57 protein-coding genes (1 of these 57 running past the window's edge) are annotated in these 55,320 nt (G+C 66.9%); 27 read left to right on the forward strand and 30 right to left on the reverse strand.

The genetic code is table 11. From position 1 onward, the window contains the following. The 9 genes from RM190_RS11760 to RM190_RS11800 all read left to right on the forward strand — a co-directional run. Positions 1–1,039: the 3' portion of an ABC transporter substrate-binding protein gene (locus tag RM190_RS11760; protein WP_311759638.1), read on the forward strand. The gene continues 83 nt to the left of window position 1, outside the view; only the last 1,039 of its 1,122 coding nucleotides appear in the window; the start codon falls outside the window, past its left edge; it ends in the stop codon at positions 1,037–1,039. Beyond that, on the forward strand, positions 1,032–2,090 hold the full coding sequence (locus tag RM190_RS11765; protein WP_311759639.1) for a FecCD family ABC transporter permease: 1,059 nt from the start codon (positions 1,032–1,034) through the stop codon (positions 2,088–2,090). The genes RM190_RS11760 and RM190_RS11765 overlap by 8 nt, the downstream gene beginning before the upstream one ends. Then, positions 2,084–2,857, forward strand: a complete 774-nt coding sequence (locus RM190_RS11770) for an ABC transporter ATP-binding protein (protein WP_311759640.1) — start codon at positions 2,084–2,086, stop codon at positions 2,855–2,857. The genes RM190_RS11765 and RM190_RS11770 overlap by 7 nt, the downstream gene beginning before the upstream one ends. A 239-nt stretch (positions 2,858–3,096) precedes the next feature. Then, positions 3,097–4,140 (forward strand): LacI family DNA-binding transcriptional regulator, encoded by a 1,044-nt coding sequence (locus RM190_RS11775; protein ID WP_311759641.1) that lies wholly within the window; start codon positions 3,097–3,099, stop codon positions 4,138–4,140. An 8-nt stretch (positions 4,141–4,148) separates the two neighbouring features. Continuing rightward, positions 4,149–5,072, forward strand: a complete 924-nt coding sequence (locus RM190_RS11780; protein WP_311759642.1) for a substrate-binding domain-containing protein — start codon at positions 4,149–4,151, stop codon at positions 5,070–5,072. Continuing rightward, the gene (locus tag RM190_RS11785; protein ID WP_311759643.1) at positions 5,069–5,848 is read left to right on the forward strand and encodes an ATP-binding cassette domain-containing protein; all 780 of its coding nucleotides are present in this window, start codon (positions 5,069–5,071) and stop codon (positions 5,846–5,848) included. Before RM190_RS11780 ends, RM190_RS11785 begins: the two co-directional genes overlap by 4 nt. Next, on the forward strand, positions 5,848–6,846 hold the full coding sequence (locus RM190_RS11790) for an ABC transporter permease (protein ID WP_311759644.1): 999 nt from the start codon (positions 5,848–5,850) through the stop codon (positions 6,844–6,846). The genes RM190_RS11785 and RM190_RS11790 overlap by 1 nt, the downstream gene beginning before the upstream one ends. A 3-nt stretch (positions 6,847–6,849) precedes the next feature. After that, positions 6,850–7,929, forward strand: a complete 1,080-nt coding sequence (locus RM190_RS11795; protein ID WP_311759645.1) for a phosphotriesterase family protein — start codon at positions 6,850–6,852, stop codon at positions 7,927–7,929. An 11-nt stretch (positions 7,930–7,940) separates the two neighbouring features. Next, complete coding sequence (locus RM190_RS11800) at positions 7,941–8,705, forward strand: glutamine amidotransferase (protein ID WP_311759646.1); 765 nt, start codon at positions 7,941–7,943, stop codon at positions 8,703–8,705. 13 nt (positions 8,706–8,718) lie between these two features. Here the strand turns inward: RM190_RS11800 and RM190_RS11805 are convergent, their stop codons facing one another. Continuing rightward, positions 8,719–9,669: a PfkB family carbohydrate kinase gene (locus tag RM190_RS11805; RefSeq protein ID WP_311759647.1), complete on the reverse strand. Its 951-nt coding sequence runs from the start codon at positions 9,667–9,669 to the stop codon at positions 8,719–8,721. Positions 9,670–9,678: 9 nt separating this feature from the next. On the opposite strand from RM190_RS11805, the gene RM190_RS11810 reads away from it, so the two are divergent. Together RM190_RS11810 and RM190_RS11815 are read left to right on the forward strand one after the other, a co-directional pair. Beyond that, entirely contained in the window at positions 9,679–10,524 is an 846-nt protein-coding gene (locus RM190_RS11810) for a BtpA/SgcQ family protein (RefSeq protein ID WP_311759648.1), read from the forward strand. A 1-nt stretch (position 10,525) separates the two neighbouring features. Further along, positions 10,526–11,692, forward strand: a complete 1,167-nt coding sequence (locus tag RM190_RS11815; RefSeq protein ID WP_311759649.1) for a M20 metallopeptidase family protein — start codon at positions 10,526–10,528, stop codon at positions 11,690–11,692. 16 nt (positions 11,693–11,708) lie between these two features. Here the strand turns inward: RM190_RS11815 and RM190_RS11820 are convergent, their stop codons facing one another. Together RM190_RS11820 and RM190_RS11825 are read right to left on the reverse strand one after the other, a co-directional pair. After that, positions 11,709–12,515 carry a LysR substrate-binding domain-containing protein gene (locus RM190_RS11820; RefSeq protein ID WP_311759650.1) on the reverse strand — a complete coding sequence of 269 codons (807 nt, stop codon included), beginning with the start codon at positions 12,513–12,515 and terminating at the stop codon, positions 11,709–11,711. Further along, positions 12,516–12,635 carry a LysR family transcriptional regulator gene (locus RM190_RS11825; RefSeq protein ID WP_311759651.1) on the reverse strand — a complete coding sequence of 40 codons (120 nt, stop codon included), beginning with the start codon at positions 12,633–12,635 and terminating at the stop codon, positions 12,516–12,518. It lies immediately after the preceding gene. Positions 12,636–12,734: 99 nt separating this feature from the next. Here RM190_RS11825 and RM190_RS11830 point away from each other — a divergent pair, with 99 nt between their 5' ends. Next, positions 12,735–13,475 (forward strand): sulfite exporter TauE/SafE family protein, encoded by a 741-nt coding sequence (locus tag RM190_RS11830; RefSeq protein ID WP_311759652.1) that lies wholly within the window; start codon positions 12,735–12,737, stop codon positions 13,473–13,475. Between the two features lie 80 nt (positions 13,476–13,555). Beyond that, positions 13,556–14,239 carry an O-methyltransferase gene (locus RM190_RS11835; RefSeq protein WP_311759653.1) on the forward strand — a complete coding sequence of 228 codons (684 nt, stop codon included), beginning with the start codon at positions 13,556–13,558 and terminating at the stop codon, positions 14,237–14,239. Positions 14,240–14,259: 20 nt separating this feature from the next. On the opposite strand, the gene RM190_RS11840 is transcribed toward RM190_RS11835, so the two are convergent. The 4 genes from RM190_RS11840 to ggt all read right to left on the reverse strand — a co-directional run bounded on the left by RM190_RS11840 (position 14,260) and on the right by ggt (position 17,773). After that, positions 14,260–14,940, reverse strand: a complete 681-nt coding sequence (locus RM190_RS11840; RefSeq protein ID WP_311759654.1) for an RNA polymerase sigma factor — start codon at positions 14,938–14,940, stop codon at positions 14,260–14,262. Further along, positions 14,937–15,473 carry a cupredoxin domain-containing protein gene (locus RM190_RS11845; RefSeq protein ID WP_311759655.1) on the reverse strand — a complete coding sequence of 179 codons (537 nt, stop codon included), beginning with the start codon at positions 15,471–15,473 and terminating at the stop codon, positions 14,937–14,939. Before RM190_RS11845 ends, RM190_RS11840 begins: the two co-directional genes overlap by 4 nt. After that, positions 15,470–15,880 (reverse strand): hypothetical protein, encoded by a 411-nt coding sequence (locus tag RM190_RS11850; RefSeq protein ID WP_311759656.1) that lies wholly within the window; start codon positions 15,878–15,880, stop codon positions 15,470–15,472. The genes RM190_RS11845 and RM190_RS11850 overlap by 4 nt, the downstream gene beginning before the upstream one ends. An 81-nt stretch (positions 15,881–15,961) precedes the next feature. Next, positions 15,962–17,773: a gamma-glutamyltransferase gene (gene ggt / locus RM190_RS11855; RefSeq protein WP_311759657.1), complete on the reverse strand. Its 1,812-nt coding sequence runs from the start codon at positions 17,771–17,773 to the stop codon at positions 15,962–15,964. Between the two features lie 165 nt (positions 17,774–17,938). Between ggt and RM190_RS11860 the strand changes: the two genes are divergently transcribed. Then, a complete protein-coding gene (locus RM190_RS11860) occupies positions 17,939–18,484 on the forward strand; it encodes a DMT family transporter (RefSeq protein ID WP_311759658.1) in 546 nt (181 codons plus the stop codon). Then, the gene (locus tag RM190_RS11865; RefSeq protein ID WP_311759659.1) at positions 18,481–18,900 is read left to right on the forward strand and encodes a DMT family transporter; all 420 of its coding nucleotides are present in this window, start codon (positions 18,481–18,483) and stop codon (positions 18,898–18,900) included. The genes RM190_RS11860 and RM190_RS11865 overlap by 4 nt, the downstream gene beginning before the upstream one ends. 6 nt (positions 18,901–18,906) lie before the next feature. On the opposite strand, the gene RM190_RS11870 is transcribed toward RM190_RS11865, so the two are convergent. Next, entirely contained in the window at positions 18,907–19,113 is a 207-nt protein-coding gene (locus RM190_RS11870; protein ID WP_311759660.1) for a hypothetical protein, read from the reverse strand. 176 nt (positions 19,114–19,289) lie between these two features. On the opposite strand from RM190_RS11870, the gene RM190_RS11875 reads away from it, so the two are divergent. From RM190_RS11875 to RM190_RS11895, 5 genes are all read left to right on the forward strand, one after another. After that, the gene (locus tag RM190_RS11875) at positions 19,290–20,042 is read left to right on the forward strand and encodes a FadR/GntR family transcriptional regulator (protein ID WP_311759661.1); all 753 of its coding nucleotides are present in this window, start codon (positions 19,290–19,292) and stop codon (positions 20,040–20,042) included. Between the two features lie 82 nt (positions 20,043–20,124). Continuing rightward, complete coding sequence (locus RM190_RS11880) at positions 20,125–21,111, forward strand: substrate-binding domain-containing protein (protein ID WP_311759662.1); 987 nt, start codon at positions 20,125–20,127, stop codon at positions 21,109–21,111. Positions 21,112–21,171: 60 nt separating this feature from the next. Further along, positions 21,172–23,088, forward strand: a complete 1,917-nt coding sequence (locus RM190_RS11885; protein ID WP_311759663.1) for a sugar ABC transporter ATP-binding protein — start codon at positions 21,172–21,174, stop codon at positions 23,086–23,088. Further along, positions 23,085–24,053, forward strand: coding sequence for an ABC transporter permease (locus RM190_RS11890; RefSeq protein WP_311759664.1), 969 nt, complete (start codon positions 23,085–23,087; stop codon positions 24,051–24,053). The genes RM190_RS11885 and RM190_RS11890 overlap by 4 nt, the downstream gene beginning before the upstream one ends. A 22-nt stretch (positions 24,054–24,075) precedes the next feature. Beyond that, positions 24,076–26,034, forward strand: coding sequence for a hypothetical protein (locus tag RM190_RS11895; protein WP_311759665.1), 1,959 nt, complete (start codon positions 24,076–24,078; stop codon positions 26,032–26,034). Between the two features lie 74 nt (positions 26,035–26,108). On the opposite strand, the gene RM190_RS11900 is transcribed toward RM190_RS11895, so the two are convergent. The 21 genes from RM190_RS11900 to RM190_RS12000 all read right to left on the reverse strand — a co-directional run bounded on the left by RM190_RS11900 (position 26,109) and on the right by RM190_RS12000 (position 46,733). Continuing rightward, positions 26,109–26,426: a rhodanese-like domain-containing protein gene (locus RM190_RS11900; protein WP_311759666.1), complete on the reverse strand. Its 318-nt coding sequence runs from the start codon at positions 26,424–26,426 to the stop codon at positions 26,109–26,111. A 12-nt stretch (positions 26,427–26,438) separates the two neighbouring features. Beyond that, positions 26,439–26,960, reverse strand: coding sequence for a cupin domain-containing protein (locus RM190_RS11905; protein WP_311759667.1), 522 nt, complete (start codon positions 26,958–26,960; stop codon positions 26,439–26,441). Positions 26,961–27,053: 93 nt separating this feature from the next. Continuing rightward, positions 27,054–27,791, reverse strand: coding sequence for an ABC transporter ATP-binding protein (locus RM190_RS11910; protein ID WP_311759668.1), 738 nt, complete (start codon positions 27,789–27,791; stop codon positions 27,054–27,056). After that, positions 27,764–28,648 (reverse strand): ABC transporter permease subunit, encoded by an 885-nt coding sequence (locus RM190_RS11915; protein WP_311759669.1) that lies wholly within the window; start codon positions 28,646–28,648, stop codon positions 27,764–27,766. The genes RM190_RS11910 and RM190_RS11915 overlap by 28 nt, the downstream gene beginning before the upstream one ends. 1 nt (position 28,649) lies before the next feature. Continuing rightward, positions 28,650–29,627: an ABC transporter substrate-binding protein gene (locus tag RM190_RS11920; protein ID WP_311759670.1), complete on the reverse strand. Its 978-nt coding sequence runs from the start codon at positions 29,625–29,627 to the stop codon at positions 28,650–28,652. Positions 29,628–29,644: 17 nt separating this feature from the next. Continuing rightward, a complete protein-coding gene (locus tag RM190_RS11925) occupies positions 29,645–30,973 on the reverse strand; it encodes an LLM class flavin-dependent oxidoreductase (protein WP_311759671.1) in 1,329 nt (442 codons plus the stop codon). Positions 30,974–31,132: 159 nt separating this feature from the next. Continuing rightward, complete coding sequence (locus RM190_RS11930) at positions 31,133–32,662, reverse strand: copper resistance CopC/CopD family protein (RefSeq protein ID WP_311759672.1); 1,530 nt, start codon at positions 32,660–32,662, stop codon at positions 31,133–31,135. After that, positions 32,659–33,099: a DUF1775 domain-containing protein gene (locus RM190_RS11935; protein WP_311759673.1), complete on the reverse strand. Its 441-nt coding sequence runs from the start codon at positions 33,097–33,099 to the stop codon at positions 32,659–32,661. The genes RM190_RS11930 and RM190_RS11935 overlap by 4 nt, the downstream gene beginning before the upstream one ends. A 4-nt stretch (positions 33,100–33,103) precedes the next feature. Continuing rightward, positions 33,104–33,889 (reverse strand): ABC transporter ATP-binding protein, encoded by a 786-nt coding sequence (locus RM190_RS11940; RefSeq protein WP_311759674.1) that lies wholly within the window; start codon positions 33,887–33,889, stop codon positions 33,104–33,106. Continuing rightward, positions 33,883–34,875, reverse strand: coding sequence for an ABC transporter permease (locus RM190_RS11945; RefSeq protein WP_311759675.1), 993 nt, complete (start codon positions 34,873–34,875; stop codon positions 33,883–33,885). The genes RM190_RS11940 and RM190_RS11945 overlap by 7 nt, the downstream gene beginning before the upstream one ends. A gap of 13 nt (positions 34,876–34,888) precedes the next feature. Next, on the reverse strand, positions 34,889–35,914 hold the full coding sequence (locus RM190_RS11950; RefSeq protein WP_311759676.1) for an ABC transporter substrate-binding protein: 1,026 nt from the start codon (positions 35,912–35,914) through the stop codon (positions 34,889–34,891). Between the two features lie 24 nt (positions 35,915–35,938). Continuing rightward, positions 35,939–37,045: an LLM class flavin-dependent oxidoreductase gene (locus RM190_RS11955; RefSeq protein ID WP_311759677.1), complete on the reverse strand. Its 1,107-nt coding sequence runs from the start codon at positions 37,043–37,045 to the stop codon at positions 35,939–35,941. Positions 37,046–37,059: 14 nt separating this feature from the next. Next, a complete protein-coding gene (locus RM190_RS11960; RefSeq protein ID WP_311759678.1) occupies positions 37,060–38,214 on the reverse strand; it encodes an acyl-CoA dehydrogenase family protein in 1,155 nt (384 codons plus the stop codon). Positions 38,215–38,365: 151 nt separating this feature from the next. Continuing rightward, positions 38,366–38,791, reverse strand: coding sequence for a PPC domain-containing DNA-binding protein (locus RM190_RS11965; protein WP_311759679.1), 426 nt, complete (start codon positions 38,789–38,791; stop codon positions 38,366–38,368). Positions 38,792–38,835: 44 nt separating this feature from the next. Continuing rightward, positions 38,836–40,455: a Na/Pi cotransporter family protein gene (locus RM190_RS11970; RefSeq protein ID WP_311759680.1), complete on the reverse strand. Its 1,620-nt coding sequence runs from the start codon at positions 40,453–40,455 to the stop codon at positions 38,836–38,838. A gap of 157 nt (positions 40,456–40,612) precedes the next feature. Then, positions 40,613–41,542, reverse strand: a complete 930-nt coding sequence (locus tag RM190_RS11975) for a LysR family transcriptional regulator (RefSeq protein ID WP_311759681.1) — start codon at positions 41,540–41,542, stop codon at positions 40,613–40,615. Positions 41,543–41,595: 53 nt separating this feature from the next. Further along, positions 41,596–42,417, reverse strand: coding sequence for a sugar phosphate isomerase/epimerase family protein (locus RM190_RS11980; RefSeq protein ID WP_311759682.1), 822 nt, complete (start codon positions 42,415–42,417; stop codon positions 41,596–41,598). Positions 42,418–42,425: 8 nt separating this feature from the next. Continuing rightward, the gene (locus RM190_RS11985) at positions 42,426–43,037 is read right to left on the reverse strand and encodes an NIPSNAP family protein (protein ID WP_311759683.1); all 612 of its coding nucleotides are present in this window, start codon (positions 43,035–43,037) and stop codon (positions 42,426–42,428) included. After that, positions 43,034–44,767 (reverse strand): FAD-dependent oxidoreductase, encoded by a 1,734-nt coding sequence (locus tag RM190_RS11990; protein ID WP_311759684.1) that lies wholly within the window; start codon positions 44,765–44,767, stop codon positions 43,034–43,036. Before RM190_RS11990 ends, RM190_RS11985 begins: the two co-directional genes overlap by 4 nt. 38 nt (positions 44,768–44,805) lie before the next feature. Next, positions 44,806–45,639 (reverse strand): IclR family transcriptional regulator, encoded by an 834-nt coding sequence (locus tag RM190_RS11995; protein ID WP_311759685.1) that lies wholly within the window; start codon positions 45,637–45,639, stop codon positions 44,806–44,808. Beyond that, positions 45,636–46,733, reverse strand: coding sequence for a Gfo/Idh/MocA family protein (locus RM190_RS12000; protein ID WP_311759686.1), 1,098 nt, complete (start codon positions 46,731–46,733; stop codon positions 45,636–45,638). Before RM190_RS12000 ends, RM190_RS11995 begins: the two co-directional genes overlap by 4 nt. A gap of 164 nt (positions 46,734–46,897) precedes the next feature. On the opposite strand from RM190_RS12000, the gene RM190_RS12005 reads away from it, so the two are divergent. The 6 genes from RM190_RS12005 (at position 46,898) to RM190_RS12030 (ending at position 52,472) form a co-directional block, all read left to right on the forward strand. Further along, positions 46,898–47,716 (forward strand): shikimate dehydrogenase family protein, encoded by an 819-nt coding sequence (locus RM190_RS12005; RefSeq protein ID WP_311759687.1) that lies wholly within the window; start codon positions 46,898–46,900, stop codon positions 47,714–47,716. Between the two features lie 199 nt (positions 47,717–47,915). Then, the gene (locus RM190_RS12010) at positions 47,916–49,043 is read left to right on the forward strand and encodes an ABC transporter substrate-binding protein (protein WP_311759688.1); all 1,128 of its coding nucleotides are present in this window, start codon (positions 47,916–47,918) and stop codon (positions 49,041–49,043) included. A gap of 112 nt (positions 49,044–49,155) precedes the next feature. Beyond that, positions 49,156–50,031, forward strand: a complete 876-nt coding sequence (locus tag RM190_RS12015; RefSeq protein ID WP_311759689.1) for a branched-chain amino acid ABC transporter permease — start codon at positions 49,156–49,158, stop codon at positions 50,029–50,031. Continuing rightward, positions 50,031–51,005, forward strand: a complete 975-nt coding sequence (locus RM190_RS12020; protein ID WP_311759690.1) for a branched-chain amino acid ABC transporter permease — start codon at positions 50,031–50,033, stop codon at positions 51,003–51,005. The genes RM190_RS12015 and RM190_RS12020 overlap by 1 nt, the downstream gene beginning before the upstream one ends. Further along, a complete protein-coding gene (locus RM190_RS12025; protein WP_311759691.1) occupies positions 51,002–51,748 on the forward strand; it encodes an ABC transporter ATP-binding protein in 747 nt (248 codons plus the stop codon). The genes RM190_RS12020 and RM190_RS12025 overlap by 4 nt, the downstream gene beginning before the upstream one ends. 1 nt (position 51,749) lies before the next feature. Further along, positions 51,750–52,472, forward strand: a complete 723-nt coding sequence (locus RM190_RS12030) for an ABC transporter ATP-binding protein (RefSeq protein WP_311759692.1) — start codon at positions 51,750–51,752, stop codon at positions 52,470–52,472. 16 nt (positions 52,473–52,488) lie between these two features. Here the strand turns inward: RM190_RS12030 and RM190_RS12035 are convergent, their stop codons facing one another. After that, a complete protein-coding gene (locus tag RM190_RS12035) occupies positions 52,489–53,382 on the reverse strand; it encodes an NAD-dependent epimerase/dehydratase family protein (protein WP_311759693.1) in 894 nt (297 codons plus the stop codon). 118 nt (positions 53,383–53,500) lie between these two features. Here RM190_RS12035 and RM190_RS12040 point away from each other — a divergent pair, with 118 nt between their 5' ends. After that, positions 53,501–55,183 (forward strand): FAD-dependent oxidoreductase, encoded by a 1,683-nt coding sequence (locus RM190_RS12040; RefSeq protein WP_311759694.1) that lies wholly within the window; start codon positions 53,501–53,503, stop codon positions 55,181–55,183. The last annotated feature ends 137 nt before the right edge of the window (positions 55,184–55,320 follow it).

The raw sequence follows: 55,320 nt of genomic DNA on the forward strand, positions 1-55,320 counted from the left end.
CGACATCGCCGGACGCGAAGTGACGGTCGAGGCACCGGCCAAGCGCATCATCCTGGGCGAGGGGCGGCAGATCTATCTGCTGGGCATCCTTGACCGCGAGGCGCCGTTCCAGCGCGTCGTCGGCTGGCGTCAGGACCTGCTGGAGGCCGATCCCGACAATTACGCCGCCTATGCCGAGAAATTCCCCGAACTGAAGGATCTGCCCACCTTCGGCGGGTTCAAGGACGGCACCTTCGATGTAGAACAGGCGGCCGCGCTGAAGCCCGACGTGATGCTGATGAACCTGGAATCCAAGGCCGCGACCGAGGATGCGGGCTATGACGACAAGCTGGCGCAGCTTGGCATCCCGATCGTCTATGTCGATTTCCGCGAAGACCCGATGGCCCACAGCATCGAATCCATGCACATCATGGGCAAGCTGACCGGCCGCGAGGAGCGGGCCGAGGAATATGTGCAGTTCGTCGACCAGCAGATGAAGCGCGTCACCGAGGTGCTGGCCAAGGCTGAATTCACCCGGCCTAAGGTCTTCGTCGACCGCGCCGGCGGCTATTCCGACGATTGCTGCATGAGCTTCGGCGACGGCAATTTCGGCGAATATGTCGAGATCGCGGGCGGCGAGAACATCGCCAAGGGGATCATCCCCGCCACCTTCGGGACGCTGAACCCCGAACAGATCATCGCCTCGAACCCCGATCAGGTCATCGTGACGGGCGGCAAATGGGACGCCTATGTCCCCAACGGGGCCTGGGTGGGCGTCGGTCCGGGCGCGGATCTGACAGCCGCACGTGCGAAGCTCCAGGGCCTGACCACGCGCACCGCCATGACCGGCACCAATGCGGTCAAGACCGGCCAGTTCCACGCGATCTGGCACCAGTTCTATGACAATCCCTATTACTTCGTGGCGGTCCAGCAACTGGCGAAATGGCAGCAGCCGCAGCTTTTCGCCGATCTGGACCCCGAAGCGACGCTGAAAGAGCTGCATGAGCGCTTCCTGCCCGTGCCCTATCGGCCCGGCTACTGGGTGTCGCTGAATGAGTGACGCGGCCCCGGCAGCGGCGGGGCGCGGCTTTTACCGCGCACTCGTGCTGCGCCGCCAACTTATCCTGGCGGCGCTGGCCGCGGCGCTGGTCTTCAGCATCTGCCTGGACCTTGCGCTTGGCCCGGCGCGCTACAGCCTGGCCCAGGTGATCGAGGCGCTGCTGCGCCCCGGCCTTGTCGATGAACGCATCCGCGTCATCCTGTGGGAAATCCGCATGCCGGTTGCGCTGATGGCGGCGGTCGTGGGCGCAAGCCTGTCGATTGCGGGCGTGCAGATGCAGACGATCCTGAACAACCCGCTGGCCAGCCCATTTACACTCGGGATCTCGGCCGGGGCGGGATTCGGGGCAGCGCTGGCGCTGGCCTTCGGCGTCGCGCTGGTGCCCTTCGCGGTCGATTACATCATCCCGGTCAACGCCTTCCTGATGGCGATGCTGACCTCGCTGGCGGTCTATGGGCTCAGCCTGCGCCAAGGCGTCGGCAGCGAGACCATCATCCTGCTGGGCATCGCGCTGGTCTTCATCTTCAACGCGATGATGTCCCTGATCCAGTTCTTCGCCAGCCAGCAGGCGGTGGCGGCGGTGGTGTTCTGGACCATGGGCAGCCTGACCAAGGCGACTTGGCCGAAGCTTTGGATCGCGCTGGCGGTTCTGGTCGCTTCGGCCCCGCTGCTGGCGCGGCGCGGCTGGCAGCTGACGGCAATGCGGCTGGGCGAGGCCAAGGCGGAAAGCATGGGCGTGCGCCCCCGCCGTCTACGGCTTGAAGTGCTGGTGATCGTCAGCCTGCTGGCCGCGATCTCGGTCTCGTTCGTGGGCAGCATCGGCTTTATCGGTCTGGTCGGGCCGCATATCGCCAGGATGCTTCTGGGCGAGGATCAGCGCTTCCTGCTGCCGGGCGCGGCCTTGTCGGGCGCGCTCCTGCTGTCGGTGGGGTCGATCCTGTCCAAGTCCATCATTCCCGGCACCGTCATTCCGATCGGCATCGTGACCGCGCTGGTGGGGATTCCCTTCTTCCTTTACCTGATCCTGAACCGAAGGAGCGCGGCATGGTAAGCCTTAGCCTGCAGGACGTCTCGGCTGCCTATGGTGGACGGCAGGTGCTGGGCGGGATCAGCACCCCGGCCCTGCAGGGCGGCCAACTGGTCGCGCTGCTGGGGCCGAACGGCTCGGGGAAATCCACGCTGTTCCGCCGCATCTTCGGGCTGCTGCGTGGCGCGGGCCAGATCCGGGTCGAGGGTGCGACCGTGCCCCGGCCCATCGCCTATATGCCGCAGGACAATGGCGCGCGACCGGTGCTGACGGTCTATGAATCGATCCTTCTGGCGCGGATGCAAGGCCGCCGCCTGCGCGTCCTGCCCGAGGATCACGCCGAGGTCGACCGGATGCTGGACCTGCTCAACATCGCCGCCCTGCGCGGACAGAATGTGGGCGACCTGTCCGGCGGCCAGCGCCAGATGGTGGGCGCGGCGCAGGCGCTGGTGCAGAACCCGCAGATCCTGCTGATGGACGAGCCGACCTCGGCGCTGGACCTGTCGCGCCAGATCGACTTGCTGGCGCTGCTGCGCCGGCTGACCCGCGAACAGGGCCTGTTGATCGTCGTCGCCATGCACGATCTGGGCCACGCGCTGCGATTTTCTGATGCGGCGCTGGTGATCGGCGGCGGCGGTCTTGTCGCCTGCGGGCCAACCCCCGAGGTCGTCACCAGCCGCCTCCTGCGCGACGTCTTCGATGTCGAGGCGCGGATCGAACCCTGTTCGAAAGGCGTGCCGCAGTTGATCGTTGAAGGTCGGGCCAGCCACGCAGCAAGCCGCGCGGCGTAAGGCCCTGACCCGGTTCTCGCGGGTCCGGCCGAAAATTCACCCCATCTCGCACACCGATGCGCATGACGCCCTTTTCCGGAAGCCTTGCCGGGATCGACGCGGCAAGTGGGCAACCGGAAGGCGGCTGCGCACATTACGCAGGCAGCGGGCGACCCGCACGCGGCCTGCGTCGATAAACCGCTTTACAAGACATGAGCCGGTGCTAGTAAATCGCTTTACTGATGGGCGGAGCACTCGGTATGGCGAATCTGAAGCAGGTGGCGGAAAGGGCCGGCGTTTCCCCGGCAACCGTGTCGCGTTACCTGAACGGCTCGCTGTCCCTGCCCGAGCCGACACGCGAGGCCATCGAAAATGCCATTCGCGCGCTGAACTATCACCCCAATCCCTTTGCCCGCTCGCTCAGCCGCGGGCGCACCGACCAGATTCAGATGGTCGTGCCCGAGATCAAGGCCCCCTTCTTCGCGGCTCTGGTCGCCGCGGTCGAGAACGCGGCCTTCGAGCGCGGGCAGGAACTGGCGATCTCGGTCACGCTGAACCGGCCGGGGCGCGAGCAGCGCTATCTGGACAGCGTCTCCGACCGCCATGTCGACGGGTTGATCTTCGTCACCAACCACCCCGAAGTCGCGCCGCTGAAATCGCGCATCGATGCCGCGCGCCGCGTCGTTCTGCTGGACGAGGACGTGCCGGGGGCGACCGCGCCGCGGCTGTTTTGTGACAATGACAGCGGCGGCTATCTGGCGGGACAATATCTTGCGCGCCACGGGCACCGCGCGATCGGCGTGATCGGCACCGGGGACGAGATGCATTCCGGGGCCGCGCGTTTTCAGGGCTTCAGCCGCGCCTTGGATGACAGCGCGGACGGCGGATACCGCGTCCACCGCAAGACCGGCAGCTATACGATCGAGGACGGCTCGCGCCTGTGCGCCGAACTGCTGGACGAACATCCCGGCATCACCGCGATCTTCGCCATGTCGGACGAACTGGTCATCGGCACGCTGGACGAACTGGCGCGTCGCGACCTGCGTGTTCCCGACGACATCTCGATCATCGGCTTCGACGACATCCTGCCGCTGGATTACTTCGCGACGCCGATCACCGCCATCCGCCAACCGGTCGAGGCACTGGGGGCCAAGGCGGTCGAAATCCTGCTGAATACGGATTGGGAAGATCCCGCGGCATGCAGCCGGGTCGAGATCTTGCCGGTCACGTTGGTCGAGCGGAGCTCCGTTGCCTCCGTCCCGCCCGCCCCACAAGCAACGGTCCAACATGAGAGCAACAGATGAAAATTGGAATGTCCCGTCATGTGATGATGGCCGTGACCAGCGCTTTCGCGGTCCTCGCGGCAACCGGCGCTTATGCGGAAGGCAAGACCTTCGCCCTGGTGCAGATCAACCAGCAGGCGCTTTTCTTCAACCAGATCAATGAAGGTGCGCAGAAAGCGGCGGACGCCTCGGGCGACAAGCTGGCGATCTTCAACGCCAATAACGACCCGCAGGCGCAGAACTCGGCCATCGAGACCTTCATCCAGCAAAAGGTTGACGGCATCGCGGTCGTCGCCATCGACGTGAACGGCATCATGCCCGCCGTCCAGCAGGCGGCCGATGCCGGCATCCCGGTGGTCGCCATCGACGCGATCCTGCCCGACGGCCCACAGAAGGCCCAGATCGGTGTCGACAACGCCAAGACCAGCGAGGATTTCGCCAAGTTCGTGCTGGCGCAGAACAAGGACGGCGAGATCAAGATGGGCCAGGTCGTGGCACTGAACTCGTTCATCCAGAACATCCGCAAGGACAGCTTCAACACCGCGCTTCAGGCTGGTCCCAACGTCAGCCTGATCGGCGAGGTCGACGGCCAGAACGTGCAGGACGTGGCGCTTGGCGCGGCGGAAAACCTGCTGACTGCAAACCCGGACATGAACGCCGTCTATGCCACCGGTGAACCGGCGATGGTCGCAGCCGTCGCAGCCGCGCAAAGCCAGGGTCGCCAGGACAGCGTCAAAGTCTATGGCTGGGATCTGACCTCGGGCGTGATCGACGGGATCGACGCAGGCTTTGTCGGCGGTGTCGTCCAGCAGGATCCGGCCGGCATGGGTTCGGCCGCGGTCGAGGCGCTGGCCAAGATCTCGGCCGGCGAGGAAGTCGAGAAGGTGATCTCGGTCCCCGCCACCATCGTCACCAAGGAGAACGTGGACCAGTTCCGCGAGACCTTCAAATGACCATCGCCAGCCAAAGCACGGACCGGGGGGGAGAAATCCTCCCCGGCTCCGGGGCGCCTCTCGTATCGCTGCGCGACATCCGGCTGACCTTCGGTTCGCATCAGGCGCTGCGGGGGGTCGATCTTGACATCCGTCCGGGTGAATGCCTTGCGCTGCTGGGCGACAACGCGGCGGGCAAGTCGACGCTCTCCAAGGTGATCTCGGGAACCTATATCCCGGATTCCGGAACCATCACGGTCGAGGGCGAAGAGGTCCGCTTCACCGGTCCGAATGACGCGCGTTCGCGCCATATCGAGATGGTGTTCCAGGATCTGGCGCTTTGCGACCATATCGACGTTGTCGGCAACCTGTTCCTTGGCCGCGAGCTGAGCAAGGGCCCCTTCCTTGATCAGAAGGCGATGCTGGTGCGCGCACAGGAAATGTTGGAAGCACTGGAAATCCGCATTCCCCGCCTGACCGCGCGGGTCGAGAAGCTGTCCGGCGGCCAGCGGCAGGCGATCGCGATTGCCCGCGCGGCCTCGTTCCAGCCCAAGGTGCTGATCATGGACGAGCCCACCTCGGCACTGGCCGTGGCCGAAGTCGAGGCGGTGCTGGCGCTGATCAACCGCGTCAAGGCCAAGGGCGTCGGCGTCGTGCTGATCACCCACCGCCTGCAGGACGTCTTCCGCGTCTGCGACCGCATCGCCGTCATGTATGAAGGCACCAAGGTGGCCGAGCGCATGATCGGCGATACCGACCTGGAAGAGGTCGTGAAACTGATTACGGGAGGGCATTGATGTCCAGTTACACCGAACGCGCCAAGCAAAGCCACACCGTCGAATGGTTGAACGACAATGCGCAGGTGCTGTCCATCACCCTGTTCTTCGTCGCCTGCATGGCCTTTTTCGGCGCGCTGTCCGACAGCTTCCTGACGGCGGGCAACCTTCTGAACGTGCTGCGGCAGGCGGCGCCGGTCCTGATCGTCGCGGTTGCGATGACCTTCGTCATCATGACGGCGGGCATCGACCTGGCCGTCGGTTCGACCGTGGCGCTGATCAACGCGCTGGCTGCGATCATGATGGCGAACGGCTTCGACTGGATCCCAACCCTGATCACGATGCTGGTCGCGGGTGCGATCGTCGGGCTGCTGCAAGGTTGGTTCATCTCGTTCCAGGGGATCGCGGCCTTCATCGTCACGCTGGCCGGAATGTCGATCCTGCGCGGCGTCGCGCTTTACATCACCGCGGGCTATTCGATCCCGATCAAGGACCAGCCCGGATTTTTCTGGCTGGGTCGGGGCACGCTGGCGGGGATCCCGGTCCCTGCGATCATCGCCACGCTGTTCGCGGTGCTGGGCTTCATCGTCATGCGCAATACGCGCTATGGCCGCCGCGTCGTGGCCGTGGGCTCGAACCTTGAGGCGGCGCGCCGCGTCGGGATGCCGGCGCGCTGGATCGTCTGTTCGGTCTACATGATGTCGGGGATCGCCTGCGCGCTGGCCGGGCTGCTGATCGCTGCACGCCTCGGCTCGGGCTCGTCCAACGCCGCCGTCGGCTTCGAGATGCAGGTCATCGCCGCCGTGGTGCTTGGCGGCACCTCGCTGATGGGCGGGCGCGGCTCGATCCTGGGAACGGTGCTTGGCACCCTGACCATCTCGATCATCGGCAACGGGTTGATCCTGCTGCACGTCTCGCCATTCCTGACGCAGATCGTCACCGGGGTCATCATCCTTGTCGCCATCTGGATGAACACGCGGCTGTTCGGCGGCGGCTTCAAGATCGGGAAAAAGGGCTGAACCATGACCGAACTTTCGCAGGCGCATGTCGGCTCAGGGCTGGTGATGACCGTGAACGGTCCCGTTCCCGCATCAAGCCTGGGCATCACGCTGATGCATGAGCATCTGAACAACGATTGCTCGTGCTGGTGGAACCCGCCGACCGATCCGGCGCGGGAATATCTGGTCGACCATCCGATCACGCCCGAGATCTATTCCGAGCTGATCCAGGATCCCTTCGTCAACCGCCCGAACCTGGGCGTCAACGAACCCGACCTGGTGGTGCAGGAACTGGGTTATTTCACCCGGCAAGGCGGCCGCACGGTGGTTGAGCCGACCTGCCGCGGCATCGGTCGCGATCCCCGCGCACTGCGGCGTATCGCGGATGGCGCCGGGGTGAACATCGTGATGGGCTCGGGCTACTATCTGGGAACGTCGCTGCCGGATTATTTTCATGACCTCAGCGTCACGGACATCGCCGACCAGATCGTCGCCGAAGCGACAACCGGCACCGACGGCACCGATGCCCGGATCGGCCTGATCGGAGAGATCGGCGTCGGTTCGGACTTCACCCCGGACGAAGAGAAAAGCCTGCGCGGCGCGGCGCAGGCGCAGGCCCGCACCGGCCTGCCGCTGATGGTCCATCTGCCCGCCTGGTTCCGGCTGGCGCACAAGGTTCTGGACATCTGCGAGGCCGAGGGCGCGGACCTGAACCACACGGTCCTGTGCCACATGAACCCGTCCTGGGCGGACCGGACCTATCAGCACGAACTGGCGGCGCGCGGCGCCTTCATCGAATACGACATGATCGGCAACCTGTTCTATTACGCCGATCAGGATGTCGATTGCCCGCCTGACGCAGATTGCGCCCGCGCGATCCAGGGCCTGATCGAGGCCGGACACGGCCACAAGGTCCTGCTCAGCCACGACGTTTTCCTGAAGTGCATGCTGCGCCACTATGGCGGCAACGGCTATGGCTTCGTGAACGCCCACTTCCTGCCGCGTCTCAAGCGGCTCGGCCTCGACCCCGTGCTGGTCGACAATCTCATGGTTGCGAACCCGCGCCGCGTCTTTGACGCGCGCTTCGCCGCCTCTGACTCTTGAAAGGACAAGAAATGACGAAAAAGGTTTTGCTGGTTGGCGAAAGCTGGGTTTCCTCCTCGACCCATTACAAGGGCTTCGACCAGTTCGGCTCGGTCACCTTCCACACCGGTTGCCAGCCGCTGATCGACGCGATGAAGGGCACCGACTACGACGTCACGCACATGCCCGCGCATGAAGCCCAAGACGGCTTCCCCTTCGACATCGAAGGTATCCGCGCCTATGACATCATCATCCTGTCGGATATCGGCGCCTCGACCTTCCTGCTGCCGCAGCGCGTCTGGATCCACAGCCAGACTGCCCCGAACCGCCTGCGCCTGCTGAAGCAGTGGGTCGAAGACGGCGGCAAGCTGATCATGGCCGGGGGCTATTTCTCGTTCCAGGGCATCGACGGCAAGGCGCGCTGGCGCAATACCCCGGTCGAGGAAGTCCTGCCGGTCAAATGCCACCCCTGGGACGACCGCGTCGAGATCCCCGAGGGTGCGACCGCCGAGATCGTCGCCGCCGACCACCCGATCCTGGCCGGGATGCCCGCCGAATGGCCTCCGCTGCTGGGCGTGAACGAGGTGATGCTCAAGGACGGGGCCGAGCTGATCGCCCGCCTGCCGGAGGACCAGGGCGGCCACCCGCTGCTGGTTGCGGGCAAGTTCGGCAAGGGCCGCTCGGTCGTCTGGACCTCGGACATGTCGCCGCACTGGCTGTCCCCGGCATTCTGCGCCTGGGACGGCTATCGCCAGCTTTGGCTGAACATGTTCGGTTGGCTGGAAGCCAACGACTGATCCTGCGACAGGATCACCGGGGCTGCGCCGATCCCGTCGGCGCGCCCACCCCCTCCGCGGTAAAGGCCGCGGCAAATTCGGCGACGGACGGAAAGGCCCCCTGCGTGCCCAAGCGGGACACACATATCCCGGCCGCCCATGAGGCAAGGCCGACATCCCCGGCCTCGGGCTGGCGGCGGCCGTGCCGGATCATCGCGGCGACCAGCGCAGCCAGGAAGCAATCCCCGGCGCCGGTCGGGTCCAGCGCCGCGACCGGGTGTCCCGGCACTGCAAGCTGCAGGGTGCCGTCGCGCCAGACCTCGGCCCCCTTCGGTCCCAGCGTCCTGACCAGCACCCTGCCCTGCGAAAGCCGCGCGACGCCGCCGAAATGCTCGGCCTCGCCCTCGTTCACGCAAAGCAGGTCGCATTCCGCCAGCATCGCGTCGTTGCACCCCTCGACCGGAGAGGGGTTCAGGATACGCCAGATCCCGCGTCGCCCGGCTTCGGCCAGCGCGGCAAGCGATGTCTCGGGGCGCAGGTTCCCCTGCAGCACCAGTGCATCCCCCGCGCCAAGTGCGCCCAAAGCCGCGACCGCCTCGGCCGGGGTCATCGCGCGCGCGCAATCCTGCGTCGTCACGATCGTGTTCTCGCGGTTGCGGTCGCGCAGGATGACCGAGAAATCCGTGGGGCTGTCGCGGCGCGTCAGTTGCGCGTCGAGCGGCTCGTCCGCGACCCCGGCAGCCAGCACCTGCCCGCGCGGGTCTGGCCCGATGGCCGCCACCAGCCGGACCGTGGCCACGCCGGCCAGCGCGCGGGCCAGCGCGATCGCCTGGTTCGCGCCCTTGCCGCCGACGCTTTGCGAAATCGCCGAACCCGCGATCGAGGCCCCCGGAGCGGGAAATGCCTCGACCGCCAAAGTCTCGTCCAGCGCGATGTTTCCAATCACCACGACTTGCGCCATGACACTCACTTTCGAAACTTCCATGAAGGGCAGATGATGCAACTGATTTCCGACCGTCCCGCCAATGCGATAAGCGACATCTTCGGCCGCGACAAGGCGCTGATCGGGATGATCCATTGCCCGGCCTTCCCGGGTGCCCCGCGCTATCGCGGCCAGCCCATGACCGAGATCTATGACGCCTGCCTGCGCGACGCCGAGGCGCTGGTCGCGAACGGAATGCACGGGCTGATGATCGAGAACCACGGCGACATCCCCTTCCTCAAGCCGGATGACATCACCTGCGAAACCGCCGCCTTCATGGCCGTCGTCACCGACCGCATCCGCCGCGAATTCGACGTGCCGCTGGGGATCAGCGTACTGGCGAACGCACCGATCCCGGCGCTGTCCATCGCCGCCGCCGGTGGCGCAAGCTTCATCCGCGTCAATGAATGGGCCAACGCCTATGTCGCGAACGAAGGCTTCGTCGAGGGCCGCGCCGGCGAGGCACTGCGCTTTCGCGCCCGGCTGCGGCAGGACCAGATCAAGGTCTTTGCCGACAGCCATGTGAAGCACGGCGCCCATGCCATTGTCGCCGACCGCACGATCGAGGAACTGACGCGCGACCTGGCCTTCTTTGACGCGGATGCCGTGATCGCGACCGGCCAGCGCACCGGCGATGCCGCCAATCCCGACGAGATCCGCACCATCCGCGACGCGAGCCATCTGGCACTGCTGGTGGGCTCGGGCGTCAGCGAGGCCAATGTCGAACTGATCCTGTCCTTGACCAATGGCGTCATCGTCGCCTCGTCGCTGAAGCAGGACGGCGTCTGGTGGAACCCCGTCGATCCGGCCCGCGTCAAAAGCTTCGTTGCGGTCGCATCCCGCGCGCTGGAGGGCTGAGATGGCGCAGGTTCAGGACGAACTCGGCTGGTTGGCCGCGAACCACGACCGGTTCTGCGCCATCCGCCGCGAATTTCACCAGCGCCCCGAAATCGCTTTCGAGGAAAGCTGGACCTCGGCCGAGCTGGCACGGCGGTTGGCGGCTCTGGGATGCGAGATCTCGCGCAGCATCGGCGGCACCGGCTTTGTCGCGACGCTGAAGGGCGGGCCGGGTCGCGTCGTCGCCTTGCGCACCGACATGGACGCACTGCCGCAGGACGAACAGACCGGCCTGCCCTATGCCTCGGGGAATGCGGGGCGGATGCATGCCTGCGGCCATGACGGGCACATGACCTTGCTGCTGGCGACGGCGGAACTGCTGGTGCGCGCAGGCCCGCTGCCCGGCACCGTGCATTTCATCTGCCAGCCCGCCGAAGAGGTGGGCCGCGGCGCCGTCGCAATGATCGAGGACGGGCTTTTCGACGAGATTGCCCCCGACCTGACCTTCGGCTTCCACAACTGGCCCGAATTGCCGGTCGGCGCGGTCGCGGGCCGTCCCGGCGCGATCATGGCCGCCTATCGCAAGATCGGCTTCGTGCTGGAGGGACAAGGCGGCCATGCCGCGCTGCCGGCCCTGTCCGATGACATGTATGGAGCGCTGGCCGCGCTGATCACCCGGATGAATGCCCGGATGCGGGCCGAACTGCCCGAAACCGCCTTTGCCTTTACCCAGAACCTGGGCGGAAGTGCTGCGAACATCATCCCGGCGCGTCTGGGGGTCTCGGCCTCGTTCCGCTATGTCGCGCCGGAGGAGGAAGCCGCCGCCACCCACATCGCGGGCGAAGTGGCGCAAGAGATCGCCTCGGCCTTCGGGATCACCGTCCGCCCCGAGATCGTTCCCGTCTTCGGCATCACCCGCAACGACGCGGATGCGGTGGCGCTGGTCGCGGCCACGGTGGCGGGTGCCGATCGGGGGCTGGCATGGCAGGATGCGGAACGCTCGTCGATGGTCGCCGAGGACTTCGGCGCCATGATCGAGGAGCGGCCCGGCTGCTATTTCTGGATCGGTGCCGGGCTGGAGCGCGGCGCGCTGCACAACAGCCGTTTCGACTTCAACGAAACGCTGCTTCTTACCGCCCCGCAACTTCTGGCTGATGTCCTGCGCACGGCGATGCACGAGCCGGCCTGACCAGAGGCCGCGCTGCTCAACCCGGCGGGACGGGGTGGGGGCGGTCCCCGCTGCCCGCCCCGCGATCGGCCCCAAGATGGTCCAGCAGATCCTGTGCCGCCGGGGAAAGCCGCACCCCGGTCTGGGTGCAAAGCGACAGGTGCCGCGTCGCCCAAGGGTCGGATAACGGGATCGCCGCGATCCCCGCCGGGCGCGCGGCCCTTCGCGCGGCCAGCACCGGGACGATGCCGATCCCTACCCCCGCACCGGCCATGCGGCAGATGTCGTCGAAGGCGTGCAGCCGGATGCGAGGCCGCAGCCGCAGGCCGATCCGGGCTGCCTGAGCGTCCAGGTAATCGCTCATCGCGCCGCCCACCAGCGCCAGGAAGGGCTCTCCCGCCAGCTCGGCCAGCATCACGGTGCGCCTGCTGGCAAGGGCATGGCCGCGTGCGGCGACCACGACCAACCGGTCGATGGCAAAGGGCCGCAACTCCAGCCCCGCCGTGTCGACCGCAGCGTTCAGCACCCCGATCTCGGCAAAGCCAAGCGCGATGCTGCGGGCGATATCGACGCTTTGCCGTTCGCGCAGGTCGATATCGACTTGGGGGTGGGCGGCAAGCCAGGGGGCAAGGCGTGCAGGCAGGATCTCGGTCAGGGCGGCGGTATTGGCAAGCAGGCGGACGGTGCTGCGCAGGTTCCGGGCGAATTGCCCGATCTCTCCGCGCATCTGGGTCATCTGGTGCAGGATCAGGCGGGCGTGATGCAGCAGTGTCTCGCCCGCCTCGGTCGGGGTCACGCCGCGGCGGCCGCGATCCAGCAGGCGCACCCCTCCGGTCGCCTCCATCTAGCGCAGACGCTCGCTGGCCGCGGCCAGGGACAGCCCGGCCAGAGCCGCGCCGTGGGTGATGCTGCCCGCCTCGGCCACGGCTAGAAACAGGCGCAGATCGGTCAGGTCAAAGCGCATGCGGGCAAGGATAGCGACGCTGTAGCCTTCGGTCCAGCCGAAGCCTGCCTGCGGGTCTTCCGCATTGTGCCCCGGTGCCCGCGCGCTATCACCCTAGGCATGAATGAGCTTGTCCTTGTCGTCGCGGTCGCCGCGACCTTCTTCGCCGCCGGGATCGTCAAGGGCGTGACCGGCATGGGGCTTCCGACCGTCGGGATGGCGGTGCTGGGGGCAATGATCTCGCCCCTTGCCGCGGCAGGGCTGCTGATCGTGCCGGCGGTCGCCACCAATCTGTGGCAATTGCTGTCCGGTCCCGCTTTGGGGCCGCTGCTGCGCAGGTTGTGGCAAATGATGGCGGCAATATCGGCGGGGACGCTGGCCGGTGCGGCCTGGCTGGCCAGCGGCCACGAGCACGCAACGACGGCGCTTGGCCTCGCGCTGGCGATCTATGCCGCCTATACGCTTTGTGCGCGCCAGTTGCGGGTTCCGGCCGCGGCCGAGCCATGGCTGTCCCCGCTGGTGGGTGCGATCACCGGGATCGTGACCGGGACGACCGGCGTTTCGGTCATGCCCGCCGTTCCCTATCTTCAGGCGCTGGGGCTTGCCCGCGATGATCTGGTGCAGGCGCTGGGGCTGTCCTTTACCGTCTCGACCATCGCGCTGGCGGTGGGCCTTGGCGCGCGGGGCGCGGTGACGTCCGATCAGCTGGCGCTGTCCCTGCTGGCGCTGGTCCCCGCGCTGGCGGGCATGTGGGCCGGGCAGTGGCTGCGCGGGCGCATCCCGGCCGCGACATTCCGCCGGGTGTTCCTGATCTGCCTGCTGCTGCTGGGTACCCAGATGGCGCTGCGCCCCCTGCTGTAACGCCGCCGGCGCTGGCACTTGCCTTCGTTCCGCCCTCGACCCAAGGTTGCGCGCAATCAGGCAGGCAAAAGGCGGCGCAGATGCGAATTCCAGACTATCCCACGGGCGACGCAGCGGGCTGGGCCAAGGTGGACGGCTATTTCAGCGACCTTCTGGCCCCGCCGGAGCCTGCCCTGCAGGCGGCGCTGGCCGCAAATGCCGAGGCGGGGCTGCCCGCGCATGACGTCTCGGCCCTGCAGGGCAAGATGCTGGCGTTGTTCATCACCATGACCGGTGCCCGCCGCGTGCTGGAAATCGGGACGCTGGGCGGCTACAGCACCATCTGGATGGCCCGCGCCTTGCCGCCGGGCGGCACAGTCACCAGCATCGAGGCCAGCTCCGTCCACGCCGACATCGCCCGCACCAATATCCATCGCGCGGGACTGGACCAGCGGGTCGACCTGCGTGTCGGTGCGGCGGCCGATGTGCTGCCGGGGCTGGACGGGCCATTCGACCTGATCTTCATCGATGCCGACAAGCCCAGCAATCCTCTTTACCTGGAATGGAGCCTGAAGCTTAGCCGTCCGGGCACCGTCATCATCGGCGACAACGTGGTGCGCGGCGGCGCGGTTACCGACGGCGGCAGCACAGACCCGAACGTGCAGGGCGTCAGGACCTTTCTGGACATGATCGCGCGCGAGCCGCGCCTGCAGGCGACGGCGATCCAGACCGTCGGCGAAAAGGGCTGGGATGGCTTTACCCTGGCGGTGGTGGGCCAGGGCTGAAGGCCTCGGAAACCCGCCGCCTATCTGCCCCGCAGCGCCGCGATCACGCGGTCGGCCATGCGGATGCAGCGCAGCCCGTCAAAGGGAAAGACGCTGTCCAGCCCGCCCCGCAACCGCTCCTCCAGCGCGCGACGCAGGCGGCGGCGGGCGCGAAACAGGCGGGTGCGGACCGTAATCGGGTTCAGCCCAAGATCGCGGGCGACAGCCAGCACCGGCTGCCCCTCGACTTCGTGCAGCAGAAAGGGCAGGCGCAATTCGGGTGGCAACAGGGCCAGGGCCTGCTCCAACAGGGTGCGGACCTGATGGCGCGCGGTCGCCTCCTCGGCGCTTTCGCTGCCCGGAAAGGCCAGCACCTCGGCCGAAGAGGCGGCATCCTGTTCAACCACAAAGTGATCCTTGGCCGGGTCGCGGCGGCGCGCACGCATCAGCGCGGCGTTGATCGTGATCCGGCTGATCCAGGTCGAAAAGCGGGCCTCGCCCCGGAAGCTGTCAAGTCGGGTGAAGGCGGTCAGATAGGCGTCCTGCACGACCTCCTCGGCCTCGGCATCGCTGGGCATGATGCCGCGCGCGATACGAAACAGGCGCGGATTCATGCGACGTACCAGTTCGCGGATCGCGGCCTCGTCACGGGTGCGGGCGGCGGCCACAAGCTGCCAGTCGGGATCTTCGCGATGCGGCCGCAAGGGGCTGGGGCTGATCATGCGGCCTCCTGCGCCTCGACCCGGCCACGGGCCAGGATGGCGTCGACGGGGGGAAAGGCGGCCAGAACCTCGGCCATCAGATCCTCGCTGGCCGGGGCCGGGCCTTCCCAGCCGGGATCGCCCGGTCGCCCGACGACAATGCGACCGACCATCGCGGCCATCTCGTGCGGCTGGCAGTAATAATCATACACACCCGGCACCGTCAGGGTGAGCGCGAAGCTGTCCCCCGGCAACAGAAAATCACTGTCCCAGGGCACCGCTGCGGCGGGGATCCGGCGTTGGCGGTCGAACAGGTCCGGGTGATAGGCAGTGCAGGTATGGCTGTTCGCGGGGTCTTGGTTCACAAAGCGCAGCGGGGTTCCCGCCGCGACCGAAAGGCCGGGGGGCGAGAACCAAACCCTTTCGCCACGCGGGGTGCCGCGCATGGCGATCTCGACCGGTTCGGCGCTCCGGACCGGCGCGGCGGCAAAGGTGGCAAGGGCGACAAGGCCGCCGCCCCCCAGCACGAGCATCTGGCGACGCGACAGCGTCATTTCGCAAGCCTGCCGGCCGCGTCCTTGTCGTGATACAGCACGACATGGGCATGCGGCTTTTCGACCCCCGGATGGCCGGCATTGTAATAGATGTCGACGCCGGTGACGGTATCGGTCCCGACCGGCAGCTTGTCGAAAGCCTTGCCCGCCGCAAGATCGTCAAGCGGGATCATATAGATCGTGGCGGACAGTCGCCCGTCGTGGTCATAGCCCAGGAACGGACCGGCGGGCAGGGTCGCTGGATCGACGTAAAGCGTGCCCAGGCCGGGAATGAAGTCGGGCAGCGGCACAAGCCCGCTGACTTTGGCGAAGGGGGCGGCAGGGGGCGTGGTGACGGCCCCCTCATGAGCCGGGGCGGGGGTTGCAAGGGCAAGACCCGCAAGCAGGATCGGGACGAAGGCGCGCATGGCGTTTCCTTTCTGGTCAGGGGCCGGAAGCGGACCCATGCCAGGTTGGATGCGGTCATCGCAGGAAATGTTCCCGCCGGATCAGCCGCCGATGGCGATGCCCTCGCGCCGGGGATCGGCCGCACCCTCCAGCCCCTCGGGCGTGATCTGGATGCTTTGGACGCCCGAGTTCAACTCGGTCGGGTTCACCTGGAAGCCAAGGTCGGTCAACGGCCCCGACAGGGCGGTGGCGCTGGTCCCGTCTTCGACATCCAGCGGGCCGAACCGCGACAGGATGTTCGGCAGCGCCGCTGCCTGCTGGACATCCATGTCCCAGTCAAGCCAGGCGATGATCGTCTTTGCGACATAGCCGATGATGCGGCTGCCCCCCGGAGAGCCGGTGACCAGCACCGGCTTGCCCTGCGCCATCACGATGGTCGGGGCCATCGACGACCGGGGCCGCTTGCCCGGCGCAAGCGCGTTCGCGATGGGATATCCCGCCTTGTCATGGGTGGTGAAGCTGAAATCCGTCAGCTCATTGTTCAGCAGGAAGCCGCGCACCAGCAGCCGCGCGCCGAAACCATTCTCGATCGTAGTCGTCATCGACAGCGCATTGCCCTGCGCGTCGACGATCGCGACATGCGTGGTCGAGGGCAGTTCCAGCGCCTCGTCCCGACCCCAAAGCTGCGCATGGCTCCACCCCGGAGACCCGGCGCTGACCTCGGGCAGGGAGTCGTCTCCCGCCAGCAGCTTGCTCCGTTCGGCAAGATAGGCCGGATCGACCAGACCCTTGGTCGGCATGGGGACGAAATCGCTGTCGGCCATGAAGCGTTCGCGGTCGGCAAAGGCCAGCCGCGAGGCATCCGCGATCAGCCGCCAACTTTCCGGGTTCTCGGCCCCCAGCGCCGCCAGGTCATAGCCGCCCAGCATCCCCAGGATCTGACCAACCGTCAGAGCGCCGGAGGACGGCGGCCCCATCCCGCAGATGTCGTGATCGCGATAGCTGGCGCAGACCGCGGGTCGCTCAATCACGCGATACGCGCCAAGATCGGCCAGCGCCAGCGTGCCGGGATTGCCGGGCGCGTTCGACACCGCCGCCACGATGTCCTGCGCCACCGGCCCGGAATAGAAGGCCCTTGCCCCCTGCCCCTGCAAGGCGCGCAGCGTGTCGGCATAGGCGGGATTCTTCAGCAGCGATCCGGCCGCGACGGGCTGGCCGCCGGGAAAGAAATAGGCGGCAGTGGCAGGGTCGCCCTGCAGCGCGGTCCCCTCGGCCGCGACCAGCGCAGCCAGCCGGGGCGAGACGGTAAAACCATCCTCGGCCAGCCGGATCGCATCGCCGAAAAGCCCTGGCCAATTCGCGCGGCCCCATCGGCGATGCGCCTCTTCCAGCAAGGCCGGAGTGCCCGGCGTCCCGACCGAGCGGCCGCCCACCACCGCCTGCATGAACTTCAGCGGCTGGCCCTCGGCGTCCTGGAACAGCGTCGGGCGCGCGGCCATCGGCGCGGTTTCGCGTGCGTCCAGCGTGGTCAGCGCGCCACTTTTGGCATCATACCAGACCAGAAACGCCCCGCCCCCCAGCCCCGAGCTTTGCGGCTCGACCAGGCCCAGCACGGCTTGCACCGCGATCATCGCGTCGGCGGCGCTGCCGCCGGAGTCCAGAACGCGCGCCCCGGCCTCGACCGCCAGCGGGTTCGCGGCGCTGACCATCCAATGCGCGGCCTTGACCGGCTGGCCCTGCGCCTTGGCCTGCAACGCCGCGCGCGCAGCGGCGCCAAGATCGCCGAACGCCTCGGCCGTGACCACGCCCGCCGTCGCTGCCTCGGGCGCGACGGCATCGGTGGCCTGCTGCGCCAAAGCCGATCCGGCAAGACCGCAGATCGTCATCGCAAGAAGTGCCGCTGTCCGTTGCATCGTCCCCTCCGCCATCCATGTGCCTTGGGTCAGTCTGGATCCGGAGGGCAGGTCGCGCAAGCTCTCGGTTTCGTGAGCCGCTGCGCGGGCACCGGGACAGGCACGGGACGTTCGGGGCTATCCAAGCGCAAGGGGGCGGCCTAGAAGGCGGTGGAACATCCCCGCATGACCCCATTTGCCAAGGATATCGACGTGGCCACCCCGCCCCCCGCTTCGCCCGGCGCAACGGCACGCGCCCCACGCCCGATTGAGATCGTGGCTGCGCTTGCCACCGGCGCGCTGCTGACCTTCATGCTGCTCAGCAACAGTATTATGGCCGCGCATACGACGCCGCTGTTCTCATCGCTGACGGCCCATGCGGTGGGCTCGGTCGTGGCGGGGGCCGCGCTGATCGGCGCGCGCCTGTGGCGGCGCGGCCGGGGGACGGCGCCGCCCCGTCCGCGCGGGAACGTGCCGCTTTGGGCCTATCTCGGCGGGATCTCGGGCGCACTGACGGTCATGCTGACTTCCTCGACCGCGAACTCGGCGCTGGCGTTGACCGGCACGCTGGCCATCGGGCTTGCCGGGCAGGTGGTGCTGGCGCTGATCTTCGACTGCCTGGGCGCGATGGGACTGGAGCGGCGGCTGCCCCGGCGTCAGGACCTGCTGGCGCTGGTGGCGATCATCGCGGGCACGATGCTGATCATCCATGCGCGGGGGATGGCCGGATGAGCGCGATGATCCTGTTCGCCTTCATCGCCGGAATGCTGGTCACGCTGTCGCGCCAGTTGAACGGCCGGCTGGCCATCCAGACCTCGGCGCTGCGCTCGTCCTTCTGGAACCACGCGGTCGGTTTTGGCGCGCTGGCGGCGGTGACACTGCTGGCCGGAAGCTTCTGGCCCGAGGGTGCGTCAGGCGCCCCCTGGCTGGCCTGGATCGGGGGCGCGGTAGGCGTCGCCTTCGTCGGAGGCGGCAGTTGGCTGATCCCGCGCCTCGGCGCGGCGATGACCGGCGGGCTGCTGGTCGCCGGTCAGATGCTGTCGGGCGTCGCGATGGACATCGCGCGCGGTCAGGACGCGGTCCTGTGGATGCAGGTCGCGGGCATCGCGCTGATCCTGGGTGGCGTATTCCTGAGTCGGCGGCGCTGACGCGAACTATTCGCCGCCATTGGTGGCGCGGTCGTTCTGCCGCGCCTTGCGATCGCCCGCCTCGCGGTTCTGGCCGCCGGCATTGGGCTGGTTCGACTTCTTCATCCGGCCCGGATTCACGGCCGGGTCGGCATTGCCCATCTTCTCCTGCTGCGCGCGGTTCTTGACGTTGAAGTCTTCGTTTTCGGTCTTGGGATCTAGTTTCTCGGCCATCGGAAGCCTCCTTTCCGGCTTTGCACCGGGTCAACCTGCAAGGGCCACGGATGTTCCGGTGATCCTGACCCAAGATTGATATTGACAGTTTCGGGCGGAATCACGCTACAACTGGTCCGATAACCCGGCCAGTTGTCATTGCGTCAGATCACGGGGGGCTGCCCAGAATGCGCGATGTGCAGAAGCTCCTTTTGGACGATCCGGCGGGCTTCGGCACCGATCTGCGGCGCCTGACCATCAAGGACCGCATCGCCGAAAAAATCGCTGCGCTGATTGCCTCGGGGCTGCTGGCACCGGGGGATGAACTGCCCAGCGAAAGAGATCTGGCCCAGGCCCTGTCGGTCAGCCGCGAAACCGTTCGTGTCGCGATCCAGCTTCTGGCGGCGCGCGGCATCCTGGCGGTCAGTCAGGGCAGCCGCACCCGGGTGCTGAAGGGCGATATCGGCGACATGGCCATCGGGATGATCCGCCAGATCGACGTCAACCGCTATGACATCGACGAGGTTCATGCCGCGCGCCTGCTGATCGAACAGCACGTCGTGGGCGAGGCCGCGACCCGCATCACCGAACAGGTGCTGGCGGTGCTACGCCATTCGCTGCGCTCTCAACGCGACTGCGTCGACGATCCCGTCCGCTTCCTGATCGCCGATCGCGAATTCCACCTGACCATCTATCGCGCCTGCGGCAGCGAGTTGCTGGCCGACGTGGTCGCCGACCTTTACGGCCATATCATCGACCACCGCCGACGCATCGTGTCGCGCGCGGGGGCCATCTCGGAAAGCGTGTCGGATCACGAGGAGATCCTTGCCGCGCTGGAGGCCCGCGATCCCGCCGCCACCCGCGCCGCCTTTGCCCGGCACGAGGAGCGTATCTACAACACCACCCGCGACATGCTTGGCACAGCGCGCAAGGGACGGGAGGGGGCCTGACAGGGCCGCAGACGGAATGGCCGGAGGAGCGGCCGATTTCAGGCTCCGCCCAAAGAATGGAGCCGTTTAGGGGAGGAAAGACATGCTGAAAAGACGGGACTTCATGCTGGCGGCCGCCGCCACAGCCGCGCTGGCAGGGCTTGGGATGCCCGGACCCGCGGCGGCGGCGAACAAGGACATCGTCTATCTGACGCCGGGGCTGGACCTGCCGTTCTGGCGCTATCTGTCCAAGGGTGTCGAAAAGGTCGCCAAGGCCGAGGGTTACGGCTTCCAGGCGCTGGATTCGCATAACGACGCGCAGCAGCAACTGCAGAACGCGCAGGACGCAATCGCCCGCGGCGTCGCGGGGATCGTGCTGTCGCCGACCGACAGCTCGACCGCGCCGAGCGTGCTGACCCTCGCTGAAAAGGCGGGCGTGCCGGTGGTCATCGCCGATATCGGCACGAACAGCGGCGAATATGTCTCGTTCATCATCTCGGACAACTACGAAGGCGCGAACGGCACCGGCAAGGCGCTGGCCGCCGCGATGAAGGAAAAGGGCTGGCAGGACGGCTCGGTCGGGATCGTCTCGATCAGCCAGGCACGGCTGAACGGGCAGGCCCGGACCAAGGGCTTCAAGGACGCCATGGCCGAGGGCGGGGTCGCCGGCGATGCCGGACTGCAGCAGATGCAGTCCTATACCGCGGACGAAACCTTCAAGTTCACGCAGGACATGTTGACCGCGAACCCGAACATGCGCGGACTGTTTGTCCAGACCGACCAGCCCGCCATCGGGGCGCTGCGCGCGATCAAGGCCGCCCGTCGTCAGGGCGAGGTGCTGGTCGCAGCCTTTGACGGCATCCCGGAATTCGTGCCGCTGCTGCAATCGGGCGAAATCGTCGCGTCGGGGATGCAGCAGCCGCACCTGATGGGCGAGGAATCCGCCAAGGCGCTGTTCGCGCATCTCAAGGGCGAAAAACCGGAAAAGGAGATTCTTGTTCCGATCGTGGTGGTGACGGACAAGAATATCGGGGAGATGCTGCCGACCATAACCGATACGGTCTTTGCCGGCGAACTGACCGGAAACTAGGCAGTGATCCAACCCGGCGTCGGTTCGCCGACGCCGGGCGATATGACGGAGCCCCATCGGATGTCGAACCCGCTTTTCCCGGCGGATGCCCCGCCTGCGCTGGTCGCCAGAAGCGTGTCGAAACGCTTTGGCAGCACGCAGGCCCTGTCGGATGCCAGCCTTGAGGTGCGCCCCGGAGAGGTCCACGGCCTGCTGGGCGCGAATGGCGCCGGCAAGTCCAGCCTGTCGCGGATCATCTGCGGCCATGTCGCCCGCGACGGCGGCGAACTTCTGTATCGCGGTGCGCCGCTGTCGCCACGTTCGACGCGCGAGGCGCTGGATTGCGGGATTGCGCTGGTGGCGCAGGAAACCTGCCTGGCCCCGGACCTGACGGTGCTGGAAAACATCTTCCTGCCGGAACTGGGCCGTGCGGGGCGGCTTTCCTTTCCCGATCTGCGCCGCCGCGCGACCGCGATCCTTGCCCGACTGGGACGCGAACAAGCCTTGCCGCTGGATGCCGAGGTGCGCAGCCTGTCCGCGGCACAGCGCCAGCTGGTCGAGATCGCAAAGGCGCTGGCGCTGAACGCCGACCTGATGATCTTCGACGAACCCACCGCCTCGTTGTCCCCGGCCGAGGTCCAGCACCTGTTCGACATCATCGGCCGCCTGCGGGACGCGGGCCATGCGCTGATTTTCGTCTCGCACCGGCTTGAAGAGGTGTTCTCGATCACCGACCGCGTCACCATCCTGCGCGAGGGGCGCACCGTCGCCGCCAGCCTGGAAACCGCGCGGCTGACGCAGGCCGACATCATCCGGCACATGGTCGGGCGCGAACTTGGCGCGATCTATGCGACGCCCGGCCTTGACCGCGCCGTGGCAGCGGGCGCGCCGGTGCTGGAGGTTTCGAACCTGTCCGCCCGTCCGCTGGTCCGCGATGTCAGCTTCACCGTCCGCAAGGGCGAGATCCTGGGCATCGGCGGGCTGATCGGCGCGGGCCGGTCCGAGGCGATGGAGGCAATCTTCGCCATGCGCCCGCGCGATGGCGGCAGCATCCGCCTGAACGGGCGCGAAATTGCGATCCGGCGCCCCATCGACGCCATCCGACAAGGCATCGGCTTCGTGGCCGAGGATCGGCGCGCCCAGAACATCGTCCCCGATCTCAGCGTGCGCGAAAACCTGATGCTGGCGCATCTGGGTCGGCATCGCGGCTTTGGCCTTGGCTATCGTTCGCGACAGGCGCGCGTGGCCCGGCTTCTGTCGGAACTGGGCCTGCCGCCGGACCGCATGGATGCCAGCCTGCTGACATTCTCGGGCGGGATGCAGCAAAAGGTCATCATCGCGCGCTGGTTGCTGATCGACCCCGAGGTGCTGATCCTGGACGAGCCGACCAAGGGCGTCGACATCGGCACCCGCAGCGCCATCTATCGCATCCTGCGCGACATTGCGGATCAGGGCGTGGCCGTCGTCATCATCTCGTCCGATTTCGAGGAATTGCTGGGCGTGACCGAACGCGTCGTGGTGATGAGCGACGGAATGACCATCGCGGACCTGCCGACATCGATCCTGACCGAGGAAAAGCTGACCTTGCTGGCCGCACCCCGCACCTCGACCCGGCAGAACCGCGCGCTGCTTGAGACGCTGGCGCGGGATTACAACGCCTTCGCCTGGTGGGCGCTGCTGGAGGACCAGGCCCTGATCTGCCTGGGTGCGGCCGAGGCGCAGGGCGCGCCCCCGCTGAACCTGCGCGCGGGCGAGGCGCGGCGGAACACCGAAACCGGCATCCCCGCCGCCTTGGCCGCGCGGGACGAAACGATCCGGACCGAGCCGGAAAGTGGGCTTCGCACGCTGATGGTCGCGCTGAGGAACGCGCGCGGCCATGACCTTGGCTGGCTGGGGCTGACCGTCGCGCCCGGCAAGGCGCTGCCCGATGCCGCGCGGATCCGCGCCCTGACTCGCGACTGGCAAACCGACACCCACGCAGAAGGAGACGCCGCATGAGCGACGCAAGCGTGAACCGACCGGCAGGCATCCGGCGACTGGCCCGCAGCCTTGAGGTCAGGATGCTGGGCCTTGCCCTGTTGATCGCGGTGGGGCTGTCGCTGCTGTCGCCCTATTTCCTGACGCAGAACAACATCTTCAACATCCTCGACCAGTCGGTGGTGATCGGCATCGTCGCGGTCGGCATGACCTTCGTGATCCTGACCGGCGGAATCGATCTTTCGGTTGGCTCGGTCGCGGGGCTGACCGGGATCATCCTGGGACTGGCACTGCGCGACCTGCCGATCCCGGTCGCGATCCTTGCCGCCGTCGCCTCGGGCGCGTTCATCGGGCTGGTTTCCGGCGTGCTGGTAGCGTTCTTCGGCCTTGCGCCATTTGTCGTCACGCTGGGGATGATGGCGATCGGGCGCAGCCTTGCCTATATCTTCTCGGGACAGACGGCGATCTCGGGGATTCCGGACGCGCTGTCGGGGATCGTCTATACCACCGTGCTGGGCATCCCGGCCAATGTCATCTTCCTGCTGCTGCTTTACCTCGCCGCATGGAGCTACCTGACCTATACCAAGGGCGGGCGCACCATCTATGCCGTCGGCTCGAACCGCGAGGCGGCGCGGGCGGCGGGGTTGAACGTGCTGGCCTATTCCATTCTGCCCTATGTCATCTCGGGCGCGCTGGCGGCGGTGGCGATCACCTTCTCGATCGCGCAGATCCTGTCCGCCGATCCCCTGGCCGGCAACCAGATGGAGCTGGATGCCATCGCCGCCGTCGTCATTGGTGGGGCCAGCCTTGCGGGTGGCCGCGGCTCGATCATCGGGACGCTGATCGGGGTGCTGATCATGGTGATGATCCGCAACGGGCTGAACCTGCTGGGCGTCTCGCCCTTCTGGCAGGGATCGGCCATCGGCTCGATCATCATCCTTGCGCTGCTGGCCGAGCGGCTTTTCAACTGGCGCTCGACCCATTGAACCGGGTGGAAAAGGAACGACCATGACCCAAGATCCCACACCCGCCCTTCGCCTGTTCGGGACCGAGGAAAGCGTGCCCCCGCCGCGCCTGCTGCGCGCGGGCCCCCTCAGCGCCGAGCTTGAGGCCGGGAACCTGCGCTATATCCGCTATCGCGGGGCCGAGGTGCTGCGCGCCGTGTCCTATATCGTGCGGGACAAGGACTGGGGCACCTACAATCCCGAGATCACCGCGCTGGACATCACCGAAGGCCCGGACAGCTTCACCGTCAGCTATGCCGCCCGTGCCGCAGATGATGCGCAGGCCTTTTCCTATCGCGCACGGATCACCGGGAACGCCGACGGGACACTGGTATTCGAGGCGACAGGGGCCGCCGAAAGCCCCTTCCTGACAAACCGCACCGGCTTCGTGATCCTGCACCCGATCGCGGGCATCTCGGGCAGCCCGGTCACCATCACCCATGCCGATGGTCAGGTCGAGGAAGGGCGCTTTCCCCGCATCATCGACCCGGTCCAGCCAATGATGAACCTGCGCGCGCTGGCCCATGTCTCGCCCCAGAAACACCGCGTCACCTGCCTGATGGAAGGCGACACCTATGAGATGGAGGACCAGCGGAACTGGACCGACGCCTCGTACAAGACCTATGTCCGCCCGCTGGCTTTGCCCTGGCCCTATACGCTGGCCCCAGCCGAGGAGATCGCGCAGCGCATCATCGTGACGATCGAGGGTGCGGATGGCGGCGCGGCGGCCGACCCGGTACTGCGCCTGTCGCTTGGCGCGCAGCAGGGACCGTTGCCCGCGCTTGGCATGGGACTTGACCCCGATGATGCGGCCGCCGCCCTCGGCGTGCCCGCGCCCCTGAAGGCCCTTGGGCTGTCGCATCTGATCTGCCATCACGACCCGCGGCGCGGGCATGACATGGAAAGCCTGCGCCGCCAGCTTCGCGTCGCGGCGATGATGGGTGCCGATCCCTGGCTTGAGGTGGTGGTCGTGAATGTCGACGGGTTCTGGGACGAGATCGCCGAGCTTGGCCGCAGCATCGCGGCGCTTGGCGTCCGCTTTCCGACCGTGCTGCTATCGCCTGCCCCGGACCTGAAATGCACGCTGCCGGGCAGTGTCTGGCCGCCCGCCCCCGATGCCGCGGCACTGGCCGAGGCGGCACGCACGGCCTTTCCGAACAGCCGCATCGGCGGCGGGATGTTCAGCTATTTTACCGAGCTGAACCGGAAGCGTCCGCCGATCGACAGCCTGGACCTTGTCGGCTTCACCACCTCGGCCATGGTCCATGCGGGGGACGACCGCTCGGTCATCGAGACGCTGCAGGCCCTGCCCGCCATCGCGCGCAGCGCCGCCGCCATCGCCACGCCGTTGCCCTTCTCGGTCGGGCCGTCGGCGATCGGGATGCGGGCGAATCCCTATGGTGCGGCGCCCAAGGACAATCCCGGCAATATCCGGCAGGCAATGAACTTCAACGATCCGCGTCAGCGCGGGCTGCTCGGCGCGGCCTGGACGCTGGGATATTTCGCGGAATTCGCCCTTGGCGGGGCGACGGCCATCGCGCTTGGCGCGCCGGTCGGCGCCTTTGGCGCGGTCCATGCGCCTGCCCCGTTTCCACAGCCCTGGTATGATGACGAAGGCGGGGTATTCCCGCTTTACCATCCATTGCGGGCGATGGCGCGGCTGCGCGGCCGGGCGCTGCGTCGGGTCGAGATCTCGGACCCGGTGCGCGCGGTCGCGCTGGCCGTCGATGGCCCCGTCGGCACGCGCGAGGGCGAGATCTGGCTTGCGAACCTGACCGGCGCACCTTTGGCACTGCGCCTGCCCGCGGGCACGACCGGCATGGCCAAGCTGGACGCCGGCAGCTTCCTGCGCGCGGCGCGCGATCCCGGCCACATGGACAAACTGTCGCCGCCGCCGGGACCGGAGGTCGAGATTGGCCCCTATGCCCTGCTGCGGATCTGCGGGGATTTCGGAACCGCGTAAGGAGGCGCGCAGGCGAAACGACAAGGGCCCGGCAGCGTGCCGGGCCCTTGATCTTGTCGGGGGGCGCCGCGCGCTCAGGCGATGCCGCGTTCCTTCAGGGCGGCAAAGCCTCCGTCCACATCCGCGACGTTGGTGAAGCCAAGGCCGGTCAGCGTCTCGACCACCGGACCCGAACCATTGACTGAGCCGCAGAAGACCACGATCCGCGCGTCTTTCGGCACCGAGGAGAAGGCGCCCGAAAAGATCTGGGACACCAGCGGCTTCGGCAGGATGATGGCGCCGGCGATCTCGCCATTCTCGGCCCGGCCCTTGGGTGCGCGCACGTCGATCAGCAGATCGGTGCCCGCCAGATCGGTGGGCAGTTCGGCAGCGGTGATGCGGGTATTCGCCATGGTTTCTCTCCTTCAGGATTTCGGGGCAGAATGGATGGGATCGACCCAGTAAACGGACTCCGGCGGCTCGATCGGATCGACATCGGTGATGTTGACCACGACGGCCTCGTTATCCGAACGAACCAGCACGCATTCCAGCACCTGATCGGGGTCGGCGTTTATTTCCTGATGCGGGACATAGGGCGGGACATAGATGAAATCGCCGGGCCCTGCCTCGGCCACGAATTCCAGCCGATCGCCCCAGCGCAGTCGGGCCCTGCCCCGCACGACATAGATCACGCTTTCCAGCGGACCGTGATGGTGAACGCCCGTCTTGGCGTCCGGCTCGATCGCGACCGTCCCGGCCCAGATCTTCTGCGCGCCGACGCGGGCATGGTTGATGGCGGCCTGTCGGAACATGCCGGGGGTCTGGGCGGTGTTCGCGTCAAGCTGGTCACCCTTGATCACGCGGATGCCATCGAACTTCCAGCGCGGGGCGTCGTCGTGATCGTGGTGATGGTGCTCGTGGCCGTCATGGCCGTGGTCGTGGGGCATTTCACTCTCCTTCCGGCGGTCCGGGAACCGCGATATTCCATTCGTTGTAGCGTCAGTTAAGGTTTCAAGACTTCGCCGTGGCAAGTCCGCATCTCAGTGCGCCGCGCCTGCCCGCACGCCCAGCCAGTTCAGCAGATCGCCCCGAAGGCGCGCAAACTCCGGATCGGCGACGTCACGTGGACGAGGCAGGTCGATGTCCTGCTGATGGGCGATGACGCCGTCCTTCATCACCAGCACGCGGTCGGCCAGCAGGACGGCTTCCTCGACATCATGCGTGACCAGCAGGACCGCGCAGCCGTGACGCTGCCACAACTCGGCCACCAGCGCCTGCGCCTTCAGACGGGTCAGAGCGTCAAGCGCCGCAAAGGGTTCGTCCAGCAGCAGCAGGTCAGGTTCGCGCACCAGCGCGCGCGCCAGCGAGGCGCGCTGCGCCTCTCCTCCCGACAGGACCTTGGGCCATTGGTCGGCGCGGTGGCCGATCCCGACCTCATCCAGCGCGCGTTGGGCGCGGGCGCGGTCGGGGCGACCGGGCAGGCCCAGCAACACATTGGTCCAGACCCGTTTCCACGGCATCAGACGCGGTCCCTGAAAGGCGATGGCGCGGCGGGCCGGGACTGTGACATCGCCCGAGAATTCGGGATCGAGATCGCCCAAGATCCGCAGCAGCGTGGATTTCCCGCAACCGGACGCGCCCAGCAGGGCCACGAACTCTCCCGGCCGGATGGTCAGGTCAAGATTGTCGATCACCTGCCGCCCGCCAAAGCTGCGCGACAGGCCGTGGACCGCCACGGCGGCGGGCGCGCTCAGGCGCCGGTGAAGCTGGGTCGCCATGCGAGGAAAATCCTTTCAAGCGTGCGCACGACCAGATCGACCGCAAGGCCGAGGAAGGCATAGACCACAAGGCAGACGACAATCACGTCGGTCTGGAAGAATTCGCGCGCATTGGCCATCAGGTAGCCGACGCCCGCCGTTGCGTTGATCTGTTCGCCAAAGACCAGCGCCAGCCACGCGATGCCCAGCGAATAGCGCAGGCCGACCAGTGCGTTGGGCAGCGCGCCAGGCAGAATGACATGGCGGACCAGCCCAAGGCGGCCAAGGCCCAGTGTGCGCCCTGCCTCGATCAGCGACTGGTCGACGCCACGGATCCCGGCATAGACGTTCAGATACAACGGGAATGCGGTCGCCAGCGCGATCAGCGCGATCTTGGGCGCCTCGCCAATGCCGAACCAGATGATCAGCAGCGGGATCAGCGCCACGTTCGGCACGGTGCGCAGCATCTGCATCGGCGCGTCCACCAGATCTTCGCCCAGACGGGTCAGGCCGGAGAGGACCGCGAGGAGCACGCCGATGCTGCCGCCAATGGCCAGCCCGGTCATCGCGCGCTGCATCGAAACGACGATGGCGGCCTGCAGCTCGCCGCTGGCGATCAGCTTGGCGGCGCTGGACAGGACCGTGCCCGGCCCCGCCAGCACCTCGGCCGGCAGAAGCCCCGTGACCGAGGCAAGATGCCACAGCCCCACCAACAGCACCGGCCCCGAGGCACGGCGCAGCCAGCGCGGCACACGTCCGGCCCGCGCAGCCGAAGGCGTCAGGCGCACCAGTTCGGACCGGGCAGGCGTAGCCGGGCCGGTCGCGGATTGAACTTCGCGCGGGGGGGAATAGCCGCGGGCAATCTCGGTGATGCTCATCTTAATTCTGCGCCAGTCGCGGCAGATCACGATAGACGTAATCGCCAAGTTTCAGCGACCCCGTCAGCACACCGGCCTGCACCCAGGTATCGAAGACCTGCTGAAGCCCCGCCACGAATTCGTCGTCGATGGCGCGCGGCTGATAGGCGGTCTGTTCGGGGTAAAGTGGCTCGACCGTGGCGCGGTCCTGCTTGGTGAAGCCTTCATAGAAGGTCAGGAACGCCTCCTTGTTGTCCCGCGCCCATTGATAGCTCTTGTCAATCCGGGCCAGGTAATCCTGAAGCGCCTTGACCTTGGCAGGGTCGGCCAGGGCCGGTTCGGTCACGGCATAGACGATGTTGCCGGTATTGACCCCCTGCCCGTCGAACAGCTCGCGCGCGCCAAGCACGCCAATGCTGCGCGCCTTGTAGATGCCCCAGATCGCCCAGGCGTCGATGGATTCCGACTGGAACGCGGCCGAGGCGTCGGCGGGCGTCAGGAAGGCCAGCTTCACGTCCTTCTGGTCGATCCCCGCCAGTTTCAGTGTGCCCAGCGTCAGATAATGCGCGACGCTGCCCCGCGTGGTGGGCGAGATGGTCTTGCCCTTCAGGTCGGCAAGGTCCTGGATCGGGCTGTCTTTCGGCACGATGATCGAAGTGCCAAGTCCGCCATTGTTGAAGGCGGCGGCGATCCTGATCTTTGATCCACCGGCTATCGCGCTGACTGCCGGGCTGTCTGCGGACATGCCGACATCGATGGCGCCGGCCTTCAGCGCCTCGTGCAGGTTCACCGCCGCCGGATAGACCGACCATTCGATCTTGTAGGGCAGGTCGTCCAACAGGCCCGCGGCCTCAAGCCGGGCGCGCTGTTCGCCGACCTGATCGCCGACCTTCAGGGTAACGCCGGACAGATCCTGGGCCAGCACGGGCAGTCCCAGCGAAAACGATGCGGCAGCGGCAAGGCCGGCAAAGGCGCGACGCGTGATCTTGATCTTGGTCATCTGGATAATCCTTTCGGTCACTCGGCCGCGACGCGGCGGGCGGCATGGCGGTTTTCGGGCTTCGCAAGGCCCAGCTGGTCCCGGAAGGTCGTGCCCTCATATTCCCGGCGGAACAGGCCGCGATCCTGCAGGATGGGGATGACTGTCCCGGCAAAGACCGACAGCTCGTCGGGCAGCGAGTTGTTATAGACAAAGCCATCAGCCGCCGGTTCCAGGAACCAGCGCTGGAAGGCGTCGGCGACCTGTTCGGGGGTGCCGACGAAATCGGTGCGCGGGGTGGCAAAGCGCTGCGCGGTCTGGCGCAGGGTCAGGTTCCCCTCTTGCGCAAGACGGATCACCCGCTCGGATGTCGAACGGTTCGAATTCTCGGCAAAGCGTCCGACATCCGGGAAAGGCGCGTCGAGATCGTATTGCGAGAAGTCATGTTCATTGAAGGATCGCGCCATGATCAGCAGCGCATCCTCGATCGAGGTCAGGGCGATGAACTCCTGATACTTGCGCTCGGCCTCTTCCTCGGTCGAGCCGATGACAGGGCGCAGGCCGGGCAGCACGAACAGGTCGTCGGGATCGCGGCCAAACCCCGCGGCGCGGCGCTTGACGTCGGCATAATAGGCCTTGGCCGATGGCAGGTCGTCATTCTGCACGAAGATCGCGTCCGAGCGGGCGGCGGCGAAGTTCTTGCCATCCTCGGACGCGCCTGCCTGAAAGATCACCGGCTGGCCCTGCGGCGAACGCGACAGGTTCAGCGGGCCTTCGACCTGGAAGAACTGGCCGCGATGGTCCAGACGGTGCAGCCGGGCCGGGTCGAAGAACTGGCCGCTGGCCTTGTCATGGGTCAGCGAGTCGTCTTCCCAAGAATCCCACAGGCCCTGCACCACGTCCAGATGCTCGGCCGCAAGGCGATAGCGGGTGGCATGGTCGAAATGCTTGTCACGGGAATAGTTGCGCGCCGACCCTTCCAGCCAGCTTGTCACCACGTTCCAACCCGCGCGCCCACCCGAGATATGATCGAGCGAGCCGAATTGCCGCGCGACGTTGAAGGGCTCGGCATAACTGACGGTCAGGGTGCCGACCAGACCGATGCGGTCGGTCACGGCTGCCAGCGCCGACAGGATGGTCAGCGGCTCGAAGCGGTTCAGGTAATGGGGGCTGGATTTCGGCGTGATGTGGACGCTGTCCGCGACGAAGAGAAAGTCGAACTTCGCCGCCTCGGCCTCAATCGCCTGCCGCCGGTAATAGGCGAAATCGGTCGAAGCGCCCGGATGGGCGCGCGGATGGCGCCAGTCGCCCCAGCCGGTCCCGTTGCCGTGCATCATGAAGCCTAGTTTCAACTGACGCGCGCTCATCCTGCATTCCTTTCGCCGAAAATCACGATGATTCTTGCCGTGTTTACCGTTGCCAGATAACTCCCCCCGCGCGCCGTGATGAATTCCAAACTTCCCCCCCGAAGGAGAAGGAAACCGCCATGTCGCCCCGCCACAGGGGATTGGTATTCCCAGGGGTGGTCATCGGGCCGGGGCGATCTCGATCAGGTCCGAAAGTTCGACGGCTTGGAAATCGCTGACCAGCACCTTCAGTCGCAGCACCCAGAACCCGTCCAACGGCAGCAGGAACCGGCCGCCATCGGCGCTGCCGTGCAAGGCCGTGACCTCGTGTCGAAAGGGGCCAAGGCCATAGGCGGGCTTCGACAGTTCGATCTCAACCGGGCGCTGGTCGATGGGCTGGCCGTCCAGCCGAAGGCCGGTCAGGCGCAGCGCGACCATCCCGGCACGGGGGGGCGCGACTTCGACCCGCACCGCCAGCGGGCCTTCTTGCATCTGCCATGCGGCCGTGGCGGGACCGGGCGGCAGGCTGCGCGGCGGCGGGGTGAATTGCCACAGCGCGACCGCGCCAAGAACTGGCAGGACCAGCAGCAGCTCGACCCCGATGGCGAGGCGCAGGGGGCGCGCATCGCCACCAAGCGCGCGCGGGGTCAGCCAGAACCGGTTTGCCGCAGCCAGCGCCAGCAGCAGGACGACCAGCCCCAGTTTGACCAGCAGCACCCGGCCATATGGCGTGGTCCACAGCGCCTCGGGTTCGCCAAGCTGGACCAGCGCACTCGCCCCTCCCGATCCGAGCAACAGCGCCAGCACCCAGGGCACGCCGCGCGAAAATCCGACCAGCGCCTCTGTCCGCCCGCGCGCCAGATCGACCAGCAGCGGCACCAGCGCGCCAATCCACAGTGTGGCGGCAATGACATGCAGCGCAACCGTCGGGCGCATCAACACCTGCGGCGGCGCGGTGGCGGCATGGCCGGTCGTCGCGGCAGCAAGTCCGGCCAGCCCCAGTGCAATCCCGGCGGCGATCCGCCCCCGCCTCAGGGCCGCGACCAGCGCAGCGGCGGTCAGGGCAAGGGCCAGGCCGGGTGAGCCCGCCAGCGCCTCGCGCCAGGGGGCACCATCGACCAATGCGCCCGGTGGCAGCGCCAGCAGGTCAAGGCCACGAAAGCCCGCGTGGATCGGAAGGACAAGCAGACCGGCCAGCGCCATGCGACGGGGAAAGCGGCTGGGCGTTCCCGCCAGCAAGCCGCCTCCAACCGCAAGCAGCAGCGCTGCCAGCAGCGCCACGCGGGAAAGCCAAAGTCCCGCCTGTGTCGCGCTGGACCCCTCCTGCACGGCCGCAACCTCGCCACTGGGCGCCCCGACCGAGAACAGGACCGCCCCCGCGACCGGATGCCCGTCATCCGAGGTGACGCGCCACGATAACAGATGACTTCCCCGCGCCAGCGCAGGCGGCAGGGAAAATGTCAGGCTGTCGGCCCCCGCATGTGGTGGCGGCAGAAGCAGGGTCTTGCCATCGGCCTGGCTCAGCCGTGCGACCAGGGGGCGCACCGGCTCGGTAAAGTGCAGGGTCAGGGCGGGGGGAGATTGGGGCAGGACTGCACCCTCGGCCGGGTCCGAGGCGACAAGGCTGGCATGGGCCAGCGCCGCGGCCGCGGACAAAAGCAGCGCGACCGCCGCCAGAAACGGCGCCACCATACCTGGGGCGCGGCTCATTTCGCCGGCAACACCGTCAGCGCCGGTGCGGGATGGTCATCCCCTGCCTCGGGATCGATCCAGCGCTGCTCGGTCTGGCCGCAGGTCTGGATCACCGGCAGGCGGACCAGCGGCTGGACATCCGCCGCCAGCGTGGCGCGCAGGACGAACCGTGCCTTGTCATGCTCAGGCAACGGTCCGCCCTGCCAGCCGATTTCCCCCTTGCCCGTCACGGGCTGCCAACCGGGTTGGGCGAGAGGTTCGGCTGTTACGCCCGCAGGCAGGCTGACGCGCAGCGCGGTCGTCGAAGCGCCCGCGCAGCCATGGCCCACCACCAGCGCCAGGTCGAGCACCTGCCCCGCCTGCGCGCTTTCCGGCTGAAGGTGGATATGCGCCAGCCCCGGCAGGGGCAGCAGCGACAATGCTGCCGCAAGCGCGGCATTCGCGAGATTATTCATTGGTTCACCAGCTTGCCTCAAGTCCCAGATGACGCAGCGCCTGACGCCGAAGCTCGGTCAGGCGGGGGTCGCCGCGATGGCGCGGATAGGGCAGGTCGACGCTGAGGTCCGCCACGATCCGCGCCGGCCGCGGCCCCAGGACGATGACCCGCTGCGCCAGAAACAACGCCTCTTCGACATCATGGGTCACCAGCACAGCGGTCAGCCCGCTTTGCTGCCACAGCCGCACCAGCTCGGTCTGCATGGCCAGCCGCGTCAGGCTGTCCAGCTTGCCCAGCGGTTCGTCCAGCAGCAGCACGTCCGGGCGATTGACCAGCGCGCGCGCCAAGGCCACCCGCTGCGCCATGCCGCCCGACAACTGGTGCGGATAGGCACGGTCAAAACCGTCAAGGCCCACAAGCCGAATGGCGTCATCGACGCGGCCCCCTTCGCTTTTCAGGGTGCCCTGCGCCTCCAGTCCCAGCGCGACATTGGCGCGCACCGTGCGCCAGGGAAACAGTGTCGGGTCCTGAAAGACCAGGATGCGCGAAGGATCGGGATCGGCCACCCGGTCCCCGTCCACGGTGATCTCGCCCGCGCTCGGATGATCCAGCCCCGCGACCAGCCGCAGCAGCGTGGACTTGCCGCACCCCGAGGGTCCAAGCAGTGCCACGAAGGATCCGGGCCGGATCTCCAGCGAGACATCATCCAGCACCGGCAGCGGCGCGCCTTCCAGATCGAAGCGGTGCGATACCGCGCGGATGCTGATGTCGCTGCCCGCAGGCGCGATCCTTGGGGATGCGATTACCATCGGACGACTCCCTTCTGCCAGACCAGCACCCGGTCACGGATGCGGAAAAGAAGCGTGATGAGACCGGAACACATCGCGGCCATCACGAACAAGGCGGCATACATGTTGGCATAGGCGGCCCAGCCCTGCGCCCATTGCAGGTACCAGCCAAGCCCGGCCTCGACCCCCAGCATCTCGGCCACGACCAGCACCGCGAAGGATGTGGACAGACCCATGAACAGGCCCACGAAGACATGCGGCAGCGCTGCCGGGATCGCGACGCGGGTGATGAGGAACAGGGGCGATGCGCCCAGCGTCCGCGCGATCTCGTAATAGTCGCGGTTGACCGAGGCGATGCCCGACCAGGTCAGGACCGCGACCGGAAAGGCCGTGGAAAAGGCAATCAGAAAGACGCTGGCCGAGCCGGAAGTCGGAAAGATGAAAAAGGCCAGCGGTAGCCAGGCGGTCGCGGGCAATGGCCCGACATAGCGCAGCAGTGGCGTCGCCCAATAGCTGAAGGCCCGCGACCAACCCATGCCGATCCCGATCAGGAAACCCGCCACCGCGCCGAAAAAGAACCCTCGTGCCAGCAGCCAGACCGAGAATGACGCGCTGTAAAGGATCTTCGGCCAGTCATACAGGAACACTTCAAGCATGGCCTGCGGCGTCGGGAAGAAAGGCTGCGGCAGAAGCCCGGTCTTGGCGGTCAGCCCCGTCCAGATCGCCGCGCCGATGCCAAGCGCCAGCAGCCAGGGCGCGCGGGCCGCTGTCCAGCGCCCGACCCGACCCAGCCGCCGACTGCCCAGCCCCAGAAGGACGAGGGCGGCGGCAACCACGCTCCAGCACAGCGCGAGTTCGCGCACCAGCGGCTGAAAGGTCAGGTCCGGCCAGAACACCAGGACCCCAACAGCCGCGACCCAGCCCAGCGAGGCCAACAGGGTCGCGCGGTGCGCCGCCCCCTGCGAGGGCTCGGCGCGGATCTCGGCCTCGATGTCGATTGTCGTCATCATGGCCTCCCGGTCAGGCGCTCAGCACGTCGGCATAGACGCGTTCGGCGAATTTCTGCGGGTCGGTCGAACGGCGGAAGATGTTGATCTCGCGCAGTTCCGAGGCGTATTGCGCGATCTCGGTCTTCAGGTCCGCGCCGGTCGGCGTGTGATTGTGGGTCTGGTCGTTCAGGACCGCGATCAGATCCTCGACCGAGCGGTTCTTGGGGGCCTGCGGCAGAAAGGCCTTGGCCGCATCCTCGGGGCGGGCGACGGTCCAGTCCTGCGCCTCCAGCAGCGCGCGGGTTAGCGCGGTCGCGGTCGCGGGGTCGTTGCGGATCAGGCTGCCGCTGAGACCCGCGATGCAGCAGACCCGGTTTTCGAACCCGTGATCCAGGTTCGATGCGACCTGCACATATTTGTCCGGCGTATCCCGAAGCCAGAAGAAGGCGCGGGGGTCGCCATCCGCGATGGCGTCGATCTCGCCCCGCTCGGCGGCGATCTCCAGCACATCGGTGGAAAAGGCGCGCCACTTCACATCGGTTTCCGGGTCGATCCCGGCCTGATGCAGCAGGATCGAGAAGAAGTTCTTCCCCGGTGCCGCAAGGTCGGTGACGCCGATGGTCTTACCCTTCAGCTGCGACAACTCGGTGATGCCGGTCGATTTCAGCGCGACAAGCCGCGAGCAGCCGCCATGCGTGCCCGCCGTGATCTTGACGTCAAAGCCCTGTTCCAGCGCCTTCAGCCAGCGCAGGGCCATGCCGATGCCGCCATCGGCCTTGCCGGTCGCGATCGCCTCCAGCAGCGCCTCGGTCGAGGCGCCGAAATTGACGATCTCGACATCCAGCCCGTGCTTTTCGAAGATACCGTGATCCTTGGCGACAAAGACCGGCGCGAGGCAGATGGCCGAGGCGTTCGAGGCGAATTTCAGCGGTTTCAGCCCCCCTGCCGCCTGCGCGCGGGCCAGCGAGCCGACGCCCAGCCCCAGAAAGGGCGCGGCCAGTGCGACGCCAAGTCCCGATCGCAGCAGGCCCCGGCGGTTGGTGTTGGATTGGGTCATGGTCATCCCCTTCGGATCTCGGGCCTATTCGGCGGCATGGCTGCGGACGGCTTCGTCCGCGACAAGGGCGCGCACGCGCGGGATCAGATCCCGCCCATAGCGCAGGGCGTCGTTCAGCGGGTCGAAGCCACGGATCAGGAAGGTCGAGATCCCCAGCCGGTAGTAATCAAGCATTGCCTCGGCCACCTGATCCGGCGTGCCGACCAGCGATGTCGAATTGCCGTTCGCCCCGGTCAGCGCCGCGATCTCGGTCCACAGCCGCTTGTCCAGCCGCGACCCTTGGGACGCGGCGGCCAGCAGCCGGCGCGAGCCTTCGTTCTGGGGCTGGCCCGGATCCAGCGTATTGACCAGCCGCTGGCCCCCGCCCGCTGCGCGCAGCGCGCGCGCCCGTTCCAGGATGCGGGCGGCCTTGTCCCACGCGGCCTCTTCGGTTTCGGCCAGGATCGGGCGCAAAGACAGCGAAAAGCGGGGTGTGCGGCCATGACGCGCGGCGGCCGCGCGCACGGTCGCGACGGTCTCGGCCACCTGTTCATAGGTTTCACCCCACAGGGCATAGACATCTGCATGCTGCCCCGCGACTTCGATCGCGGCCGGAGAGGAGCCGCCGAAATAGACCGGGACACCTTCGGACCCCTGCGGCTTCACGTCCGAGAAGCCGCCCTTCACCCGGTAATAGGTGCCGGCATAGTCAAAAGGCTCTGCACTGGTCCATTCGCGTCGGACGATGTCCAGATATTCGCGCGTGCGGGCATAGCGTTCGTCCTTGGTCAGCCAGTCGCCATCTTGCTCAAGCTCGCGGTCATTGCCGCCGGTGATGACATGGACGGCGACGCGGCCGTCGGTCAGATGGTCCAGCGTCGCCAATTGCCGCGCGGCCAGCGTCGGCGCGGTGAAGCCGGGGCGATGGGCCAGCATCAGCTTCAGCCGCCGGGTGACGCTGGCGACATACTGGCCCACGAACAGGCTGTCGGGCGTCGCCGAGTGAAAGGCCAGAAGCACGCGGTCAAAGCCGCCCGCCTCGTGGATCGCGGCCGAGGCGCGGATGAATTCGCGGTCGATGACGGGTCCCTGCCGGGCGATGGTCTCGGACGCGTTGTGGTTGCCGATGAAGCCGATGAATTCGACAGTCATGTCTTTCTCCCTTGTCAGAGGCCCAAAGCGGCGCGGCCCGCTGCCAGAAGAACGCTGTCCTCTTGCGGGCTGTGGATGCGGCCGCACAGGGCGTCGCGGTAATGGCGTTCCAGCGGGTTGCGGCGGCTGATGCCGTGGTTGCCCGCCAGCTTCAGCGCGCCTTCGAGTGCCGCGATGGCGTTTTCGGTGGCGACATGCTTGATGATGCCGGTTTCCCGCGCCGAGGGCGGCTGCCCGGCATCGGTTTCCGTCGCGGCCGACCCGACCAGGCGCAGGTTCACGGCGATGCGCGTCTCAATCGCGCCGACCGCCTCCTGCATCCGCGGCAGTTCCGCCAATGGCTTCCCAAGGTTGGCGGGCACGCGGGATTTCAGGAAGGAGACGATCCAGTCCCGCCCGGCCTCGGCCACGCCGGTGTAGAGCGCTGCGATCAGCAGACTGGCCCAGGCCGCGGCCTCGTCCCCGCGGATCGCCCATTCCGAGGGGCGGCGCAGGTCGGCGGCATGGTCGGCGGGCAGGTGAACGTCGTGAAACTCGACATCATGGCTGGATGAGGCGCGCAGGCCCAGCGTATCCCAGGTCGGGATGATGCGGACGCCTTCGGCCTGCATGGGCACGACAAACTGGCCCACGCGCGGCTCATCCTCGTCGGTGCGAGCCCAGACGACACCCCAGCGCAGCCCCTCGCTGCCGGTCGAATAGATCTTGCAGCCCGAGAGCAGCCAGCCGTCGCCGCTGCGCCGCGCCACCGTCTCGGGCAGGCCGCCGCGCATCGGCGTGCCAAGGGCCGGTTCCACCCGCAGCGCGTTGATCAGCGCGCCTTCGGTCGCCGCCGCGTGGACGACGCGGGCGACCAGCGCCTCGGGCCAGCGGCCACGATGAAGGGTGGCGAGATGGGCGTATTGCATCACCAGCACCAGCGCGACCGCCGGGTCGCCCCGACCGATCTGGCGGATCACCTGAGCCGCCAGCGCCAGCCCCGCCCCCTGCCCGCCAAAGCGTTCGGGCGCGGTCAGCGCCAACAGCCCGGCCCGGCGCAAGGCCGTCACATGGCGGGTCGGAAAGCGGGCGCCCAGGTCGTCCTCGGCGGCGGTGGCGGCAAAGGCATTGCCCAGCCCCCGGGCAATCTCGATTTCGGCTGGTTCGGCATTGAGGGATGTGATGAGCATCTCGGCAGGATCCCCGGATGGCTTTTGCAAACACGATTAACGTAGTCGTATTTAAGCCACGGCTCCATTCCAAAGCCGGTCCGGGAAAGGGAAGGAATTGCTGATCCGGGGTGGTGCCGCAGGCCCGCCATGCCCCTGCCGCGCCGCGCGTTCAGGTGCGCAGGGGGCGGATCACCAGCTCGTCATAGCCCGAAAGTGCGCAAGGCTCGCGGGAAAAAGACAGTTCCGGCAGCAGCAGAACCACGATTTCGGCCGTGGTATAGACGACCGAGCCGGACAGCAGGTGGCCGCCGAAGGTCTGTCCCACTCCATCCGCGATGGACAGGTGTAGGTGATGCCGTTGCGGGTCGATGGTGCCCACCATCGAGGTGATCTCGAAATGCCCGTCATGGACGGTCGCAGCATCGCAGTTCGCGTGGCGCAGGACGGCGCGGGTCAGGCTGCCCGCGCAGGTCACGATTGCCATCGCCCGGACGCCCGCATCGTCAAAGGCCAAGCGCAGCGCGGCCACGGGATCATCGCCCGGCTTCAGCCGCAGGGCCATGAACACGCCTGTCGACTGAGGATGCGGGTCCATCGACGTTCCTTTTTCCGTGGCGGGCCTTTTCCCGTGGCGGGGGGTTAGCTGCCGCGCAGCCGGCTTTCGACAAGCAGCCCGTCTTCGTCCAGGATCGGATGCGCGACCGAGGCGACATGCGCATTGATCCGCTTCAGGTCGCGCAGGATGTCGAGATGCAGCGACGATGTCTCGCGGCTGGCGGCCAGTCCTTCGCGCAGGCGGAACAGGTGGCGCTGTGCGGACTGGCGTTCGACATTGCGGATCTCGACCTTCAGCTCGACCAGCCGGCGCGCGGTTTCGCGGTCGCGGGTCATGAAGACGGTCTGCGCCATGCGCAGGTTTTCCTGCGTCATAACGAACATGCGGTCAAGTTCCTGATACCCCTCGGTCGAGAAGCGCAGGCCCAGCCCGACCTTCTTGCGCACCTCGGGGGCAAGCCCCTTGTCGATGATGTCGCCGACATGTTCCAGGTTGATGACGTAATCCAGGATGGTGATCGCGCGGCGACGCTCATCCTCGGTCGCCTGGCTGCCCAGTCGCGACAGGTAGGTCTTGATCTCCTGCTGCCGACGGTCGACGCGGTTTTCCAGCTCGGCCACCTCGGCCAGCGGCGCGGGGTCGTTCTGCTGGAAGGCCAGCCGCGTCTGGTTCAACATCCGCTCGATCGTGTCGCCGACGGCCAGCACTTCGCGGCTGGCGCCCGCCAGCGCCAGGATCGGGGTCTGCAGGGCGTCTTCCTCCAGCCAGCGCGGCCCAAGCTGGGGATCCTGCTCCTCATCCTCGACCCAGCGCTCCAGAAGGCGCGAGATCAGGCCGACAAAGGGCCAGATCCCAAACGCCAGCGCCAGGTTGAAGACAAGATGCGCCTTGACCGCCAACCCGCTTGCGGGCAGCGGCAAGATCTGCAGCAGGGCAGCGATCATCGCCGCCAAGGGCAACGCCAGAAGACAGCCGACCATTCGGATCAACAGGTTGCCGATCGTCAGCCGACGCGCCGCGGCGCCAAGACCGGCCGTCAGCAGCACCGGGATCACCGCGCCACCCAGGTTCGCGCCCAGAACCATTACCACCGCCAGCCCCGGCGGCAGTGAAAGCTGCGCGACCAGCAGCACCGCGGCCAGCGACGACGAGCACAGGAATGCGACCCCCGCCGCCATCAGCAGCGCGACGGGCCATGCCGCGTCCAGCATCGGCAGGAACGCGGCAAGCTGCGCCGAATCCCGCAGGGGGGCGACGGCTGTGTCCAGAAGCTCAAGCGATACCAGCATCAGGCCGAGGCCGATCAGCGCGCGGCCGATCCCGGTCTGGACCGCCCCGCGACGCCGCCCAAGCACATAGCCCACCAGCAGCAGAACCGGGGCCAGCGCCCCGACGCCGCCCCATGACAATAGCCATGCGGTCATCGCAGTGCCCAGGTTCGCCCCCAGAAGGACGATCTGCGCCATGCGGCCGCGGATCATCCCGCGTTCGGCAAAGGACGCGGCCAGCAGCGCCGTCGCGGTCGAGGATTGCAGCCCCAGCGTCGTCACCAGTCCCGACAGAAACGCCCCCGGTCCGGTGCGCGTGCCGACGCCAAGCGCCATGCGCAGCCGGATGCCGAAAGCCTCGGTCATGCCGTCCCGGGTCTGGCCCAGGCCGAACAGCAGCAATGCCACCGCCCCGCCCAGCTGAAGGATTGTCATCACCGATGACATCATGGCCCCTCCTGCCGCCTTGGGATCAAGGGGACCATGCTGGGGCCCAGAATGCCAAGGAATTCCGGGCCAACGGGGGCAGATCGCACGCAAACGGGATATTCAGGCAACAGCGGCTCACGTTTCCCGGCGCTGGCGGACGGGGTCAAGGGCGGGGCTGAGGATCCCAGCTTTCGCGGGTGACGGCAGCGGCCAGTTCGCGCCGGAAACGGCCGATCGCATATTCGGCAAAGCTGGACAACTGCCGGTCCCTTTTGGTCACGACCCAAGCGGTGATGCCGGCCTTTTCGGCCAGCGGGCGCCGTGCGACGCCGGGCATATAGACCTCGGCCACCGAGAACTCGTCGATGATCGCCACCCCCAGCCCGTGGCGCACAAGACTGACTACAGTCTGCGCGAACCGGCCCCGCATGGAAAAGCGCGGCTCGATGCCGGCTTCGCGGAAGGGACGGGCCAGCACCTCGCCATAGGGGTCCGACGGATCGACGCCGACGAAATCCTCTTGCGCAAGATCGTGGACCGAGATCACCGGCTTGGCCGCAAGCGGGTGATCCTCGGGGACGATCACCACCAACCGGCCATGCACCAGCGGCAGGCTTTCCAGCGCCGAGTTCTCGATGGGGGAGCTCATCAGAACGAATTCGCCCCGCTCCAGCAGCAGATAATCCGAGGTCTCCTCGATCTTCAGGATGTTCAGGTCAATGAAGATGTCGGGAAAGCGCGCCCGGATTCCCCGGATCGCGCGCGCCGCGATGAACTGCGCGATCGAGGGGGCCGAGGCAAAGGACAACCGCACGTCCTGCCCCTTGCGAAGCGAGGCGACGGCGGTGTTCAGGTTTTCCATCTGGCGGTGAACCTGATGGACCATCTCGAAGATGGCCGAGGCCTCGCTGGAGGGGACGAACAGCCCCGCCTTGCGTTCGAATAGCCGGATGCCCAGCGATTCCTCGGTATGCTTCACCAACCGGGAAATGCCGGGGGCCGAGACGTTCAGCAACTTGGCTGCGCCCTGAATCGTCCCCGCCATCATCACGGCGCGGATTACTTCGACCTGGCGGAGAGTCAGTTCCTTCATGGCGCCGATCCTAGCCGGAACCGGCGTCGATTTCCCACCGGATTTTCAAGGCGTCATGCCCGCCCCGCCGCCCGCAGGATCGCCATCGTCGCCGCATGGGCCATCGCAGCCCGACCGGTGGCGTCCAGCTTTTCCGCAAGCGGGCGATGGGGAACCTCGACGCTGATCGTGACGCCCGGCGGCACCGCGCGGACCAGCCCGACCAGATCGATGCCGCCCTGCCCCGGAAACAGCCTTTCGCCCCGCGCGACACGGATCAGCGACGCATCGTCGCGTTCGAACGGCACCGCCCCGTCGCAAAGCTGGACGTAATGCATCATCTGGGCGGGAAGTGCCGCCACCTGTTCCAGCGTCGAACCCGAGCGGTCGAAATGCAGCGCATCGACCAGCACGCCGCCGTTTGAACGGCCCGCGGCCTGAACGATCGTCTGCGCCGCGGCCAGATCCGGAACCGCGGTCCAGGGCATGAACTCCAGGTCGGCGGTCAGGCCATGCGGGCGGGCAATGTCGCAAAACCGGGCAAAGCTTTCCGTCAGGCGCCCGGTATCCGCATCGTCGCCCGCGACAAGGATGTGGCGCGCATCCAGCGCCTCGCAGCGGGCGCAGAAGCGGGCGAGCAGATCCCAGTCGTTCTGGGGCTTCAGGCGAACGATCTCGACATCGCCAACCTTGACGCCGGTATCGGCCAGCGCCGCGCGGACCTCGGCCAGCACGCGGTCATCTTCCAGCAGCGGGTAACCCGACTCGGTCCCCGGTGCCGCGGGCAGGATGCGCAGCCCGACCATCTGATAGCCCGTGGCGGCGGCGATGCGGACGGCCGAAACGGGATCGGCATCGAAGATGGTCAGGAAGGCCAGCGAAAGCGGATGCGTCATCATGCCACTCACTTCAACGGCGAGAACGGAAGCGGCATGGCGATCTGGCTGGTCATGTCGGGGGAAAGCCAGTCGGGACCACCCTTCGGCGGCCATTTGCCATCGGCCACGGATTTCGCCCGCGCCTCGCTGCGCGCGGCAAGGCTTTCATAGGGCCAGATCTGGGTCAGGCGCGGTGCACCGTCCAGACCGTACATGGCGACAGTCAGCTTCGAATAAGCCTCGCGCGGGGGAACCGCCTCGCGCCATTTCTCCATGGTGGGCAGGATGCCGTTCAACTTCGTCTTGTAGGTGCGAAATTCATAGATGGGTCCGAAGCTGCCGGGCTGGACTGGCGGCAGGAAATCAAGGGCGCGATGGCTTTCCATCGACAGGTTCACCAGCAGGTCGGCGCAGCCGAAGGGATTGTCGGACCGCAGCGCGCGTTCGCGTTCCGCGTAAAGCTGGGCCAGATCGTCGAAGGCGCGCAGGACGAACACGCGGTTCAGCGTGCCGATATCGGTGCCCCATGCGCCGCAAAGCCGCCCCTGCCCGGCGCTGACCCATGCCTCGATCCCCGGCGCGGCCTTGCCGCCCCCGAAAATCACGGTGTCGAGCGTGGCGAGTTCGTAATAGCTCATGGCGTTTCCTCCTGTGAAAGCCCGGTGACGGGTTGCCCGGCCAGCACGCGGCCGGCGATATATCCGAATGTCATGCCGGGCCCCAGCGTGATGCCGCCCGACGGGTAATGTCCGCCCATGACCGAGGCCATGTCGTTCCCGACCGCGAAAAGCCCCGGAACCGGGTGGCTTTGCCGGTCCACGACGCGCGCTCGAGCATCGGTCCGCAGCCCGGCGAAGGTGCCCAGCGATCCGGGCACGATCCTGACCGCGTAGAAGGGGCCGGTCGCCAGCGGCGCCAGTGAGGGGTTCGGCCCATTCCGGGCATCGCCCTGCACGCGGTTATAGGCACTTTCGCCGCGGTGAAACTCGGGGTCCTCGCCCCGCGCGGCATGGCTGTTGAAGCGTGCCACGCTTTCGGCGAGTGCCGCGGCCGGAATCCCGCAGGCTGCCGCCAATTCGTCCAGCGTCCAGCCCCGCTTGAGATAGCCCGAGCGGATCGCACCCCCCAACGGAAACGGAAAGGGCTTCGACCAACCCAACCCCCAGCGGCGCTGCGCCCGGTGGTCCGCGACCAGCCAGCATTCGGGCGCCTTGCCCTGCGGCGTTGCCGCGATCAGCGCGGCCATGAAGTCGTGATAGCTGTCGGCCTCGCTGACGAAGCGCCGCCCCTCGGGCGTCACCGCGATGATCCCGGGCTTTGCGCGTTCGATCAGATGCGGGAAATGCGCGACCGAACCATCGGCCCGCGGCACCAGCGAAACCGGGGCCAGCGCCACGTTCGATGCCAGGGTGCCGTCAACCTCGGCCCCCACCGCCTCGGCCAGCCGCATCCCGTCTCCGGTATTCGCACGCGGCGCGGCCGAGAAATGCCCGGCCCCGCCACCTGCCTGCGGGGCCAGTGCGTCCAGTCGTGCCGGATCATGGGGAAATCCGCCGGTGGCCAGCACGACGCCCCGCTCAGCAGTCAACACCAGCGGCCCGTCCGGCGTCGCCAGCCGCGCGCCGCTGACCCGCCCATCGTCGCGCAGAAGCTGGGTCACGGGCGCGCTGTCGATCAGCGTCACGCCCTTGTCCAGCGCCGAGCGCATCAGCCGCGCCACCAGCGCGTTGCCGTTCACCAACCGCGTGCCCCGGCGATGCAGTAGAAGGTCGCGCAGATGCCGCGCGATCCGGCGCGCGGCGTATAGCGCCGAGCGCGGCTTGCGCGTCGCGTCGAAGAAATGGCGCATGTCCGCGCCGCCCGCGATGCCCATGCCCCACAGGCTGACCACGTCCAGCGGCGGGCGCAGCTTCGCGGCCCAGCCACCCAGCCCGCGCCCGTCATAGGGCAGCGCGGACACCGAGCGCCCGCCCCGCGCCGCGCCCTCGGTCTCGTGGAAGTCGGGGACCGCATTGCCGTCGATCCAGCGCATCGCGGTATGCTCGGCGAAGAACGACACCATCTCGGGGCCGTTCTCCAGAAAGGCGGCAAGCCTGGGGTCGCTGGCGCGGTTGCCCAACTCGCTGCGCAGATAGGTGCGCGGCGCCTCGGGCGGCTCAACGATGCCCGCAGCGCGGGCCAGCGGGTTGCGGGGTATCCACAGCCACCCCCCGGACCAGGCCGAGGTGCCACCGAAGACTGGCTCTTTTTCGGCCACGACGACGCGCAGCCCGAAATGCGCGGCCGTCACCGCCGCCGCAAGGCCCGCGGCCCCCGATCCGACAACAAGAACATCGCACGCCAAGGCGCGTTCGGGTGAAGCTTCCATTCTCTCCTGCCAGTCAGCCCGCCCGCGCGGGCCTGCGCCTATGCGCTTCTGCGGCCCTGCGGGTCATCGTCTAGCGCCCGCACATTGGCCCGAAAATACTTGGTTCCGGCGGCCGCGCCGCCCAGTTCGTCCGCCGCCGCCTGCAGCCGCGGCGCAAGCTCGGCCATGCGACCATCCGTCATCCGCACCGCTGGTCCGGCGATCGAAAGGCATCCCAGCACCGGCCCGCTGCCGTGATAGCGCACCGGGACGGCCATCGCGGCCATACCCGCGATATAGCTGTCGACAGCAGTGGCATAGCCGCGCGCCCGCGCCTCGGCCAACTGCTGAAGCAGCAGGGTGATGCTGGTCGGGGCAGAGGGTCCCTGCCCCTCGGCCTGACGCAACAGCCCCTGCGCGCCGACGCGGTTCAGTGCCTCGTCATCGGTCATGCTGGCCAGCCACGCCTTACCCCCGGCCGAGCTGGCCAGGTGGACGACCACGCCCTGCTCCTGACCCGGATCATAGCGCAGGCCCCGTGTCGCGCCCTGCGCCACCGCGACCCAGATCAACCGGTCGCCATCGATCACGGACAGGCGGATCAGCTCTCCGCTGTCGGCGGCAAGCTGGTCCATGACGGGCTGCGCGACATCGGTGATCCCGGCGCGCCCCATGAAGCCCAGCCCCATCGCCGGCAGCTTGATCGTCAGCGCGTAGTCACCCTGAGCCTGCACCTGCCGGACATAGCCCAGCCGCGCCAGTTCCTGCAGCGTGCGATGCACGCCGCTGGCGGGTTGTTCGGTCGCGGCAGCGATCGCCGTCACCGGCAGGCCCATGGGGTGATCGACCAGAAGCTCGACGATGGCGAGGGATTTTTCCAGTACGCTGCTCATGATCCGCTTCCGATGTTGAAACCGGTTTCAGACTCACAGGCCAACGGGGAAAGGTCAACCGCGACCGCCCTTCCGGTTTCGGCGGCCGAGCGGATCGCGTCCAGAACGACAAGGTTCGCGGTCGCGTCGCGGGCCGAAACCAAGGGCGCGCCTCCATTCCGGACCAGCCCGGCGAAATGCTCAAGCTGAAGCTCATACGGATCGGCGGGAATGCAGTCGAGCCGCCTGGGCTGCAATTCGCGCGTCCAGTCGGGCGCGCCCTGCGGCTGCCACAAGACCAGATCCGGCAGCGACAGGCCGGCACGGCTGCCCGCGTAATGATGCGCGCTGACCGGATGGGCAGGGAAACGGGCCATGTTCTCGCCCGCCGAAAGATCCCAGGCCCACGGCCCGACTGCGGCATCCGAAATAGACAGCGTGGCCAGCCCGCCGCCTGCGAATTGCAGGCAGACGGCGGCTGTATCCTCGACCGGAAAGCCGCGGCGATGGTGACTCGCCACGGCCTGCACGCTGGCGATCTCGCCAAAGAAGTGACGCAGCAAGTCTATTTCATGAACCAGGTTGATCAGCAGCGGTCCGCCCGCGCCCTTTGTCCGGCGCCATGGCGCCTGGAAATATTCAGGCGGCTTCGCCAGGGACGAATTGACCGTCGCCATCACCAGATCACCGATCGCGCCGGCGTGGATCGCCTGATGCGCGGCGCGGATGATCGGGTTGTGGCGGCGATGGTGCCCGACCAGCAGCGGCACCCCCGTTTCGTCGGCGACGGCGATCAGGCGGCGCGCCGATTCAAGGCTTTCCGCCACCGGCTTTTCCAGCAGTACAGGGATTCCGGCGCGCAGCAGCGCTTCCGAGATCGGCAGATGCGTTTCGTTCGGCGTGGCCACGATGGCGGCCTGCGCCAGCCCGGAATCGATCAGCGCCGCGACATCGGGCAGGCAGGGCACGCCGGCGGCAGCGGCCAGCGCCCGACCGTCTTCGGCCGGATCGACCAGCGCGGCAAGGTGCAGGCCGGACATCCGGGCCAGCGTATCGACATGGGTGCGACCGATGGCCCCAGCCCCGATGACTGCCACTGCTATGCGCTTCGACATTCGACCGCCCTTTCCGTCCTCTTATCCGCATAAAGTCAGATCAAATTTCAGAAGTCAATTTTATTATTGAATGTCATTCCACATTTGCTAATCTCGCTGACAGGACAAGCGAATCCCATGCCGGAATCGCGGTGGGCTTCGGGACGGAACTGCGAGGAGGCAAGATGTCACAACGGCTGCGGATCGACGGCGAAACCGCGATCTTCCCCATCATCGGACACCCGATCGGCCAGGTGAAATCGCCAACCTCGCTCAGCCAGATCATGGCCGAGCGCGGCTATAACGGCATGGTCGTCCCGATGCATGTCCTGCCCGCCGACCTGCCCGACTGGCTGGAACAGGCGGGCAAGGTCAGGAACTGCCCCGGCATCGTCGTCACCGTGCCGCACAAGGGACCGTGCCTAGATTTCTGCGCCAGGGTCACGGCGCGGGCGCGGGCCGCAGAGGCGGTCAACATCATGATCCGCGACCATCGGGGCGACTGGATCGGCGACGCGACCGACGGACAGGGCCATATGGACGGCGTCAGGGCCGAGGGTTTCGATGTCTCGGGCAAGTCGGCGCTGCTGGTCGGCACCGGGGGCGCGGGTGCGGCCATCGCCTATGAGATTCTGGCCCGCGGCGCCTCGGAACTTGCCCTGCACGACATCGACACGGCGCGACGCGACGCCCTTGTCACGCGGCTGGACGCCGCGTTTCCCGGCCGGGTCCGCATCGGCGACACCGATCCCCGCGGCTTTGCGCTGGTGGCAAATGCGACTCCTCTGGGAATGCGCGAGGGCGATCCCCTGCCGGTGCGCACGGAACTTCTGACCCCCGACCAATTCGTTTCCGACGTCGTGACGCGACCGGCGATTCCGCCTCTGATCGCTCAGGCGCGGGCGCGCGGCTGTGCCACCATGCCCGGCTCGGCCATGTTCGAGGCGCAGGCCGTGCTGCTGGCCGAACTGCTGATGGGAAGCCGCAAGATCGCGCTAGATTAACATAAGGTTACAGGGCATGAATTAACGGCACTCGCCAGCCCTTGGGCGCCTGTGCAGACTGGACGCGGCAGGTCACGGGAGAGGCTTGCCGCATCTTTGAACAGAATCGGGACCGCCCTGGCGCATCCCGTCCAGGACGCGGCGACCGGGTGCCGCAGCCCTGGCCAAAAGAACCCGGATCCTTGGGAGGAGACAACGAATGTTCAGAACATTGATCGGAACGGCCGCGACCGCGCTGGCCCTGTCCGCACTGCCAGCGCTGGCCGAGATCAAGATCGGCTCGATCGCCGAGCTTTCCGGTCCGGGTGCCGCCGCCGGAACCAACTTCCGCGATGGTGTGAAGATGGGATTCGAGGAAATCAACGCCGCCGGCGGTGTCCTGGGCGAACAGGTCGCACTTGGTGAATATGACAGCCAGACCGACCCGCAGGTCAGCCGCGCCATGGTCCAGAAGGCGATCGACGATGGCGTCGTGGCGCTGACGGGGACCGTCTTCTCGTCCTCGACCGTGGTCAACATGCTGGTCGCGAAACAGGCGGGCATCCCGCAATTCACTGGGTCCGAGGCCCCCTCGATCACCTCGATGAACAACCCCTATATTTTCCGCACCGCCTTCGGATCGCAAAAGGGCGTGCCGAAGATGGCGAAATACATGGCCGACGAGATGGGCGTGAAAAAGGTCGCCGTGGTCTGGGCCAATACCGAATTCGGCAAGGGCGGGCACAGCTCGTTCGAGAAAGAGGCCAAAAACTACGGTTTCGAGATCGTGGCCGACATCCCGACCGAGCAGGCGCAGAACGATTTCTCGGCCGACGTGGTCAAGCTGAAGGGCGTCGAGGCCGATGCCGTCTTCGTTTATCTGACCGAAGAGGAAAGCGCCCGCTTTCTGCGCGAGGCGCGCAAGCAGGGCGTGACCCAACCGCTGGTCGGAGAAACCACGCTGATCGGCCATAAGGTGATCGAGTTGGCCGGGGATGCCGCCAATGGCGCGATGGGCCATGTCGGCCTGACCCCCGACGCCGATATTCCGGCGATGACCGAGATGGTCGAGAAATTCAAGGCGAAGTACAATTACACGCCCGACCACAACGCCATCAAAGGCTATACTGCGGCCTATACGATCAAGTGCGTGACTGAACTGGTCGGCAAGGCCGACAGCCAGGCCATCGCCGACAAGATGCATGGGCTGACGTTGAAGGCCGCCGACTGCCCCGGCGTGCTGATGGATGTCAGCTGGGACGACACGGGCGAGATGTCGCGCGAAAGCTTCTTCGTCGAGGTCAAGGACGGCAAGCAGGTCGTCAAGGCGATCCTGCCGCCGAACTGATCCGATCCCGCAAAGGCCGCGCCCTGACCGGGCGCGGCATCGCTGCCAAGGGCAGGCTGGCGCCGACTTCGCCGGCCTGGCCCGGTTTGTCGCAACCTGACTCGGGGTTCACATGGCCGAGCTTATCCAGATCCTGATTTCCGGCCTTGCCGCCGGCTCCATCTATGCACTTGCCGCGGTGGGGTTTACCCTGCTGTGGCAGGCGTCGCAGACCATCAACTTCGCGCAGGGCGAATTCGTCATGCTGCCCGCATTCTTCGTGCTGATCGGCATGGGGATGGGGCTGCCGATGTGGCCCGCGATCGGCTTTGCGCTGATCCTGTCGCTGCTGATCCTGGGCGTCGCCTTCAAGAAACTGGTGGTCGAACCGATGCTGCCTCATGGCACATTGCCGCTGGTCATCGCCACCATCGCCCTTGGCCTTCTGATGAAGGAAAGCGTCAAGGAATTCTATGGCGCGACTGCCCAACCCTTTCCGGCGATCTTTCCGCAGACGGTCTATAATGTCGCGGGCGCCAGCGTCTCGGTGCAGGACATCTGCAACCTGCTTGTCTCGATGCTGGCGATCGGCGGACTGCAACTGTTCCTGAACCGCACCCGCACCGGCCGCTGCATGCAGGCCAGCGCGCAGAACCCGGCCGTAGCCGAAATCCTGGGCGTCGATGTGAAGCGCATGGTGCTTTACACCTTCCTGATCAACGCGGCGCTGGCAACCATCGCCTCGGTGCTGATCTCGCCCGTCTACCTCGCCAAGTTCTCGAATGGCGAAACGCTGGGCCTGGTCGCCTTCATCGCGGCCATCGTCGGCGGCTTCAACCAGATCAGGGGCGCGCTGGTCGGCGGGCTGCTGATCGGGGTGATCGACAACCTGTCCGCGGTCTATGTCTCGGCTGAATACCGGCAGGCGATGCCGCTGATCCTGCTGATCGCCATCATCCTGCTTCGCCCGCAAGGGCTGCTGGGCACCAAGGAAGGACGCGCGGTATGATGACCCGGACCCGACTGATCCTGATCGCACTTGGCGTCGTCGCCCTTGTGCTGGCCCCGCTCGGGCAGGGGAATTACATCATCTATACGCTGACATCGTGGCTTCTGTTCTCGATCTCGGCGATGGGGCTGAACCTGACGCTGGGCTATGCCGGGCAGGTCAGCATGGCGCAGGCCGGCTTCATGGGGATCGGCGCCTATGTCACGGCGCTGATGACGCTGGCGGGCCTGCCCTGGATCGCGGCCGTGGCCGTATCCATCACCTCATGCTTCGCGGTGGGGCTGTTGCTGGGCTGGCCGGCGCTACGCGTCCAGCACCATTTCCTGGCCTTCGTGACGCTGGCCTTCAACATCCTGCTGTTCCTCGTCCTGCGTAACGAGGAGGAAATCACCGGCGGCTCGTTCGGACTCGTCGGGATGCCGCGGCCCAGCGTGCTGGGCATAGCCACGGACAGCAATTTGAACTTCTATTACTTCACGCTGGCCTGCTTCGTCATCGCGGCATTCGTGATGTGGTGGATCCTGCATTCGCCCTGGGGCCGGGCCTTCAAGGCACTGCGGGAGAACCCGATCCGCGCGGAATCTCTGGGGCTGAAGATCCGCCGCCAGACACTTCTGGCCTTTGCCATCGGATCGGCCTTCGGAGGGCTGGCGGGCGCGCTGCAAACGCCGCTGGTGCAGTTCATCGAGCCGGGCAGCTTCGCGCTGTTCCACTCGCTGAAACTGCTTCTGATGGTGGTGGTCGGGGGCGCTGGCTTCTTCTTCGGCCCGATGCTGGGCGCCGCCGTGGTCATCCTGCTGCCCGAGCTGCTGCGCTTCACCGAGGGCTACTACCTGATCATCTATTCGACGCTGGTGATCCTGCTGATGGTGTTTTCGCCTAACGGGCTGATCGGGCTTGGACAGAGGATCTGGAACCAGTTCCGTCCGAAGCAGGAGCAGCGCGCCGACATGAAGAAGGGGTTTCAGCTGTGAACGCACCCATCCTTTCCGTCCGCAACATCTCGAAGCATTTCGGCGGGATCAAGGCGGTGAACGGCGTCAGCTTCGATGTCCAGAAGGGCGAGATCCTGGGCCTGATCGGGCCGAACGGTTCAGGCAAGTCGACGTTGTTCAACTGCATCCTGGGCCAGTTGCGGCCAAGTGCCGGCCATTGCGAGATCCTGGGCCGCCCGACCGACGGCGTCAGACCGGCGGACCTGTCGCTGATGGGAGTCGGCCGGACCTTCCAGCAGCTTTCGGTCTTCCCGAAGATGAGCGTGCTCGACAACGTCATCCTTGCTGGGCAGGAGCACGAAGGTTCGATGCTGTCGCGCTTGTTCGGCAAGCCCGATGCCGGGCTGACCGGCAAGGCCGAGCAGCTGATCGAGTTCTTCCACCTGACACCTTATCGCGACACGCAGGCGGGGTCGCTGTCCTATGGCCAGCAGAAGCTGGTCGATGCCGCGATGGCCTTCATGGCGGGGCCGGGGATCGTGCTGCTCGACGAACCGGCGGGGGGCGTGAACCTGACCATGCTGGCCCATCTCAAGGAACGTCTGCTGACCTATAACCGCGAGCACGGCACCACCTTCGTCGTGATCGAGCACAACATGGAATTCGTCATGTCGCTATGCACACGTATCATCGTGCTGGCGCAGGGCGAGATCATCGCCGAAGGCTCGCCGGACGAAATCCGGGCGAACCAGACGGTCATCGACGCCTATCTGGGGGGCTGACATGCTGGAAGTCAGGGACGTCACCGGCGGCTATGGCCGCATCACCATCCTGAATGGCACCTCGTTCACGATTCCGAAAGCCTCGATCACCACGGTGATCGGGCCGAATGGCGCGGGCAAGTCCACGGTGTTCAAGGCCATTTTCGGGCTTCTGAACATCCATTCCGGCCAGGTCCTGCTGGAGGGAGAGGACGTGACCCGCAAGCGCCCGGCCGAAATGATCGCCCGCGGCGTCACCTACGTCCCGCAGGGGCGCAACGTCGTGCCGCAACTGTCGGTGTTCCATAACCTCGAACTGGGGGGCATTACCGCCAAGGATCAGGGCAAGGTGCGACAACGGATCGAGCAGGTCATGGACCAGTTTCCCATGCTGCGCGAGCGCCGCGACCAGAAGGCAATCGAGTTGTCGGGCGGCCAGCAGAAGCAGCTGGAAATTGCCCGCGCCTTGCTACTGGACCCGAAGTTGATCCTGATCGACGAGCCCTCGATCGGGCTGTCCCCGAACCTCGTGCAGGAAGTGTTCCAGACCCTGATCCGGCTGCGCGATCAGGGTGTCACGATCCTGATGGTGGAGCAGAACGCCAAGGCCGCACTAGCCATGTCCGATTACGGGCTGGTGCTGGAACTGGGCCAGACGCGGATGTTCGACCGTGCCGACAAGCTGCTGGCCGATCCGCGCGTCGGCCAACTTTTCCTGGGCGGACATATCGAGGATGCCGCCTGAGACAGCGTGCGGGGCCTCAGGCCCCGCACAGTTCGGCCAGCGTCCGGGCAATCCCCTCCTCGATCCGCGTGACCGGATGGTCGCCCAGTCCGGCGGGCACCGGGTCCGAGGAAAGGTCGGCCGGGATGCGCAGGGGCACACCCTCGATCCCGATGCCATCCCAACCGCTTTGCCGGGCAAGCTCGGCAGTGAACTCGGTCATCTCGCGCGTGTCGCCCGCCATGGTCAGGACACTTGCCCCCTGCATCGGCTGCGTCATCGCGGCGGCCAGCAGGCGGGCCACGTCATCGACATGGACAAAGCCGACCCGGCCCGAAAAGCGGATCTGCGCCGCCTCACGCCGGACCGAGGCCGCAAGTGCGATCGACGGGCCCGCCGCGATGCCGCTGCTGATCCCCGGACCATAGACGATGTAGGGCCTGAGGCCGAGGCTGGGGACGCCGTGATCCGTGGCCCAGACCCGCGCCACGCCCTCCACCGCAAGCTTGGTGACGCCGTAAAGCGACATCGGGTGCGGGGTCGCGGCACTTTCCGGTCCAAAGACCGCAGCGCTGCTGAGATAGGCAACCGGCGCCCCGATCCGCCGCGCCAATTCGAACACTAGGGTCGAGCCAAGCACGTTCACCCGCACCGCCAGCGCCGGGTCGCGGGCGCAATCGACCGTCATCAGCCCGGCCAGATGGACGATGCCCGAACACCCCTGCCCCGCTGCGTCAAGCGACGTCGCGTCGGTCACATCGCCCACGACCGTCTCGCAACCCGGCAGCGGGTCCATGCGCCGGATCGCCCCTTCCAGATCGAAAAGCCGGGGCACGATCCCTTGCTGCAGCAGCGTCCCGGCCACCCTTTGCCCGATGAAGCCGGTTCCCCCGATCAGCAGCACCCGCCGCGCATAACGTCCATTCGCCATCCCGTCCTCTCCTCTTGCGACTCGCATAAATGGAATCATATTCAATTCTAAAAATCACTTCCATTTTTTCGCCTGCCATGGCAATTTCTGCCTGCGCATGGCGAAGGGGAGACACGCGATGGACACCGGGACATTTGATGAAGAGGTTGACCTGCTGGTCATCGGCGCAGGCGCAGGCGGCATGACGACGGCGCTGACCGGTGCCATCCGTGGGCTGAAGGTGCTGCTGTGCGAAAAGACGTCGATGGTCGGGGGCACCACCTCGACCTCTGGTGGCACGACTTGGGTGCCGGGGACCGAACTGTCGCGGCGCGCCGGCGTTCCCGACAGCGTCGAGGATGCCGCGACCTTCCTGCGCCATGTCGTCGGCAATCGCGGTGGAGATGACAGGCGCGCGGCATTCCTGGCCTCGGGACCAGAGGCGATCGCCGATCTCGAACGGAATTCAGAACTGCGCTTTGTCGCGGCCACCGCCCATCCCGATTATCTGGACGGGACGGGCGCAGCCTATGGAGGACGGGCGCTGGCACCGGTCGAATTCGACGGCAGGCTGCTTGGTCCGGATTTCGATCGGGTGCGTCCGCCTCGTGACGTCTTCATGGGGCTGGGCGGCATGATGGTTGCCCGCAACGAGATCGCGGCAATGCTGAACCCGTTTGCGAACGTTGGAAATTTCCGCGTCGCGGCACGCAATGTCCTGCGTTATGGCCGCGACCGCCTGCGCCACCCGCGCGGCACACGGCTGCTGATGGGCAATGCGCTGGTCGGGCGGCTGTTGTTCAGCCTGCGCCAGCGCAAGGTGCCGATCTGGTTTGAAAGCGCGCTGGCCGATTTTATCCGCGACGGCGAACGCGTCGTCGGCGCGGTCATCCGCACGCCCAAGGGCGACCGCCGGGTGCGTGCGCGCGGGGTCGTGCTGGCGACCGGCGGCATCGGCTGGAACACCGAACTGCGCCGCAAGCTGTTCCCCGCCCAGATCGCGCCGCGCTCGCAATCGCCCGAGGGCAATACCGGCGACGGCATCTCGCTTGCCATCGACCGTGCGGGGGCCGCGCTTGGCGATGGTTGCGACAGCGCGGGGCTGTGGATGCCCTGCTCGCTGCTGCCCGGGCGCGGCGACAAGGTCGCGGTCTGGCCGCATATCATCCTGGACCGGGCCAAGCCGGGGCTGATCGCGGTCGGTCCGGACGGGCGACGCTTCGTCAACGAAGCCGACAGCTATCACGACTTCTGCATGGGCATGATCCGCGCCGGGCTGGATCAGGCCTGGCTGGTTGTCGACGACCATTTCATCCGCCGCTATGGACTTGGGCTGGTGCTGCCGGGTGGGCGCGGCCTGTCCAGACTGCTGCGGCGCGGCTATCTGCAACGGGCCGACAGCATCCCTGCACTGGCCGCCCGCATCGGCGTCGATGCCGCGGGACTGACCGACAGCGTGGCTGCGAACAATGCCCATGCCGCAGCGGGCAGCGACCCCGATTTCGGGCGCGGCTCATCCGTCGTGAACCGCTTCAACGGCGATGCCGAGGTCGCCGGGAACCCCTGTCTTGGCCCCATCGGGACCGCGCCATATTACGCGCTGCGGGTGGTGCCGATCGACCTTGCCGGCAGCGGTGGACTTGATTGCGACGTCGATTCGCGTGTGCTGAACACTGCCGGCGCACCCATCGAGGGCCTTTACGCCTGTGGAAACGACGCCGCCTCGATCTTTCGCGGAACCTATCCGGGGCCCGGAACGACGATCGGACCCGCGGTTGTCTTTGGCTGGCGCATCGCGCAGCAGGTGGCCGACGCCGCCTGAGCGCCCCCACGATATCAACGGGATGACCGATCACCTTGATCCGCGACCGAACGTCACGCGGGACGAGTCCATAACATCGTGTTAATGCCGCATGACAAACGGTCTTTGACGTTACGAAAGCCCTTTGCGATGTGTCA

The organism is Paracoccus broussonetiae (genome assembly GCF_031854425.1).
Classification (GTDB): domain Bacteria; phylum Pseudomonadota; class Alphaproteobacteria; order Rhodobacterales; family Rhodobacteraceae; genus Paracoccus; species Paracoccus broussonetiae.

Excerpts from the sequence above, each read along its gene's own strand:
- RM190_RS11765 (WP_311759639.1), top strand. The coding sequence starts at position 1,032 with ATGAGTGACGCGGCCCCGGCAGCGGCGGGGCGCGGCTTTTACCGCGCA.
- RM190_RS11770 (WP_311759640.1), top strand. The coding sequence starts at position 2,084 with ATGGTAAGCCTTAGCCTGCAGGACGTCTCGGCTGCCTATGGTGGACGG.
- RM190_RS11775 (WP_311759641.1), top strand. The coding sequence starts at position 3,097 with ATGGCGAATCTGAAGCAGGTGGCGGAAAGGGCCGGCGTTTCCCCGGCA.
- RM190_RS11780 (WP_311759642.1), top strand. The coding sequence starts at position 4,149 with ATGTCCCGTCATGTGATGATGGCCGTGACCAGCGCTTTCGCGGTCCTC.
- RM190_RS11785 (WP_311759643.1), top strand. The coding sequence starts at position 5,069 with ATGACCATCGCCAGCCAAAGCACGGACCGGGGGGGAGAAATCCTCCCC.
- RM190_RS11790 (WP_311759644.1), top strand. The coding sequence starts at position 5,848 with ATGTCCAGTTACACCGAACGCGCCAAGCAAAGCCACACCGTCGAATGG.
- RM190_RS11795 (WP_311759645.1), top strand. The coding sequence starts at position 6,850 with ATGACCGAACTTTCGCAGGCGCATGTCGGCTCAGGGCTGGTGATGACC.
- RM190_RS11800 (WP_311759646.1), top strand. The coding sequence starts at position 7,941 with ATGACGAAAAAGGTTTTGCTGGTTGGCGAAAGCTGGGTTTCCTCCTCG.
- RM190_RS11805 (WP_311759647.1), bottom strand. The coding sequence starts at position 9,669 with ATGGAAGTTTCGAAAGTGAGTGTCATGGCGCAAGTCGTGGTGATTGGA.
- RM190_RS11810 (WP_311759648.1), top strand. The coding sequence starts at position 9,679 with ATGATGCAACTGATTTCCGACCGTCCCGCCAATGCGATAAGCGACATC.
- RM190_RS11815 (WP_311759649.1), top strand. The coding sequence starts at position 10,526 with ATGGCGCAGGTTCAGGACGAACTCGGCTGGTTGGCCGCGAACCACGAC.
- RM190_RS11820 (WP_311759650.1), bottom strand. The coding sequence starts at position 12,515 with ATGGAGGCGACCGGAGGGGTGCGCCTGCTGGATCGCGGCCGCCGCGGC.
- RM190_RS11825 (WP_311759651.1), bottom strand. The coding sequence starts at position 12,635 with ATGCGCTTTGACCTGACCGATCTGCGCCTGTTTCTAGCCGTGGCCGAG.
- RM190_RS11830 (WP_311759652.1), top strand. The coding sequence starts at position 12,735 with ATGAATGAGCTTGTCCTTGTCGTCGCGGTCGCCGCGACCTTCTTCGCC.
- RM190_RS11835 (WP_311759653.1), top strand. The coding sequence starts at position 13,556 with ATGCGAATTCCAGACTATCCCACGGGCGACGCAGCGGGCTGGGCCAAG.
- RM190_RS11840 (WP_311759654.1), bottom strand. The coding sequence starts at position 14,940 with ATGATCAGCCCCAGCCCCTTGCGGCCGCATCGCGAAGATCCCGACTGG.
- RM190_RS11845 (WP_311759655.1), bottom strand. The coding sequence starts at position 15,473 with ATGACGCTGTCGCGTCGCCAGATGCTCGTGCTGGGGGGCGGCGGCCTT.
- RM190_RS11850 (WP_311759656.1), bottom strand. The coding sequence starts at position 15,880 with ATGCGCGCCTTCGTCCCGATCCTGCTTGCGGGTCTTGCCCTTGCAACC.
- ggt (WP_311759657.1), bottom strand. The coding sequence starts at position 17,773 with ATGCAACGGACAGCGGCACTTCTTGCGATGACGATCTGCGGTCTTGCC.
- RM190_RS11860 (WP_311759658.1), top strand. The coding sequence starts at position 17,939 with ATGACCCCATTTGCCAAGGATATCGACGTGGCCACCCCGCCCCCCGCT.
- RM190_RS11865 (WP_311759659.1), top strand. The coding sequence starts at position 18,481 with ATGAGCGCGATGATCCTGTTCGCCTTCATCGCCGGAATGCTGGTCACG.
- RM190_RS11870 (WP_311759660.1), bottom strand. The coding sequence starts at position 19,113 with ATGGCCGAGAAACTAGATCCCAAGACCGAAAACGAAGACTTCAACGTC.
- RM190_RS11880 (WP_311759662.1), top strand. The coding sequence starts at position 20,125 with ATGCTGAAAAGACGGGACTTCATGCTGGCGGCCGCCGCCACAGCCGCG.
- RM190_RS11885 (WP_311759663.1), top strand. The coding sequence starts at position 21,172 with ATGTCGAACCCGCTTTTCCCGGCGGATGCCCCGCCTGCGCTGGTCGCC.
- RM190_RS11890 (WP_311759664.1), top strand. The coding sequence starts at position 23,085 with ATGAGCGACGCAAGCGTGAACCGACCGGCAGGCATCCGGCGACTGGCC.
- RM190_RS11895 (WP_311759665.1), top strand. The coding sequence starts at position 24,076 with ATGACCCAAGATCCCACACCCGCCCTTCGCCTGTTCGGGACCGAGGAA.
- RM190_RS11900 (WP_311759666.1), bottom strand. The coding sequence starts at position 26,426 with ATGGCGAATACCCGCATCACCGCTGCCGAACTGCCCACCGATCTGGCG.
- RM190_RS11905 (WP_311759667.1), bottom strand. The coding sequence starts at position 26,960 with ATGCCCCACGACCACGGCCATGACGGCCACGAGCACCATCACCACGAT.
- RM190_RS11910 (WP_311759668.1), bottom strand. The coding sequence starts at position 27,791 with ATGGCGACCCAGCTTCACCGGCGCCTGAGCGCGCCCGCCGCCGTGGCG.
- RM190_RS11915 (WP_311759669.1), bottom strand. The coding sequence starts at position 28,648 with ATGAGCATCACCGAGATTGCCCGCGGCTATTCCCCCCCGCGCGAAGTT.
- RM190_RS11920 (WP_311759670.1), bottom strand. The coding sequence starts at position 29,627 with ATGACCAAGATCAAGATCACGCGTCGCGCCTTTGCCGGCCTTGCCGCT.
- RM190_RS11925 (WP_311759671.1), bottom strand. The coding sequence starts at position 30,973 with ATGAGCGCGCGTCAGTTGAAACTAGGCTTCATGATGCACGGCAACGGG.
- RM190_RS11930 (WP_311759672.1), bottom strand. The coding sequence starts at position 32,662 with ATGAGCCGCGCCCCAGGTATGGTGGCGCCGTTTCTGGCGGCGGTCGCG.
- RM190_RS11935 (WP_311759673.1), bottom strand. The coding sequence starts at position 33,099 with ATGAATAATCTCGCGAATGCCGCGCTTGCGGCAGCATTGTCGCTGCTG.
- RM190_RS11940 (WP_311759674.1), bottom strand. The coding sequence starts at position 33,889 with ATGGTAATCGCATCCCCAAGGATCGCGCCTGCGGGCAGCGACATCAGC.
- RM190_RS11945 (WP_311759675.1), bottom strand. The coding sequence starts at position 34,875 with ATGACGACAATCGACATCGAGGCCGAGATCCGCGCCGAGCCCTCGCAG.
- RM190_RS11950 (WP_311759676.1), bottom strand. The coding sequence starts at position 35,914 with ATGACCCAATCCAACACCAACCGCCGGGGCCTGCTGCGATCGGGACTT.
- RM190_RS11955 (WP_311759677.1), bottom strand. The coding sequence starts at position 37,045 with ATGACTGTCGAATTCATCGGCTTCATCGGCAACCACAACGCGTCCGAG.
- RM190_RS11960 (WP_311759678.1), bottom strand. The coding sequence starts at position 38,214 with ATGCTCATCACATCCCTCAATGCCGAACCAGCCGAAATCGAGATTGCC.
- RM190_RS11965 (WP_311759679.1), bottom strand. The coding sequence starts at position 38,791 with ATGGACCCGCATCCTCAGTCGACAGGCGTGTTCATGGCCCTGCGGCTG.
- RM190_RS11970 (WP_311759680.1), bottom strand. The coding sequence starts at position 40,455 with ATGACAATCCTTCAGCTGGGCGGGGCGGTGGCATTGCTGCTGTTCGGC.
- RM190_RS11975 (WP_311759681.1), bottom strand. The coding sequence starts at position 41,542 with ATGAAGGAACTGACTCTCCGCCAGGTCGAAGTAATCCGCGCCGTGATG.
- RM190_RS11980 (WP_311759682.1), bottom strand. The coding sequence starts at position 42,417 with ATGACGCATCCGCTTTCGCTGGCCTTCCTGACCATCTTCGATGCCGAT.
- RM190_RS11985 (WP_311759683.1), bottom strand. The coding sequence starts at position 43,037 with ATGAGCTATTACGAACTCGCCACGCTCGACACCGTGATTTTCGGGGGC.
- RM190_RS11990 (WP_311759684.1), bottom strand. The coding sequence starts at position 44,767 with ATGGAAGCTTCACCCGAACGCGCCTTGGCGTGCGATGTTCTTGTTGTC.
- RM190_RS11995 (WP_311759685.1), bottom strand. The coding sequence starts at position 45,639 with ATGAGCAGCGTACTGGAAAAATCCCTCGCCATCGTCGAGCTTCTGGTC.
- RM190_RS12000 (WP_311759686.1), bottom strand. The coding sequence starts at position 46,733 with ATGTCGAAGCGCATAGCAGTGGCAGTCATCGGGGCTGGGGCCATCGGT.
- RM190_RS12005 (WP_311759687.1), top strand. The coding sequence starts at position 46,898 with ATGTCACAACGGCTGCGGATCGACGGCGAAACCGCGATCTTCCCCATC.
- RM190_RS12010 (WP_311759688.1), top strand. The coding sequence starts at position 47,916 with ATGTTCAGAACATTGATCGGAACGGCCGCGACCGCGCTGGCCCTGTCC.
- RM190_RS12015 (WP_311759689.1), top strand. The coding sequence starts at position 49,156 with ATGGCCGAGCTTATCCAGATCCTGATTTCCGGCCTTGCCGCCGGCTCC.
- RM190_RS12020 (WP_311759690.1), top strand. The coding sequence starts at position 50,031 with ATGACCCGGACCCGACTGATCCTGATCGCACTTGGCGTCGTCGCCCTT.
- RM190_RS12030 (WP_311759692.1), top strand. The coding sequence starts at position 51,750 with ATGCTGGAAGTCAGGGACGTCACCGGCGGCTATGGCCGCATCACCATC.
- RM190_RS12035 (WP_311759693.1), bottom strand. The coding sequence starts at position 53,382 with ATGGCGAATGGACGTTATGCGCGGCGGGTGCTGCTGATCGGGGGAACC.
- RM190_RS12040 (WP_311759694.1), top strand. The coding sequence starts at position 53,501 with ATGGACACCGGGACATTTGATGAAGAGGTTGACCTGCTGGTCATCGGC.